This window comes from Pseudochrobactrum saccharolyticum, from assembly GCF_008801715.1.
Lineage (GTDB): Bacteria > Pseudomonadota > Alphaproteobacteria > Rhizobiales > Rhizobiaceae > Pseudochrobactrum > Pseudochrobactrum saccharolyticum.
In genome coordinates, this window is sequence record NZ_VZPG01000001.1 from 1,034,909 (window position 1) to 1,092,579 (window position 57,671).

The 57,671-nt window shown below is 52.3% G+C and carries 40 protein-coding genes and 1 riboswitch (2 of these 41 running past the window's edge); of the genes, 14 read left to right on the forward strand and 26 right to left on the reverse strand.

Annotated features, from left to right (window positions below; all coding sequences use genetic code 11):
• A protein-coding gene (locus F7P81_RS04635; RefSeq protein WP_151158706.1) for a cytochrome P450 crosses the window boundary here: on the reverse strand, window positions 1-89 show its beginning. It extends 1,339 nt beyond the left edge of the window; only the first 89 of its 1,428 coding nucleotides appear in the window; its start codon is at window positions 87-89; its stop codon lies beyond the left edge, outside the window.
• A 337-nt stretch (window positions 90-426) separates the two neighbouring features.
• Between F7P81_RS04635 and F7P81_RS04640 the strand changes: the two genes are divergently transcribed.
• From F7P81_RS04640 to gyrB, 3 genes are all read left to right on the forward strand, one after another.
• The gene (locus F7P81_RS04640; protein ID WP_151158707.1) at window positions 427-816 is read left to right on the forward strand and encodes a hypothetical protein; all 390 of its coding nucleotides are present in this window, start codon (window positions 427-429) and stop codon (window positions 814-816) included.
• 69 nt (window positions 817-885) lie between these two features.
• A complete protein-coding gene (cueO, locus tag F7P81_RS04645; RefSeq protein WP_151158708.1) occupies window positions 886-2,589 on the forward strand; it encodes a multicopper oxidase CueO in 1,704 nt (567 codons plus the stop codon).
• 283 nt (window positions 2,590-2,872) lie between these two features.
• A complete protein-coding gene (gene gyrB, locus F7P81_RS04650; RefSeq protein ID WP_116086275.1) occupies window positions 2,873-5,344 on the forward strand; it encodes a DNA topoisomerase (ATP-hydrolyzing) subunit B in 2,472 nt (823 codons plus the stop codon).
• Between the two features lie 50 nt (window positions 5,345-5,394).
• On the opposite strand, the gene F7P81_RS04655 is transcribed toward gyrB, so the two are convergent.
• From F7P81_RS04655 to polA, 7 genes are all read right to left on the reverse strand, one after another.
• Window positions 5,395-6,168, reverse strand: a complete 774-nt coding sequence (locus F7P81_RS04655; protein ID WP_151158709.1) for an ABC transporter ATP-binding protein — start codon at window positions 6,166-6,168, stop codon at window positions 5,395-5,397.
• Window positions 6,165-7,169, reverse strand: a complete 1,005-nt coding sequence (locus F7P81_RS04660) for a FecCD family ABC transporter permease (RefSeq protein WP_151158710.1) — start codon at window positions 7,167-7,169, stop codon at window positions 6,165-6,167. Before F7P81_RS04660 ends, F7P81_RS04655 begins: the two co-directional genes overlap by 4 nt.
• A gap of 25 nt (window positions 7,170-7,194) precedes the next feature.
• On the reverse strand, window positions 7,195-8,046 hold the full coding sequence (locus F7P81_RS04665) for an ABC transporter substrate-binding protein (protein ID WP_170265208.1): 852 nt from the start codon (window positions 8,044-8,046) through the stop codon (window positions 7,195-7,197).
• Between the two features lie 101 nt (window positions 8,047-8,147).
• Entirely contained in the window at window positions 8,148-10,106 is a 1,959-nt protein-coding gene (locus tag F7P81_RS04670) for a TonB-dependent receptor plug domain-containing protein (protein WP_306402102.1), read from the reverse strand.
• Between the two features lie 127 nt (window positions 10,107-10,233).
• Window positions 10,234-10,432: riboswitch (cobalamin riboswitch) on the reverse strand.
• A gap of 208 nt (window positions 10,433-10,640) precedes the next feature.
• Entirely contained in the window at window positions 10,641-11,651 is a 1,011-nt protein-coding gene (locus F7P81_RS04675) for an Ldh family oxidoreductase (protein ID WP_151158713.1), read from the reverse strand.
• A gap of 147 nt (window positions 11,652-11,798) precedes the next feature.
• A complete protein-coding gene (locus F7P81_RS04680) occupies window positions 11,799-13,637 on the reverse strand; it encodes a DEAD/DEAH box helicase (protein WP_151158714.1) in 1,839 nt (612 codons plus the stop codon).
• A gap of 349 nt (window positions 13,638-13,986) precedes the next feature.
• On the reverse strand, window positions 13,987-16,929 hold the full coding sequence (gene polA / locus F7P81_RS04685; RefSeq protein ID WP_151158715.1) for a DNA polymerase I: 2,943 nt from the start codon (window positions 16,927-16,929) through the stop codon (window positions 13,987-13,989).
• Window positions 16,930-17,427: 498 nt separating this feature from the next.
• Between polA and F7P81_RS04690 the strand changes: the two genes are divergently transcribed.
• Window positions 17,428-18,819, forward strand: a complete 1,392-nt coding sequence (locus F7P81_RS04690; RefSeq protein ID WP_151158716.1) for a dipeptidase — start codon at window positions 17,428-17,430, stop codon at window positions 18,817-18,819.
• 82 nt (window positions 18,820-18,901) lie between these two features.
• Complete coding sequence (locus tag F7P81_RS04695) at window positions 18,902-19,522, forward strand: ribonuclease D (RefSeq protein WP_151158717.1); 621 nt, start codon at window positions 18,902-18,904, stop codon at window positions 19,520-19,522.
• A gap of 42 nt (window positions 19,523-19,564) precedes the next feature.
• Here F7P81_RS04695 and F7P81_RS04700 read toward each other — a convergent pair whose 3' ends face one another.
• A complete protein-coding gene (locus F7P81_RS04700; RefSeq protein ID WP_281348901.1) occupies window positions 19,565-20,653 on the reverse strand; it encodes an acyltransferase family protein in 1,089 nt (362 codons plus the stop codon).
• Between the two features lie 342 nt (window positions 20,654-20,995).
• On the opposite strand from F7P81_RS04700, the gene F7P81_RS04705 reads away from it, so the two are divergent.
• Window positions 20,996-23,425 (forward strand): PBP1A family penicillin-binding protein, encoded by a 2,430-nt coding sequence (locus F7P81_RS04705; protein ID WP_151158718.1) that lies wholly within the window; start codon window positions 20,996-20,998, stop codon window positions 23,423-23,425.
• Window positions 23,426-23,572: 147 nt separating this feature from the next.
• Here F7P81_RS04705 and F7P81_RS04710 read toward each other — a convergent pair whose 3' ends face one another.
• On the reverse strand, window positions 23,573-24,037 hold the full coding sequence (locus tag F7P81_RS04710; protein ID WP_151158719.1) for a GNAT family N-acetyltransferase: 465 nt from the start codon (window positions 24,035-24,037) through the stop codon (window positions 23,573-23,575).
• Complete coding sequence (glpK, locus tag F7P81_RS04715; RefSeq protein WP_151158720.1) at window positions 24,038-25,534, reverse strand: glycerol kinase GlpK; 1,497 nt, start codon at window positions 25,532-25,534, stop codon at window positions 24,038-24,040.
• 138 nt (window positions 25,535-25,672) lie between these two features.
• Here glpK and F7P81_RS04720 point away from each other — a divergent pair, with 138 nt between their 5' ends.
• Together F7P81_RS04720 and F7P81_RS04725 are read left to right on the forward strand one after the other, a co-directional pair.
• Window positions 25,673-26,419, forward strand: coding sequence for an SDR family NAD(P)-dependent oxidoreductase (locus F7P81_RS04720; protein WP_022711309.1), 747 nt, complete (start codon window positions 25,673-25,675; stop codon window positions 26,417-26,419).
• 10 nt (window positions 26,420-26,429) lie between these two features.
• Entirely contained in the window at window positions 26,430-27,365 is a 936-nt protein-coding gene (locus F7P81_RS04725; protein ID WP_151158982.1) for a carbohydrate kinase family protein, read from the forward strand.
• A 41-nt stretch (window positions 27,366-27,406) separates the two neighbouring features.
• Here F7P81_RS04725 and pncB read toward each other — a convergent pair whose 3' ends face one another.
• The 7 genes from pncB to F7P81_RS04760 form a co-directional block, all read right to left on the reverse strand.
• The gene (gene pncB, locus F7P81_RS04730; RefSeq protein ID WP_151158721.1) at window positions 27,407-28,711 is read right to left on the reverse strand and encodes a nicotinate phosphoribosyltransferase; all 1,305 of its coding nucleotides are present in this window, start codon (window positions 28,709-28,711) and stop codon (window positions 27,407-27,409) included.
• 142 nt (window positions 28,712-28,853) lie between these two features.
• A complete protein-coding gene (locus F7P81_RS04735; protein ID WP_151158722.1) occupies window positions 28,854-37,496 on the reverse strand; it encodes a glycoside hydrolase family 94 protein in 8,643 nt (2,880 codons plus the stop codon).
• 458 nt (window positions 37,497-37,954) lie between these two features.
• Complete coding sequence (locus tag F7P81_RS04740; protein WP_151158723.1) at window positions 37,955-38,995, reverse strand: sulfate/molybdate ABC transporter ATP-binding protein; 1,041 nt, start codon at window positions 38,993-38,995, stop codon at window positions 37,955-37,957.
• A 146-nt stretch (window positions 38,996-39,141) separates the two neighbouring features.
• Window positions 39,142-40,023, reverse strand: coding sequence for a sulfate ABC transporter permease subunit CysW (gene cysW / locus F7P81_RS04745; protein WP_151158724.1), 882 nt, complete (start codon window positions 40,021-40,023; stop codon window positions 39,142-39,144).
• A complete protein-coding gene (gene cysT, locus F7P81_RS04750; RefSeq protein ID WP_151158725.1) occupies window positions 40,013-40,924 on the reverse strand; it encodes a sulfate ABC transporter permease subunit CysT in 912 nt (303 codons plus the stop codon). Before cysT ends, cysW begins: the two co-directional genes overlap by 11 nt.
• 24 nt (window positions 40,925-40,948) lie before the next feature.
• Window positions 40,949-41,968, reverse strand: coding sequence for a sulfate ABC transporter substrate-binding protein (locus F7P81_RS04755; RefSeq protein ID WP_374828057.1), 1,020 nt, complete (start codon window positions 41,966-41,968; stop codon window positions 40,949-40,951).
• 170 nt (window positions 41,969-42,138) lie between these two features.
• Window positions 42,139-42,567, reverse strand: coding sequence for a hypothetical protein (locus F7P81_RS04760; RefSeq protein WP_139316308.1), 429 nt, complete (start codon window positions 42,565-42,567; stop codon window positions 42,139-42,141).
• A 213-nt stretch (window positions 42,568-42,780) separates the two neighbouring features.
• Here F7P81_RS04760 and F7P81_RS04765 point away from each other — a divergent pair, with 213 nt between their 5' ends.
• The 3 genes from F7P81_RS04765 to ilvD all read left to right on the forward strand — a co-directional run bounded on the left by F7P81_RS04765 (window position 42,781) and on the right by ilvD (window position 45,607).
• Window positions 42,781-43,170: an MliC family protein gene (locus F7P81_RS04765; protein ID WP_022711318.1), complete on the forward strand. Its 390-nt coding sequence runs from the start codon at window positions 42,781-42,783 to the stop codon at window positions 43,168-43,170.
• A gap of 123 nt (window positions 43,171-43,293) precedes the next feature.
• Window positions 43,294-43,530 carry an Lrp/AsnC ligand binding domain-containing protein gene (locus F7P81_RS04770; protein WP_022711319.1) on the forward strand — a complete coding sequence of 79 codons (237 nt, stop codon included), beginning with the start codon at window positions 43,294-43,296 and terminating at the stop codon, window positions 43,528-43,530.
• A 232-nt stretch (window positions 43,531-43,762) separates the two neighbouring features.
• On the forward strand, window positions 43,763-45,607 hold the full coding sequence (gene ilvD, locus F7P81_RS04775; RefSeq protein ID WP_151158727.1) for a dihydroxy-acid dehydratase: 1,845 nt from the start codon (window positions 43,763-43,765) through the stop codon (window positions 45,605-45,607).
• 44 nt (window positions 45,608-45,651) lie between these two features.
• On the opposite strand, the gene F7P81_RS04780 is transcribed toward ilvD, so the two are convergent.
• Complete coding sequence (locus F7P81_RS04780; RefSeq protein ID WP_151158728.1) at window positions 45,652-46,467, reverse strand: aminotransferase class IV family protein; 816 nt, start codon at window positions 46,465-46,467, stop codon at window positions 45,652-45,654.
• A 78-nt stretch (window positions 46,468-46,545) separates the two neighbouring features.
• On the opposite strand from F7P81_RS04780, the gene F7P81_RS04785 reads away from it, so the two are divergent.
• A complete protein-coding gene (locus F7P81_RS04785; protein WP_151158729.1) occupies window positions 46,546-46,899 on the forward strand; it encodes a MerR family transcriptional regulator in 354 nt (117 codons plus the stop codon).
• Window positions 46,900-46,949: 50 nt separating this feature from the next.
• Here F7P81_RS04785 and F7P81_RS04790 read toward each other — a convergent pair whose 3' ends face one another.
• The 5 genes from F7P81_RS04790 to ccmA all read right to left on the reverse strand — a co-directional run bounded on the left by F7P81_RS04790 (window position 46,950) and on the right by ccmA (window position 49,943).
• Window positions 46,950-47,567: a DsbE family thiol:disulfide interchange protein gene (locus F7P81_RS04790; RefSeq protein ID WP_151158730.1), complete on the reverse strand. Its 618-nt coding sequence runs from the start codon at window positions 47,565-47,567 to the stop codon at window positions 46,950-46,952.
• 2 nt (window positions 47,568-47,569) lie between these two features.
• A complete protein-coding gene (gene ccmD / locus F7P81_RS04795; RefSeq protein WP_075654044.1) occupies window positions 47,570-47,728 on the reverse strand; it encodes a heme exporter protein CcmD in 159 nt (52 codons plus the stop codon).
• Window positions 47,725-48,540 (reverse strand): heme ABC transporter permease, encoded by an 816-nt coding sequence (locus F7P81_RS04800; RefSeq protein WP_151158731.1) that lies wholly within the window; start codon window positions 48,538-48,540, stop codon window positions 47,725-47,727. The genes ccmD and F7P81_RS04800 overlap by 4 nt, the downstream gene beginning before the upstream one ends.
• An 81-nt stretch (window positions 48,541-48,621) precedes the next feature.
• Entirely contained in the window at window positions 48,622-49,287 is a 666-nt protein-coding gene (ccmB, locus tag F7P81_RS04805; RefSeq protein ID WP_022711326.1) for a heme exporter protein CcmB, read from the reverse strand.
• The gene (gene ccmA / locus F7P81_RS04810; protein ID WP_151158983.1) at window positions 49,284-49,943 is read right to left on the reverse strand and encodes a heme ABC exporter ATP-binding protein CcmA; all 660 of its coding nucleotides are present in this window, start codon (window positions 49,941-49,943) and stop codon (window positions 49,284-49,286) included. The genes ccmB and ccmA overlap by 4 nt, the downstream gene beginning before the upstream one ends.
• A 346-nt stretch (window positions 49,944-50,289) precedes the next feature.
• Here ccmA and acnA point away from each other — a divergent pair, with 346 nt between their 5' ends.
• Together acnA and F7P81_RS04820 are read left to right on the forward strand one after the other, a co-directional pair.
• Window positions 50,290-52,980: an aconitate hydratase AcnA gene (gene acnA / locus F7P81_RS04815; protein WP_374828045.1), complete on the forward strand. Its 2,691-nt coding sequence runs from the start codon at window positions 50,290-50,292 to the stop codon at window positions 52,978-52,980.
• 178 nt (window positions 52,981-53,158) lie between these two features.
• Window positions 53,159-55,900, forward strand: coding sequence for an autotransporter family protein (locus F7P81_RS04820; protein WP_151158733.1), 2,742 nt, complete (start codon window positions 53,159-53,161; stop codon window positions 55,898-55,900).
• 67 nt (window positions 55,901-55,967) lie between these two features.
• On the opposite strand, the gene F7P81_RS04825 is transcribed toward F7P81_RS04820, so the two are convergent.
• Entirely contained in the window at window positions 55,968-56,699 is a 732-nt protein-coding gene (locus F7P81_RS04825) for a Bax inhibitor-1/YccA family protein (RefSeq protein WP_075654041.1), read from the reverse strand.
• A 209-nt stretch (window positions 56,700-56,908) separates the two neighbouring features.
• Window positions 56,909-57,671, reverse strand: partial view of an ABC transporter permease gene (locus F7P81_RS04830; RefSeq protein ID WP_151158734.1) — the final stretch only. The gene runs 1,811 nt beyond the window's last position; 763 of the gene's 2,574 nt are visible here — the last part of the coding sequence; its start codon lies beyond the right edge, outside the window; it ends in the stop codon at window positions 56,909-56,911.

A 57,671-nucleotide genomic window follows, 5' to 3' on the forward strand; every position in this document is an offset into this window, starting at 1 on the left:
TTTCGCGGAACCGGTGCCGGTGGCACAAAAGGGTGCTTTGCCGGAATTGCACCGGCATTTGAAAGTGAAGATCGTAGCAATTCAGTCATGATGCCATCCTGAAAATGTTTCATCATGCTGTTCTGGTATCAGCCTTGTGCCCCCCATATGCATGCCGCAGTTAAATGGCTTCATTCAACGTCCGCAAGCATGCATCACTCAAGAATCCAGAGCGTACACAGCAAGTTGAATGCGCTGCAAAGGCTCTGGCAGCACCGGAAACAGCGACTACCTCAAACAGATATAGGAAAGACAATAAGGCAAAACAGCGATCCCGCAAATTTTGCCGTAATTATCTGACATGAAACTTGGAACGCGCACTGGTCAAGGTTGTCCCGCCTGCCTATATGTGCTGTTAACTTCAGAGAAATATGAAAGCCCGCTTCCGTGTCATCCGTAATCAACAGCATTATCAGCCTGCCATACCGGCTTATGCTGTTTCTGCTTGCGTTCATGATGCTGCAGTTTTGTGCCTTTCAGATGTCTGCACAGGCTTACACACCTGTTATGCCACTTGCAGCCGAAATTACACATGTTGCGCCGGCGCATGAAACAACGGATCACGGGCAGCACAATAAAGCGCCGGAAACCGGCCAGCATCACAGCACCAAGGGCATGGCCTGTGCAGTCAGCGGCTGTGTTATGCCTGTTCCTGCAGCACCGGTTATGGCACAAATTGATGCCTTTCCGCGCGCACTAAGCGCGCCCTATATGCAGGTCTTACACGGACTGCCGCCTGCCCTTTCCGATCGCCCTCCCATTTCTGTTTGTGCCTGAAAATCACAATGCACCGCGCTGACCTTCGGCGCAGGTGATAATATTTTCTGACATAAACGGAGTATTCCGATGAAAACACTTAACCGTCGTCAGGCCATGCTGTTCGGCCTTGGTGGTCTGTCCGCTGTTACCCTGCCAGCTCTGCATCTCAACCGTGCAAGCGCACAGGGCGCCCATGATATGCACAATATGGCACCTGCCGCATCTGCTGCTCCAGCAGGTGTGAAACTGCCCCATCCCGCTCTTTTGCAGCCGGATAATAGCGGTTTGGTAAAGCTGAAGATCGCCAAAGGCCGTCACAGTTTTCAGGCTGGCAGCAGTGCCGCCTCTGCCGGTATTAACGGCAATTATTTCGGCCCTGTTCTGCGCCTGCAAAACAAATCTCATGTGCGTTTCGCCATTGAAAATGCGATGGATGAAGTCACCACTCTGCATTGGCACGGGCTGATGATCCCGTCTGACATGGATGGCGGGCCGCATAATGTGATTAATGCAGGCGCTGTATGGCAGCCGGAATTTGACATCAATCAACCGGCCTCGTTCAACTGGTTCCACCCGCATACACATATGGAAACCGCCCGTCAGGCACATATGGGCGCAGCCGGTATGTTGCATGTCAGCGATGGTGGCGACCGTGAACGCGGCCTGCCGGTTACATTCGGCACTGACGATCTGTTTCTGGTATTTCAGGATCGCCGCGTGATTGACGGTGACAATGTTTATGCGCCGGATTTCATGGATCTGATGCATGGTTTCCGCGGCCAATATCTCACCGTCAACGGTGCTATTGCCCCTGTTGCCACAGTGCCGCAAAGCATTGTGCGCCTTCGCCTGCTCAATGCCTCCAATTCGCGTAATTATCACTTCCATTTCAGTGATGGCCGGATGATGCATGCGATTGCGTCCGATGGCGGCTTCCTCGCCAAACCTGTAGCTGTCAATATTCTGACCATTGCACCGGGTGAGCGCTATGAAGTGCTGGTGGATTTCTCCAATGGTATGGCTGCGGACTTTACCAGCCTGCCTGATGACGGCTCCGGCAGAACACCGAAACTGGGTGATCCACAAAGCCTTGAGCATTTGATGCGTTTTGAGGTGAGCGATGATCTGAAAGCCGATGTGATGAAACTTGTTTCCGCATTGGAAGAACCGGCTGCTGCCGATCCAGCCAAGTCCGTCAAAACCCGCTCTTTCGTCTTTGATGAAAACATGGCCGGCAATATGGCGATGATGCGCAAGAAAATGATGGGCGGCGAAAGCTCCCCGATGGGTCAAATGGGGCAGATGGACCATAGCAAAATGGATCACAGCCAGATGGGGCAGATGCAAATGCCGCAACCGTCAAAGATGCAGGAAATGATGTCCGGAGAGATGGATCATGGCGAACATTCGGCACGTTCAGCTGACCAGATGGGACCATCGCTGACTGCTGCCACCTCCGGTATCACCATGTCGATTGCGGATAAGCCTTTCGACATGAGCCGTGTGGATGTGGAAGCTAAGCTCGGTTCCATGGAAATCTGGAAGCTGAAATCTGTTGAAATGGGACACCCGTTCCATATTCACGGTGCCAATTTCCGCGTCCTGTCCAAAAATGGTCAGGCAGCACCGGATTATCAGGCCGGATGGAAAGACACCGTGCTGGTCGACGGGGAAGCCGAATTGCTGGTTCACTTCAAAGCTGAGGGCAAACGCTCACATCCGTTCATGTTCCATTGCCATGTGCTGGAGCATGAAGATGTCGGTATGATGGGACAGTTTGTAACTGTCTGATCCGCGCTTTTGAAGCAGAATTGAACATATCCGCGCCCGATGCAGACAGGCTCTTGCAAGGCCTTTCGCCTCGGGCGCGGTTTATTACATAAAAACTGGTAATTATGCCGTTTTTCAGCGCTAAAATTTGGTAAATCGGCTCTCAGCGACTATATTAAAGAGACCATTTCAGCCTGATTCGTTTCAGCACTTTCCGGCCCGTTCCGGTAAGCCGGAATCTATAATCAGCCAAATTTTTTACCGGACGGCATAAGCCTTACGGCAACGCTAACGAAAGTCTTTCATGAGCGAGACCACTGAAAATCCTCAAGGCGAGAACCTTTCCGCAGATATCAATGCGACTAATCCTGAATATGGCGCGGATTCCATCCGCGTTCTGAAAGGGCTTGATGCGGTGCGCAAGCGCCCGGGCATGTATATCGGTGATACGGATGACGGCTCCGGCCTGCATCACATGGTTTACGAGGTGGTGGATAACGCGATTGACGAGGCGCTTGCCGGTCATGCGACACTGGTTACTGTGACACTGAATGCCGACGGTTCCTGCACTGTAACCGATAACGGCCGTGGTATTCCGACCGATATCCATAAAGAAGAAGGCGTGTCTGCCGCTGAGGTTATCATGACCCAGCTGCACGCAGGCGGTAAATTCGATCAGAACTCCTATAAGGTTTCCGGTGGTCTGCACGGTGTGGGCGTTTCCGTGGTGAACGCGCTTTCCATCTGGCTGAAGCTTAAAATCCGTCGCGCCGGTAAAATTCATGAAATGAGCTTTACCCATGGTGTGGCTGATGCACCGCTGGTGGAAACCGGCAATGCTGGCGATGAAACTGGTACGGAAGTGAGCTTCCTGCCGTCGCCGGACACTTTCACCATGGTTGAATTCAGCTATGAGACGCTGGAACGCCGTCTGCGTGAACTGGCATTCCTGAATTCCGGCGTACGCATCAAACTGGCTGATAAGCGCCATGCGGATGTGATTGAGCAGGTTCTGCATTATGACGGTGGTCTGCAGGAATTTGTCAAATATCTCGACCAGTCCAAAAAAGCACTGCTTGAAAATCCAATCTATATTATCAGCGAAAAAGACGGCATGACCGTTGAAGTCGCCATGTGGTGGAACGACACCTATCATGAGCGCGTGCTGTGCTTCACCAATAATATTCCGCAGCGCGACGGTGGTACACATCTTGCCGGTTTCCGCGGTGCGCTGACCCGTCAGATGACCGGCTATGCGGAAAGCTCCGGCATTGCCAAGAAAGAGAAAGTCAATCTGACCGGTGATGACTGCCGTGAAGGTCTGACAGCGGTGCTCTCGGTAAAAGTGCCGGATCCGAAATTCTCATCCCAGACCAAAGACAAGCTGGTGTCTTCGGAAGTTCGCCCTGTCGTGGAAAGCCTCGTTAATGAAGCGCTGGCTACATGGCTGGAAGAACATCCAAGCGAAGCCAAAGTGCTGATGTCCAAGGTTGTGGAAGCGGCTGCCGCGCGTGAAGCAGCGCGTAAAGCCCGCGATCTGACACGCCGTAAAGGTGCGCTCGACATCACCTCCCTGCCGGGCAAGCTGGCAGACTGTCAGGAACGTGATCCGGCCAAATCTGAAATCTTCATCGTTGAGGGTGACTCCGCTGGCGGCTCTGCCAAGGGCGGTCGTTCGCGTCAAAATCAGGCTATTCTGCCACTTCGCGGTAAGATCCTCAATGTGGAACGCGCCCGTTTTGACCGTATGCTCTCCTCCGACCAGATCGGTACGCTGATCACTGCGCTCGGCACTTCGATCGGTAAGGATGAGACCAGCGGTTTCAATCCGGAAAAGCTGCGCTACCACAAAATCATTATCATGACGGATGCTGACGTCGACGGCGCTCACATCCGCACCTTGCTGCTCACATTCTTCTTCCGTCAGATGCCGGAGCTGATTGAGCGCGGCCACATCTATATTGCGCAGCCGCCGCTCTACAAAGTGACACGCGGCAAGTCTTCGCAATATATTAAAAACGAAGCTGCCTTTGAGGACTTCCTCATTGAAACCGGCCTCGAAGAAGCAACTCTGGAACTTGGCAATGGTGAAGTCCGTGCCAGTGCCGATCTGCTGTCGATCATCAATGATGCCCGCAATCTGCGTACAGTGCTGAACGGCCTGCATACACGCTACGACCGTGCAGTGATCGAGCAGGCTGTGATTGCCGGTGCGATGAATGTGGAAGCGTCCAACGATCCTGCGAAAGCACAGGCTCTGGCCGATGCTGTTGCCAAACGCCTCGACATGATCGCCGAAGATATGGAACGCGGCTGGAGCGGCACCTATTCACCGGAGGAAGGCTTCCGCTTTGAACGTATGTTGCGCGGCGTAAAAGATACCGCGATTATCGACATGGCGTTGCTTGGTTCTGCCGATGCCCGTCAGCTGGATCGTTTCAGCGAACGTCTGCATGAGGTTTATTCCACGCCGCCGGTTCTGCGCCGCAAAGATAAGAGCGAAACCATTTCCGGTGCGCTTCAGCTTCTGGAAGCAGTTTTTGCAACCGGCCGCAAAGGCCTGTCGCTGCAGCGCTATAAAGGTCTTGGCGAAATGAATGCCGAGCAGCTTTGGGAAACCACACTGGATCCGAATGCACGCTCGCTGCTGCAGGTAAAAGTGACCGATGCAACCAGTGCCGATGCCCTGTTCTCGCGCCTGATGGGTGACGAAGTGGAACCACGCCGCGAGTTCATTCAGGACAATGCGCTCAGCGTTGCCAATCTGGACGTTTAATCCATTTTGCATAATCATAAAAAACGCCGGAATTTCTGGCGTTTTTTTATTTATCTTACAATATGTGTCGGCTGGATAATCAGACCGTCCGGTGTTTGCGTACGAAACACCTCTACCCCATAGAGATCGCGGATCACGTCTTCCTTCAGAATATCCGCCGGTGTGCCATCAGCCACCAGACAACCATCTTTCAACAAAAGCAGGCGGGTACACCAGCGTGCGGCCAGTCCCAGATCATGCAATGTGCAGATAATGCTGCGACCACTCGCGGAAAGCTCACGGAAAATCTGCATCAGGCCAAGCTGATGTGCCGGATCAAGCCCTGCCACCGGCTCATCAGCCAGCATCAAAGGTGTGTCCTGTGCGATGGCACGGGCTATCAGAACCCGCGCCTGTTCACCGCCGGATAATTCCCGCGCCGATTTATCGCGCAGATGAGTAATCTCCAGCGCTTCTATGGCAGAGGTAATCTGGTGCTGATCCTCTTTGCTCAGGCCGGAGAATTGCGGCAGACGGGCAAGACGGCCGAGCTGCACCACAGCCTCAACGCGCATATTCCAGCTGATCTCACGATCCTGCGCAATATAGGACAGAAACTGCGCACGTTTTACGCTTTTAAGCTGCGCGCTTTCCTGTCCGTTCAAAGTGACAGAACCCTGATAAGGTAGTTGCGCCAGCAGAGCACGCAGCAGCGTGGACTTTCCCGCACCATTCGGGCCGATCAGACCGACAAACTCGCCTTCACCTATAGTGAAAGAAACTCTGTCAACAACGATGCGCTTCTGGCGGGAAACCGAGAGATTTTCAACGCGTAACAGGCTCAAATTTCTGCTCCTTTGCGCAATCTCGACACCAGATGCAGGAAGAATGGCGCACCGATCAAAGCGGTCAGAACCCCGAGTTTCAGATCCTTCTCCGGAAGAATAAGACGTACAAAAATATCAGCTGCCAGCAGCATCACCGCTCCGCCCAGTGCCGAAGCCGGTAGCAGGCGCGAAGGGCGCGAACCAACAAAAGGACGCAAAACATGCGGTACCACCAGCCCGATAAAGCCAATTGCTCCTGCCACGGCCGTTGCTGCGCCTACACTCATCGCCGTGCCTGCAACAACCAAAAACTGCACTTTGCGCAAATCAACACCCATGCTGGCTGCGGTTTCCTGCCCCAAAGTCAGCGCATCCAGTGAACGGCCGGAGAGGATCAGCATGATCCAGCCAAGACTCATAAACGGCAGGACCAGCCAGACATGGCTCATGGAACGATCATTTAAGGAGCCGAGCATCCAGAAGACAATTTCCATCAGGGCAAAAGGATTGGGTGCAAGGCTCAGTGCCAGTGACGTCAGCGCACCGGCAAAGGCAGAAACCGCAACACCGGCCAGAATAACTGTAATGGTCGAACCGCTACCTCCTGCCAGAAACTGCACCAATATCACTGCGATAAATGCAAAACCCAGTGCCATCAGCGGCAGGCTTAAAGGAAACAGCAAAGACAGTCCGCTATAAAGCGCCAGTACTGCGCCGAGTGAAGCAGACGAACTAACGCCAAGCAATCCGGGTTCCGCCAATGGATTGCGTAAATAACCTTGCAAAGCCGCACCGGACAAGCCCAGCGTCAGTCCGATCATCGCGCCAAGCAAGGCACGGGGAAGCCGCAATTGCTGCATGATCAACACGGTATCGCTGTCCCCCGCTCCGAACAGGCCGGACAGCCCCTGCATAAGACTGATGGAAGACGAGCCGGTCAGCAGCGAGATGACAAACAGGGCGATCAGCACCACGCCAAGCGCAAGCAACAGACCATAATAGCGCCGGTTCTGATCCATTAGAGCATTTCCCACTTAAGTTTTCTCATTCAAAATGCTCTATCTTTTTTGTTTTACGCATGTCTTTGTCCCAAAACCGGTATCCACTTTTGGGAGACATGCTGTATTGCTCTCCGTTTGCCTGTCTGGCACGCTGCAATATTCTCACCGCTTCAAGTGTATAGACTGAACCGCACGACCAGCTGCGCGCAGGCACTGCCACATGCTGTGTTTTACGCCCCTGCTCACTTACCAAAGCCTTCATAACCGGATGCCGGTAATTCTGATAAGCCAGCGCCGGTTTCTCATAAAATTCAGGCTCAATGATCATATCCGGCTTCAGGCGAATGAGATCTTCCAGCGATACGCGCCCTGCTGCCAGTCTGCTGTCACTGGCACCAAGATTGGTAATATCCAGCAGCTTCATAATCTCATCAGACAATGTTCCCACGCCGGAGGTGTAACCATTAGGCTCATAAAGCAGCGCGGATACCGGTTGAGTATTCTTCTGCAAAGACCCAAGCATCTGATCAATTTCAGCAATTTGTGCCTGTGCATTATCTTGCTGCCCTAGCACCTGCCCCATTTGCGTGATCTGCTGACGGATATCAGCAAAGCTCTGCGCATAGCCGAAACGCTCAATCCTGACACCTTCCCGCTCCAGAACTGCAAGCTTGTCCGGCGCTGTGTAGACCGAGGCCAAAACCAGATCGGGCTTCAGCGCCAGTATTTCCTCAAGACCGGAACGGTTGAGATAATAATTTCCGCCCTGTTTTGCGACCGGAGAAGAAACCGGATCTGCCGCAATATGGCTGACAGAGACGATCTGAGACGGATCAGCCAGCGACAGTGCCAGAATATCCGTACAAAGATTGAGTGAAACCACCCGCTTTGACATTACCTGCGCTTGCACAGGTAAGATGCAGAAGCACAAAAGGCAGGCCGCGAGAACGGCCTGCCTTTTGGTAAAGCTGATGAGGGCGGTTAAACGCACCATTCTCAGAAAGAGGCTTTCAAACCGGCAAATGCGCCGCGACCCGGTGTATTATAGCCGTAGACTTCCTGATATTTTTTATCAAACAGGTTTTCGATACGGGCATAACCTTCAAGCTTATCTGTGAACTTATAGCTGCCGCCGATATTAACAACGGTATATTTGTCCAATGTCACAACAGATACCGGAAATGTGCCAACGTTATTATCTTTCATGTTGCCATTGAATACAGCTTCGCCAAACAAACGGGCGCGGTCTTCATAGAATGTATAAGCAAGGTTCACAGAACCGGAGTGACGCGGCACTCGCACTAAATCTTTGTTATCTGCCATTTTAGCAGAGGTATAAGTATAAGTTGCTCCTGCAGTCAAACCATCAGTCAGATTTAACGTAGCTGACAGTTCAACACCGTGTGTACGCGTTATCCCTGGTATATTAATGAGTTTATTGCCATTGCGACTGATTTTGTCACGAAAACGGTTGTTAAAATACGTTGCATCCAGAAGCAGCCTGCCATCAAATAAACTCTTCTCAACACCAATGTCCCACCCCAAATTATGCTCTGGCTTCAGCTCTGGATTGCCTACAAAGCCTTCAGGGCCGAAGTAAAAGACGCCAAACTGTTCGATAAAATCGGGGTTTCTGACACCAGTACCGACAGAACTGTGCAAACGCATGTCTGTATCTGGAATAGCCCAAGCGGTACTCACTGAATAAGTCGTTGCGTCTTTGAACTCATCATTCAGATCATGACGCAAAGCTAAATTTAAATAAAACTGATCCCAGAATTCGCCATTATACTGACCAACAAAACCATAACTATCGCGTTCATAATCTTTTGTTGTCGAAAATGTCTCGCGCTTCCAGTCGATACCACCGGTAATCGTATGATGAGCATCTGCAAAACTTGGCGTATCAAAAACATAGCTTGCCTGATAAGAACCGGTATAACGCCGACCTTTCGTTTCATATACAGGGAATATAGGCGTGACGTTCTTATAATGTATCGAATTGCCTGTAAAACGCAGTTTTTGAGTTAAAGCATCCTCAAGACCAGTCCATGTCAACCCAACCGATCCTAATAGATTAGATGTCTGACCATAATTGTTTAATGAATCAGCCGGATCGGGATTCCAAACTGGATCAGCATCAAGATCCGTGCGATTTTTCATGTAACGTAAAGTCGCATCCAACTTAGCACTATCAGACAGATCAATATTGACCTTACCGTTCAATGTCAGATTGGTGTCGCCGTCTTTTTCATCACCAATATCGGAAATATTGAAGCCCTTCGTGCGACGGTAAGATGCGGCCAGCGCCATATCATAATTTTCAGCACCGCCCTGCAAGAGAACACCGCCGAGCCATGAGTTCTGGCTGCCGGCTTCCGTTGTACCGCTGATTTTGAAACCGTCGCGTTTACCACCTTTGGTGATGATATTCACCACACCGGCGGCAGCACCTGCTCCCCAAAACGCGCTCTGAGGACCGCGCAGAATCTCGATCCGATCAATGTCATCAGCTTGAATAGCGCCAAAATCAAATGCACCGCCTTCAGCACTACTGACTTCAACGCCGTCAACCATTACCAGCAAATGATTAGCTTCAGCACCACGCACACGAATATTGGTCATGCCGCCTTTTGTACCCTGACGCGACACGGCAAAACCCGGCACCATACGCAGCGCATCGGCCACATAACGCACCTGATTTTGCTCAAGCTGCTTGCCGGTAATCACAGTTACAGCACGGCCGGTCTTACCTTCTTCAATCGGCGTGCGTCCGGCTGTCACAAGGATTTCTTTAAGCTGTACCGGTTCCTGCTTTTTCTCTTGCGCCAGCGCATTGCCAAGGCTGAAAACTGTCAAAGCCGTTCCGAGTACCAAAATGGATTTTTTATGCTGCAACAAATTGCGTGTCATACTGTCCCGCCATAGGTCAGACAATGCACGCTTTATCCGCATTGCATTGCCCTGAATGATACAAACCGCATTTGAGACAGGCTGAATAAACAGTCACTTATCCGCATACGGCAACATTTTAACAATGTCACCGTCACGGACGTCCGCGCCTGCGCACCCCTCGTGCACGGGCTGGTGACCGGAAAAGGCAGGTCTCCTGACTTGCGGGTCATCACGAACGCTCCGCCTTCCCGTCCACGAGGACAGTGGCTTACCGGAGGCCGCTCACCGTTACAGTTGCGGGGGCAGTCACGGATTAAGCACCGTGTTCCCTTTTCATTTGTCTGAAACAATGCTGCCCAGACAAAACCTTTTCCATGTAAAGCGATAACAATGCACCGCTTCACGGTCAATTCTTAAGCAATTATGAACTGCGTTTTTCAAAGGGGCGTGATACTTGTGCCGCAGTTTCAAAATGATAGAGCATAATTCCTTAAACTTGGATCAGTTTAAGGTAAAATTATGCTCTAATTTTAAAGTGTTAGAGCGACCTTTGTGTGCCAAGTCTGGCACACGGCGCTCTAGACGATTTAGCCGTTACAGCGCACGGATATCATCGTAAAGTTTCTGCGGAATTGTCACCGTGCCATTGGCCAGACTGCGTTCACGAGCTTCATAGCGACGCTGCGATGGCAGCCGTGCCCCCTGATCTGTAATCGCCGAGAACATTTTCTCCGCCCGCCCCATATGCTCTGCCATTGCTGCGCCGAGGAAACTCTCCGGATTCAAGGCAATCACGATTTCCCCGTGTTTCGGCGTTGCACCACGGCCATTATCCCACTCCTGAGATTCAAGGCTCAGCATATCACCGATCAGCGGCCCCGCCAGCAATTCGACCATGGCAGACAGAGCCGAACCTTTATAACCGCCGAATGTCAGCATCGCGCCTTGCAGTGCAGTCTCGGCATCGGTTGTCGGCTCACCATCTTTATCAACTGCCCAGCCCAATGGGATCGGTTTACCTGCACGGCGATGCAGTTCAATCTCACCCCGTGCCGCAGCACTGGTGGCAAAGTCGAAAACAAACGGATATTTGCCTGCACGCGGCCAGCCAAAAGCGATCGGATTGGTACCGAACACACCGGTTTTGCCACCAGCAGGTGCGACCCATGAATGGCTCGGCACCATTGTCAGCGAGACAAGACCATGCTCTGCCAGCATTTCCACTTCCGGCCACAGAGCCGAGAAATGCACACAATGATTGATCGCCATCGCGGCAATGCCAAGCTTGCGGGTTTTCTCGACCAGCATCGGCAAGCCTTTTTCCAGCGCCAGCAAAGAATAACCGCCCTTGGCATCCACGGCGACAATACCGCCTGCACGGTCTTCCACTACGGGCTCCGCATCCAGCACAACAGCACCAGTTTTAATGGTCTGAGCACAGCTCAGCACCCGATAAAGCCCGTGTGAATCGCATTCATCACGCTGGCAGCTTTGCAGCAAACGCGCATTGGCCTGCGCATGTTCCTGAGAAAGACCAAGTTTAATAAAGGTCTTTTCCGCAAGATTGTAAGCTTCATCCAGCGTGATGGTAATGGTGGCGGTCATGGCTGCGGTATCCTCCCTGCGTATAAAGCCTGCTTTAAAAGCAGCCTAATATATCAGATACCTAGCCCAGCCATTACAAAACAGCAAGTTATTACCTTATGAAAATAAAAAACCCGCTCAGAGAGCGGGTTCTTCAAAGCTTAGATTTCAGCGGGAGAATTTACGATCGCCGCCTTCACGTGGCTTACGCGGGCCTTTTGGCTTATCGCCGTAAGGCTTGCCTTCGCCGCCTTTAAAGCGGGATTTGCCCTTAGGCGCGCCCCAGCCCGGCTTGTCATCACCGCCGCGCTTGTCAAAGCGACGCTCACCACCGCGATCAGAACGCGGGCCACGGCTTTCCTGCTCAGGTGCGGTTGAAGTGCGGATCACCAGGCCTTTTTCGCCGGTACCCTGTTCTTCAACAGTCGCAAAATATTCTTTGGCTTTTTCGCTGTTAATCTCGAAACGGGTTTCGTTTTCGAGAATACGGATCGCACCGACATCACCCTTGGAAACCTGACCGGCTTTACAGATCAGCGGCAAAATCCATTTCGGATCGGCACGATGTTTGCGACCAGCCGACAGTGTAAACCATGCACCGCCATTGAAGGAGGAACGATCTTCACGCGGAGCACGCTCGGAGCGCTCGCCACGTTCACCGCGTTCGCGTGCCGGTGCACCCAAAGCGCGTACCGGACCTTCAGAAACATCTTCCGGTGCCGGACGGCTTTCGATTTCACGACGCAGATAAGCGGCTGCGATCTGTTCAGGCGTATAACGCGCCTGCAATTCGCGCATCAGTTCCTGCATGTCTTCAGGAATCTCATCGCTGAGGCGTTCGTTGCTGAGGATAACCTCACGAACTTTTTCCTGAACCGCATTAATGGTCGGCGCTGCAATGCTCTTGGCATCCAGACGTGTCATTTGCAGCAGACGCTCAGCCGAACGGCGACGGGAGAAAGGAACCACCAAAATACAGGTGCCCTTACGACCGGCACGACCGGTACGACCGGAGCGGTGCAGCAATGTTTCACCATTATTCGGCAGATCAGCATGAATAACCAGATCAAGGTTTGGCAGATCAATACCGCGTGCAGCAACGTCAGTCGCCACGCAAACGCGAGCACGGCCATCGCGCATGGATTGCAGCGCGTTGGTACGTTCAGCCTGTGACAATTCACCGGACAGCGCCACAACCGAGAAACCACGATTGCTCAGGCGGCTTGCCAGATGCTTCACGCCTTCACGGGTGGAAGCAAAGATAATGGTATTGACATTATCATAATAAAGCAGCGTGTTGATGATCGCGTTTTCGCGCTCATGCGGCGGCACAATCATTGCCTGATAGGTAATATCGGCGTGTTTTTCATGGCTGGCGGTTGCAGTAATGCGCAATGCATCTTTCTGGAAACGCTTGGCAAGCAAAGCAATGGATTTGGAAACAGTTGCCGAGAACATCAGTGTACGGCGATCTTCCGGTGCTTCACCGAGGATGAATTCCAGATCTTCGCGGAAACCGAGATCAAGCATCTCATCGGCTTCATCAAGCACAACGGCACGCAGATCAGACATATTCAGCGCACGACGGGTAATATGATCGCGCAGACGACCCGGTGTACCAACGATAATATGTGCACCGCGTTCCAGATTGCGGCGTTCGGTACGGATATCCATACCACCAACGCAAGTGGTGATACGGGCACCCGTTGGTGCGTAGAGCCATTCCAGCTCGCGGGCAACCTGCAAAGCCAGTTCGCGTGTCGGGGCAATAATCAGAGCCAATGGCGCACGCGGGGCTTCCAGACGATCGCCCTGTTCGAGCAGATCAGGCGCCATGGCAATACCAAAGGCAACAGTTTTACCGGAGCCGGTCTGAGCAGAAACCAGCAGATCGCGACCGTCATTGTCAGGCGTCAGCATAGCTTCCTGAACGGAGGTCAGTTCCTCATAGCCACGAGCTTTGAGCGCACCGGCAAGGGCAGGTGCAATAGTAGAAGGCAAGGTCATGAATGACTTTCAGCAATGGCTCACCCACGCATCAACTGGCCCCGACATTATTTGCCCTGAAGTTTCAGAAGCAAATGTCCCATCCCTGGCTTCATTCATGATGAAACGGCAAAAAGCCGTATACCATGCTTTCACACATCCGTGACCGGTAACGTAAATAAGCAAACAACAATAAGTGATGATGCTGCGCTACGTAAAGGCGAATGACATTGAGGTCAACCTGCAACGGGCGATTGTTACAATCTATTCCGCACAGAAGACCAGTCTTTCGCTTTTTAAGGCGCTTATGTTGCAAAACCGGAGTTCTGCAACATGTTCTGGTGCCTCTTACTGCATTAACTGCATAAGATCAATGCGCTTCATCCCAGTTTTGCGCGGCTCTGGCATCAACCTGCAACGGTACGGCCATAGAAACAGCCGGCATTGCCGCATTGACCATCACCTCACGCACCACTTCAATGGTCGCGTCAACCTGTGCGTCATCAACCTCGAAGATCAGTTCGTCATGCACCTGCAACAGCATTTGCGCATCGAGTTTCGCATCTGCCAGTGCCGGTTCCATGCGGATCATCGCACGGCGGATAATATCTGCCGCCGAACCCTGAATAGGCGCGTTAATCGCCGCACGTTCATTAAACGCACGCACCTGCGGATTACTGGCTTTGATCTCCGGATAATGAATACGGCGACCGAAAATGGTCTCGACATAGCCTTGTTCACGCGCAGCAGCCTTGGTTGCTTCCATATAATCCTTGATACCGGGGAAACGCTCAAAATAGGTGCGGATATATGAGCTTGCCTCTTCACGCGGAATGGACAGCTGATTGGCAAGACCAAAAGCCGAAATGCCATAAATAATACCGAAATTAATCGCTTTAGCGCGACGGCGCACTTCAGAAGGCATGCCCTCTACCGGCACGCCGAACATTTCAGATGCTGTCATCGCGTGAATGTCGATACCGTCATCAAAGGCTTTTTTCAACTGCGCAATATCCGCCACATGCGCGAGTACACGCAGTTCAATCTGGCTATAGTCGGCAGAGATCAGCTTTTTACCCTGCGGCGCCACAAAGGCTGTGCGGATTTTACGGCCTTCTGCGGTGCGCACCGGAATATTCTGCAGGTTCGGTTCTGACGAAGACAGACGTCCTGTGGTCGTTACCGCCATGGAATAAGAGGTATGGACCCGCTTTGTTTCAGGGTGAATATAGCCGGGCAGTGCATCCGTATAGGTGGATTTAAGCTTGGTGAGCTGGCGCCAGTCAACGATCTTGCGCGGCAGCTCATGGCCTTCCGCCGCCAGATCTTCCAGCACCTGCGCAGAGGTCGACCACTGGCCGGTTTTGGTTTTTGAACCACCCGGCAGGCCGAGTTTGCCAAACAGAATATCGCCAAGCTGCTTCGGTGAGCCGATATTCATCTTTTCACCGGCAAGCGTATAAATCTCATCTTCAATAGCCGCAGCCGATTGCGCCAGATCACCGGAAAGACGGGAGAGAATTTGGCGATCAACGCTGACACCGCGCTCTTCCATCCGCGCCAGCACTTCAACCAGCGGGCGCTCCAGCCGCTCATAAACTGAGGCCATACCATCTGCCGCCAAACGCGGCTTCAGCACCTGCCACAGGCGCAATGTGACATCGGCATCTTCCGCACCATAGGCGATGGCGCGATCAATCGGCACCATGTCAAAAGTCACTGCCGACTTCCCGCTGCCAGCCACCTCCTTATAAGGAATGGTTGTGTGACCAAGCCAGCGTTCTGCCAGCACATCCATGCCATGGGTGCCGGTACCGGCATCCAACGCATAGGACAGCAACATCGTGTCGTCAAAACGCGCAATATTAATGCCGAGACGATGCATAACCAGCCAGTCATATTTCATATTCTGGGCAATGATCAGCACTGACGGGTCTTCCAGCAGCCGCTTCAGTTCTGCAAGAGCTGTATCCAGCGGAATCTGCCCTTCGATCAATCCGCCGCCGAGCAAATCGCCCTGACCGGATTTATGTATCAGCGGGACATAACAGGCCTTGCCTGCCGCCAAGGCCAGTGAGAAACCAACCAGCTCCGCCTGCATCGGATCAAGCGAGGTTGTTTCGGTATCAAAAGCCACAAAACCCTGATCAATCGCCTGATCGATCCAGTCTTTCAGCACCGCAATATCGGTAATGCCAACATAAGCAGAATGATCGATCTTGTCAGAAGTGCCTTGCGCTTTGCGTGCTTCCACCAGCGCCTGCGGCCGCATCAGCTGGCCGCTGTGTTCTGCACTTATAGTCGCGGCTACTTTTTCCGGTGCGGAAGTTTCAGCAACATCTGTGCCACGATCAAGATCAGGGCCTCGTGCTTCCGCGCCCCATTCTGTCTCCACAGTGATCGGCTCAATTTCCGCCGCAACCGTATCTGTGGCCTCTGCCACACGGCGGGTCAGCGTGGTCAGTTCCATCGCCTTCAGGAAGCCGATCAGCTTCGGCCCGTCCTGAGGTTCCAGCATCAGACCATCAAGATCGACCTCCAGCGGCACATCATTCTTCAATGTCACAAGCTGACGCGAAATGCGGGTCTGATCCGCAAAAGCGATAATATTCTCGCGGCGTTTATTCTGTTTAATCTCGGAAGCACGGGCAAGCAGCGTATCCAGATCGCCGAATTCTTCCAGCAATTGCGCGGCAGTTTTGGGCCCGATACCCGGAATGCCCGGAACATTATCGGTTGAATCGCCGGTCAGCGATTGCAGGTCGATCATCTTCTCCGGCGGCACACCCCATTTTTCAATCACTTCAGGGATTGAAATCTGCTTGTCCTTCATGCCGTCATACATCGAAACCTGTTCGGTCACCAACTGCATCAGGTCTTTATCGGATGAGATGATCGTGACTGTCGCACCGGCCTCTTCGGCAAGTCGGGCATAAGTGGCAATAATATCATCCGCCTCATAGCCTTCCTTTTCGATGCAAGGCAGGTTGAAAGCATGAGTGGCCTGACGGATCAGGCCGAATTGCGGGATCAGATCTTCCGGCGGGGCAGTACGGTTGGCTTTATATTCCGGATAGATTTCCTTACGGAAAGTCTGTGACGAATAATCGAAGATAACCGCAAAATGGGTCGGCACCACGCCGACATCCGTATTGCGCGCATCTTTCAGGAGCTTCCACAGCATGTTGCAGAAACCGGACACCGCACCAACCGGCAAACCGTCTGATTTGCGGGTGAGTGGCGGCAAGGCGTGATATGCGCGGAAAATATAGCCGGAGCCGTCGACGAGGAAGAGATGATCACCTTTTTTCATGGTAAAAGATGTAAAGCATAAGCGCGAAAAAAGAAATCACGCCATATCGCTCGTTACGAAATAATCCTCGCTTATCTTCCGCCCTGTCCGGCACCCTATAAGCAATAACTTTTTTGTGACTGACACGCCGCGTTTCAGCCCTTGTATTGCCACTTTTTCTGGCCACATTAGCCCTATCGACAACATTGTCGGTTTCCGTTTTTCGGCATGTCCCCCGCCGGAAAACCGGGGTGGTAGCCTCCCCCCCCCTCTGGCTGCCACCATTTATTACAAGCCGTTACGGTTCCCCTCACCGTAACGGCTTTTGCTTTTCCGGTTAAAGACAACAACTGCTATTTATTGCTGTGCATTGAGTTTACGCAAAAGCCGTTCCCACTTTTACAGCAAATGCCCGACATCATCCCTGTACAGTCTCCGGCCATTTACGCTAAAACCGTCCGGACTTTAAAAACACATTCATGCTTTGCGAGTCGAAGCATGCTTTTTCATGAGGGTAACATGTCAGCACTTGAACCTGTTCTTCAGCACCTCGATCAGAACCTCGACCACAGTGTCGATCATCTGTTTGATCTTCTGCGCATCAAATCCATTTCGACAGATCCGGCTTTCAAAGCCGATTGCCGCAAAGCTGCGGAATGGCTGGTAGAAGATCTGAAAAGCATTGGTTTTGATGCAAGTGTGCGCGACACACCGGGTCACCCGATGGTTGTTGCCCATCATGAAGGCGCAACAGCAGATGCCCCGCATGTGCTGTTTTACGGCCATTACGACGTACAGCCGGTAGACCCGCTGAATCTCTGGGAAAATGATCCGTTTGATCCTGCCGTTAAAGAAGTTGAAGCCGGCCGTAAAATCCTGACCGGTCGCGGTACATCCGATGACAAAGGCCAGTTGATGACTTTTGTCGAAGCCTGCCGCGCTTATAAAGCAGTCCACGGCCAGTTGCCGGTCAAAGTGACCATCCTGTTTGAAGGTGAAGAAGAATCCGGCTCACCATCGCTCAAGCCATTCCTCGACAGCCACAAAGAAGAACTCAAAGCCGACGTTGCTCTGGTTTGCGACACCTCGATGTGGAACCGTGACACACCGGCGATCTGCGTTGGCCTGCGCGGGCTGGTTGGTGAACAGATCACCATTAAAGCCGCTGACCGCGACCTGCATTCCGGCTTCTTTGGTGGTGCCGCCGCCAATCCGCTGCATGTACTGTCAAAAATCCTTGCAGATCTGCATGATGAAACCGGTCGTGTAACTGTAGAGGATTTCTATGACGGCGTGGAAGAAACCCCAAGCCAGATTTTGAAGTCCTGGGAAGGTCTTGGCCGTACCTCTGAAAATTTTCTCGGTCCTATCGGTCTGTCCGTACCGTCGGGCGAACAGGGTCGCAGCGTTCTGGAACAGACATGGGCGCGCCCGACTGCCGAAGTCAACGGCATGATCGGCGGCTATACCGGTGAAGGTTTCAAGACTGTTATCGCCGCAGAAGCATCGGCCAAAGTTTCCTTCCGCCTCGTACATAAGCAGGATCCGGATAAAGTCCGCGCCAATTTCCGCAAATTCGTTGAAGCTCGTCTGCCTGCTGATTGCCGCGTGGAATTCCACCCGCATGGCGGTTCACCGGCTATCCAGCTTTCCTATGATTCACCGTTGGTGACACAGGCCAAGCAGGCTTTGTCTGATGAATGGCCAAACCCTGCGGTTCTGATTGCCATGGGCGGTTCTATTCCGATTGTCGGTGACTTCGACAAATTCCTCGGCATGGACTCCCTGCTGGTCGGCTTCGGCCTTGAGGATGACCGCATCCATTCTCCGAATGAAAAATACGAGCTGTCCTCCTTCCATAAAGGTCAGCGCTCTTGGGCTAGAATTTTGGCGGCACTTGCCGCCAAGTGAGGCCAGAATTTTGGCGGCAAGTGTCGCCAAGGGGCGCGCATTCTCGCCGCACTTTAAAAGAAATAAGATAACGGAACTTTCAATGACAACTATCCGCGTTCATAAAAACGATCTGCCTGATCTTGATAATTATCAGGTGGATTCCGTCGCCATTGATACGGAAACGCTGGGGCTCAATCCTCTGCGTGACCGTCTGTGTGTCGTACAGATTTCACCGGGTGACGGCACCGCGGATATTATCCAGATCGAAAAGGGGCTGAAAAAAGCCCCTAATCTGGTCAAGCTGCTCAAAGACCGTTCGATCACTAAAATCTTCCATTTCGGTCGTTTTGATCTGGCAGTGCTGACACATACATTCGGCGTGATGCCGCAGCCGGTTTTCTGCACAAAGATCGCCTCGAAACTGACCCGCACCTATACGGATCGCCACGGTCTGAAAGAAATCTGCTCGGAGCTTCTGGAAGTATCCATTTCCAAGCAGCAACAGTCTTCTGACTGGGCAGCAGAAACCCTGTCTCAGGCGCAGCTTGAATATGCAGCGTCCGATGTTCTCTATCTGCATCGTCTGAAAAAAGTTCTGGAATATCGTCTGGAGCGCGATGGTCGCGAAAAACAGGCTGAAGCCTGCTTCAAATTCCTGCCAACCCGTGCAGAGCTTGATCTGATGGGTTGGGACGAGCAAGACATCTTTGCTCACGCTTAAAAATTTAAAGCCCGCTTTAAGCGGGCTTTTTTATTATATGCCTTACGCTCGTACCGGAATAGTCCCGCTGCGGTCTATAATCGCCCATTGCGGCCGTGCGAACAGGAAGCGTCCGTAACCGGTTTTCTCAATCAACATATAAAGAATAACCGGCAGGATCACGCCCATCGCCATAGTCAGCAGCGAAATCGTGCTGACATCGGTAATGATACCTGTTTTAAGCAGCACTGTGCGGGTAACCGCCATCGGCAGGAAGAATGCCAGATACACAACAATGGAATGTGCGCCGAGATAACTCAGCACCCGATGCACAATATTCGCTGAGCTTAAACAGGCGAGCAGCGATGATACGCTGATAATCGCCAGCGCACCAAGGAAGCCGAGGAACAGCGAGACCAGCGGCAATTCGCTATAGCCGCCCAGACCGCCCGCCTGCCATGCCTGTCCGCTCAGCAGCGACTGGCCGAATTCCGGTACAGGTGTGAACACCATCTGATATTCGACAAAAGCCCAGAGCAGCAGGCCGGTTACGGCAATCATTTTGTTGCGCGCTACCCATTCGGCCATACGGAAAATCTGCGGTGCCAGTGCATAACCGGCATAGAAATAGACAAAGCGTGAGCAGAATTCGTCAATCATGATCCAGCCGGTATGGATCGGCAGGATTTCCAGAATGGCAAGCATAGTCAATACAAGCCAATGCGGCACGTCACGCATGAAACGTGTCGCCAGAAAGAAAAACGGCAGAATATAAATAAACCACAATGTACCGAAAGGCTCGATAAAGGCCATCAGATAAGCACTGACGACACCGGAAACGCCGCCCTCGGCCATTATCCCCGGTGCTTTAAAAACGAACTGGATAGTCAGCCACAGAACATAAAAATACAGGAAATGCACGACTTTTCGGTCAAGATAGCGCAGCCACGGCCGGTCGATCACCGCACTCAAAAACAGGCCTGAGATCAGAAAGAAATCCGGCATACGGAACGGTTTGGCAAAGGCGACAACATAATGCATCCAGCCGGTCTGACCGGCGGCCTCTTCCACACCCAGCGTTGAATGCATCATCACAACAAAAATGATGCATATCCCTTTGGCGATATCGACCCAGTCAATCCGTTGTGTCACGCTATACCTATCTGAACCAGTTTAACCTGTTTTCTATAATGAAATATCACAAAAGCTGAATAGTATTTTCGTGTGCGGCCTGCATTAGATGAACTGGGGCATTTCCAGTTTTAGTTAGAATATCAGAATGCTCTGTCCATTTGCTATTACGCGCATCTTTCACCGAAAACCGCTGCACGTTTTTCGGTATGTGCTCTTAAGTACATTCTTGAATACAAAGCATAATTTCAAAGCCCTGATGACAGCATTATACTGTTAGCAAAACTTTACTGCTCTTTAAACTGCCTCAATTACGGTGCAAAGCACAGCTATTCAATTTTTTAAGCAGGTTTACCAACGCATATGGCTTCCAGAGATTCAAAAGACCGACGCATAGAACCGTCCTTCGGAAAGCCAGAGACGCCTGCCAATAGAGATGAAATGCGCATTGATGAGAGTGACCGCGTGAATGGCAGCGCATCCAAAAAACGTGCACCGCGTCCTGAACGCGCTTCCCGAAAATCAAAAAAGCAAGAGCAAGCTTCCGGCTCTTTCCGCTGGCTGCGCCGTCTGTTCTACTGGTCATTTGTCCTGATGCTGTGGGGCGGTATCGCCCTTGCCGGTGTGGTGATTTATATCGCTGCCAAAATGCCGCCGACCAGCGACTGGGCTATTCCTGACCGCCCGCCGAATGTCAAAATCCTTGATGTGAACGGCAAGCTGATTGCCAATCGCGGAACAACCGGTGGCGAGGCTATCGGCTTGCGGGAAATGTCGCCTTTCATTCCGCAAGCAGTCATCGCCATCGAAGACCGGCGTTTCTATTCCCATTATGGTGTTGATCCGATTGGTCTCGGTCGCGCCGTCTTTACCAATATTACCAAAGGTCGTGCAGTACAGGGCGGCTCTACAATCACCCAGCAGCTGGCCAAGAACCTGTTTCTTTCACCGGACAGAACACTGGAACGTAAGGTGCAGGAAGTGATGCTCGCTTTGTGGCTGGAGCATACTTACACCAAAGACCAGATTCTGGAGATGTATCTCAACCGCGTTTATCTCGGCTCCGGTGCTTATGGCGTGGATGCCGCCTCACGGCGCTATTTTGATAAATCTGCCAAGGATGTGAACCTCACCGAAGCCGCCACACTGGCAGGCTTGTTGAAAGCACCGTCACGCCTCTCGCCTGCCCGCGACCCGAAAGCTGCCAATGATCGTGCCAAGCTGGTGCTGGCAGCGATGCGCGATCAGGGTATGATCGGCCTCAAAGAACAAGCCATTGCCGAAAGTGAACCGCCGACACGTGCAGCTGCTTACTGGTCAGGGTCGGAAAATTATGTTGCAGATGCCGTATTGTCGGAACTGCCGAAGCTGATCGGTGAAACCAAAAGCGACGTAACCATTCATACCACTGTTGATCTGGATTTGCAGAAGGTTGGTGAAGAGGCCATTCGTGATCTGATTTCGCAGAACGGCAAGAAAATGGATGTCAGTCAGGGCGCCCTCGTCTCCATTGACGGCACCGGTGCGGTGCGTGCGATGATCGGCGGCTATGATTATGCCAACAGCCAGTTTGACCGCGCGTCGGAAGCCCGCCGGCAGCCCGGTTCCACTTTCAAGCCATTTGTCTATCTGACTGCACTGGAACAGGGACGCACGCCGGATTCCATCCGCAATGACGCGCCGGTGCGCATCGGCAAATGGACACCAAGCAATTATAACGGCAAATATTTCGGCGAAGTAACGCTGGCAACAGCTCTGTCTCACTCGCTCAATTCGGTTGCTGCGCAGCTGGTAATGGAAGTCGGCCCGCAGGCCGTGGTCGATACTGCCCATCGTTTCGGTATTCAGTCTGCCCTCACCACCAATGCCTCACTGGCACTCGGCACATCGGAAGTGACCCTGATGGAGCTGACGGATGCTTTTGTGCCTTTTGCCAATGGTGGTTATCGCGCACCGGTGCATATGATTACCAAAATCACCGGTAATGACGACAATGTGCTCTATGAATATCCGGCGGAACAACAGCAACGGATTATTACCGAGCAGGTGCTGGGCATGATGAATGCCATGCTGCGCCGCACAGTTGAAGACGGCACGGCAAAACGCGCCAAATTCGGCAACTGGCCTGCAGCAGGCAAAACCGGCACCAGCCAAAACTCGCGTGATGCGTGGTTCATCGGCTATACGGCCAATCTGACCACCGGCGTGTGGTTCGGTAATGATGACGGCAAACCGACCAAGAAAGTCACCGGTGGCGGCCTGCCTGCAATGGCATGGAAAACCTTCATGACTGCCGCCCATAAAGGTGTGCCGGTTGCTGATTTGCCGAGCACTTATGAAATTCAGAATGTGCTGCCGGGTGGTAGCGACGAGCTGCCGGATGCAACGGCCAGTATCGGCCAGCAGCCGCCTGCATCAGGCAATAGCGGTTATCCTGCCTTGCCGGAAAATGATGAGACTTACTGGCCACCAGCTCCCGGCGCACCGCGACAGCCTGACGGTGCACAATTACCGTCTCAGCAAAACCAGCCTGCGCAACCGCCGATCTCCGTACAGGAAAACCCTGCACCGGTTGGAAATACAGCGCCACCGGTTCAGGATAATTCAGGCTATCCGACGCCTCTGCCTGACAATTCCGGCTATCCGGTACAGGCACCGCAAGGCAATAATGCACCGCCGCCGGTGGCCGGAGATCCGGCCTATGACGGCCCGCGCCCGCAAGGTGATGTCGGCGGACAACCCGTGCGCAAAAACACGACATTGCTCGATGTGATTATGGGCAACGGGGAATAATCAGAGCGGTTCCAGTTAAGAATGAATCGTAGGAACCGCTGTAATTATTTGTTTTGACGCATTATCCGACGCATCGCAGCAGGAAAAGAAATCAGTCCTGCGAACTGATTTCCCTGCGGAGGCGCTTCGCACTTTTGCTGGAAATGCTTATAGCGCTTTACTCATCGGGAAGGACGGCATGCCCGACCTTCCCGTTTTGGCATCGCCCTCGGGCAAATAACCGAGCTTTTCATAAAACTGTTTTGCTGTGGCCGTGCTGGTCAGACGGCTCACAACCTGCCCCTGCTCTTTAAGCCAGCCTTCAGATACTGCCATCAAAGCCTTGCTGACACCGCGATACTGATAATCCGGTGAAACATAATTCAGCAAAACACCGTCTATTGCCGAGACAGCAGCAACACCGGCAATCCGCCCGTCAATCTCGGCAACAAAATAGATCTGCCCCTCGCGCGCAATCCATCCCCGCAGATTGTCTTCTGTTTTATTGGCAAGCCATGGATTCAAAATCCGCGGGTTATTCTGATGATCCGCAACACAAAGCTCCCTGATCGAGCGGCGCAGAACCGTGCAAACCTCTGCCGCATCTTCTGCTGTCGCCGCCCTTATCAGCATTTATTGCTTCGCTCTGAGTGTGCTGCGCACAGACTTATGCCAGCCATTGATTTTACGTTTGCGCAAAGCAGGCTCCATCAGCGGTTCAAAACGCTGCTGTTGCTGCCAGTCTTTGGCAAAAGCCTGCATATTACCCCAGAGACCTGCTTTCATACCTGCAAGCCATGCCGCGCCCAGCGCCGTGGTTTCCAAAATAACCGGACGGTCAACCGGCGCGTTGAGAATGTCTGACAGATTTTGCATCGTCCAGTCGGAGGCAACCATACCGCCATCAACCCGCAGAACAATATCGCTGGTGTCCGTTTTCCAGTCTTTATGCATGGCTTCAAGCAGGTCATGTACCTGATAAGCAACGGATTCCAGCGCGGCTTTGGAAATTTCAGCAGGACCAGAATTACGAGTCAGCCCGTAAATCGCGCCACGCGCTTCTGCATCCCAATGAGGAGCGCCCAAGCCCACAAAAGCAGGCACCAGATAGACATCCTGTGTCTCATCGGCTTTGAGCGCCAGCTCACCGGACTCCGCTGCATTTTTGATGATTTTCAAACCGTCGCGCAACCATTGCACTGCAGCACCGGCAACAAAAATCGAACCTTCCAGCGCATAAGTCACCTCGCCGTTCAGACGATAGGCAATCGTCGTCAGCAAACGGTTGCGCGACAGAACTTTATCCTTGCCGGTATTGAGCAGCGCAAAACAACCGGTGCCAAAAGTCGCCTTCAACATGCCTTTGGCAAAACAGGCCTGACCGATCATTGCCGCGTGCTGGTCACCCGCCACACCGAGGATCGGAATTTCCGCGCCCAGAACATCTGCCTTCGTCACACCAAAATCATCGGCACAGTCTTTCACTTCCGGCAGCATGCTACGCGGAATGTTGAACAGTTTCAGCAGTTCTTCATCCCACTCATTCTTGGCAATATTGAACAGCAATGTGCGGGAAGCATTGGTGGCATCGGTGGCATGAACCTGACCGCCGGTCAGCCGCCAGATTAGAAAACTGTCGATTGTGCCAAACAGCAGCTCGCCCTTCTCTGCTTTTTTACGCGCACCGGGCACTTTGTTGAGAATCCATGCCAGCTTGGTTGCGGAGAAATACGGATCAAGCAACAGGCCTGTCTTGCGGCGGATACGCGGCTCAATGCCCTGTTTTTTTAATTTCAGGCATTCTTTTTGCGTGCGGCGATCCTGCCAGACAATCGCATTATAGACCGGCTTGCCGGTTGTCTTATCCCAGACCACGACCGTTTCACGCTGATTGGTAATGCCGATTGCTGCCACATCTTCCATACTGGCGCTGGCATTTTCAACCGCCTGTTTGCAGGTCGCGACAACACTTTGCCAGATTTCTTCCGGATCGTGCTCGACCCAGCCGGATTTGGGATAATGCTGCGTAAATTCCTTTTGCCCGAGACCGGTGATCTTATGATTTTGATCGAAACAAATGGCTCTGCTGGATGTTGTACCCTGATCGATTGCCAAAATCAGTTTCGACATAAATATCTCCGTTTCGTAAAAGCATCTTTTTAAAATTATATGCTTGAATCATTCAGTGCCAAATTTAAACACGCCTTGCAAATTTTAAAATCTATAGTGATAGTGTCCACTTAAAATTAGCAATAAAGGCCGATTAAAATGACTGATACGCCTAAAAAAACCATCGTACTGACCGGTGCCAGCCGCGGTATCGGCCATGCAACCGTGAAGCGTTTTTCACGGGCGGGCTGGCGTGTCATTACCTGCTCACGTCAGGATTTTTCCGACAACTGCCCGTGGCCTGCTGGCCCTGAAGATCATATCAAGGTTGATCTGGCTGATCCGGAAGATATCGGTCGTGCAATTTCAGAAATCCGCCGTCGTCTGGAAGACAATGGCGGTCAGCTTAATGCCTTGGTCAATAATGCCGGTATTTCCCCCAAAGGCGCTGGCGGAAGCCGCCTCAATTCCATTGAAACCCAAATGGCCACATGGCGCGATGTGTTTCAGGTGAACTTCTTTGCACCGATCATGCTGGCGCGTGGTTTGTTCAAAGAACTGGAAGCGGCGCAGGGTTCGGTGGTCAATGTCACCTCGATTGCCGGAAGCCGCGTGCATCCTTTTGCCGGTACCGCCTATGCCACATCCAAAGCAGCGCTTGCCGGTCTGACCCGTGAAATGGCCTCCGACTTCGGCCCGCATGGTATTCGCGTCAATGCGATTGCACCGGGCGAAATTGAAACTTCCATCCTGTCACCGGGTACAGAAAAACTGGTGGAGCAGATGCCGTTGCGCCGCCTCGGCCAGACATCGGAAGTGGCTGAAACCATCTATTTCCTCTGCACTGAAGCCTCATCCTACGTGACCGGCTCGGAAATCCACATCAATGGCGGTCAACACGTTTAAGGGTGAGAGCATGATCCTCTCCTGCGGAGAAGCGCTGATTGATATGCTGCCGCGCGAAACACAGAGCGGCGAGACCGGCTTTGTGCCCCATGCGGGCGGCTCCGTGTTCAACACAGCCATTGCCATTGGCCGGTTGGGTGCAAAGGCCGGATTTTTCTCCGGCCTATCATCGGATTTTCTCGGGCAAATCCTGCGCGATACGCTGGAGAAATCCCGCGTTGATACGCGGTTTTGTGCGATCTCGGATCAGCCGACAACGCTTGCTTTTGTGCGGCTGAAGAATGGTCAGGCGAGCTATAATTTCTACGATGAAAACACCGCCGGTCGTTTGCTCAGTGAGGCGCAACTGCCGGAACTGAATGATGATGTCAGTGCTCTGATGTTTGGCGGTATCAGCCTCATTCCGGAACCTTGCGGCAGCACCTATGAAGCGCTGATGCGGCGGGAAGCGCCAAACCGTGTGACAATGCTCGACCCGAATATCCGCCCGAATTTTATTCCGGACAAAGCCGCCCATCTGGCGCGGATCAAGCGGATGATTGCACTGGCTGATATTGTCAAAGTCTCAGATGAAGACCTGCTCTGGTTTGATGAAGGCACGGATCATGATGCGATTATCCGCAACTGGCTGGCCGCAGAGGGACAGAACGGACCTAAAATCATCATTGTCACCAAAGGCGCAGATGGTGCCGTAGCCTATGCATCCTGCGGTAAAATCAGTGTCGGTGGCGAAAAAGTCACCGTGGCCGATACGGTCGGTGCCGGTGATACGGTCAATGCCGGTGTGCTGGTGAGCCTTGAAAAGCAAGGCCTACTGAATAAGCAATCCCTTGCGACCATCTCGCAAGAACAGCTGACCAAAGCCATCGCCTTTGGCATCAAAGCCGCAGCGATTACCGTGTCGCGTGCCGGTGCCAATCCGCCGTGGGATTATGAAATCACTTGATAAGGAAAAGGCGGCTTTCTTAAAAAGCCGCCTTTTGTATTTTAAACCCGCACTTCCTGAGTGACCCGATCTTCACCGCCGAAAAACTCGATATAGCGTTTCACCGCCTCCGGATCGCCGGTGGCTTTTGACGGATTGTCCGAGAGTTTCACAGCCGGACGGCCATTGGCGTCAATCACCTTACAGACCAGTGAAATGGCTCCTAGTCCCGAAACGTGTTTCGGTGCGCAGCCGATGAAATCATTGGTGAGATTGGTGCCCCAACCAAAACTCATCCGCACACGGCCTTCAAAATGGCGGTAGGTTTCTTCAATCGTATCCACGTCCAGTGCGTCGGAGAAGATCAGTAATTTCTCACGCGAGTCTTTGCCCTTGGATTTCCACCATTCAATAATCCGCTCTCCGCCCTCAATAGGTGGAGAACTGTCGGGGCGGAAACCTGTCCAGTCTGCAACCCAGTCCGGTGCATCGCGCAGGAATGCTGTGGTGCCGAATGCATCCGGCAATACGATCAGCAAATTACCGCCATAATAGCGGTTCCAGTCCTGCAACACGCGGTAAGGTGCCGAGCGTAATTCTTCATCCGTATCGGCCATAGCTGCCAGTACCATCGGCAATTCATGGGCATTGGTGCCGAGCGCTTCCAGATCAGTGTCCATCGCCAGAAGCACATTGCTGGTGCCGGTAAAGGCATCGCCGATGCCTTCTTTCAGCGCTTCCACACACCAGCGCTGCCAAAGAAATGAATGGCGGCGGCGGGTGCCGAAATCAGAGATTTTCAGATCCGGCAATTGGCGCAGACGATCAACCTTGCCCCACATTTTGGCCTTGGCGCGGGCATACAGCACATCCAGCGCGAAAGGGCCGAGCGATTTCATGGCCGCGCGGGAGCGTAACTCATTGATAATTGCCAGCGCGGGAATTTCCCACATTGTCGTATGCGTCCACGGCCCGTGGAAATGCAGCTCATATTGTCCGTCGCGCCGTGTCAGCTCATATTCCGGCAGCTGGAATGTGCTGAGCCATTGCAGAAATTCCGGCGTAAAAATCTGTTTGCGGCCATAGAAATTATTACCGGCCAGCCAGATCATTTCTTTTTTGGTCATACGCAGGGAGCGGGCATGATCAAGCTGCGCACGTAATTCGCCTTCATCAATCTCATCCGCCAGCCGCACGGTTTTCGAGCGGTTAATCAGCGAGAAAGTAGCATCCACCTGCGGATAAAGCCCCCAGATCATTTGCAGCATCAGCAGCTTATAAAAATCCGTATCCAGCAGACTGCGAACAATCGGATCCAGCTTCCACGTATGATTATAAACGCGCTGCGCAATATCTGTTCTGGTCATACCAGATGTCCTTATCTGATCCGATGAGATTTATTCTCATCCTGAGCATCATTCTTGTTGGACAGACCATAAGCAGAATTCAGCAAAAATAAAGGGCGATGATTGCTCACCGCCCTTTATTTAAAGTTCTGTCTGGTCTGACTTATTTCAGCTCAAGCACAATTTCGTGCTGTCCCTGCGTTGCCAGAGCAATACCAGCATCGCGTTTTTTGACTGCTTTGCCATCCACTTTCAAACTGTCCCGACCGGCTTTATTGCGCACAGTGATTTTATACAGTGCTTCACCATGACGGTAATCCAGTTCAAAACCATCCCAGTCAGACGGCAATACCGGATGGAGGAACAGCTCATTGCCGCGCTTACTCAAGCCGAGAATACCTTCTGTTGCCACGCGGTAGAACCAGCCTGCAGAACCGGTATACCATGTCCAGCCGCCCTGACCGCGACGCGGCTCAACGGAGTAAATATCCGCTGCAATCACATAAGGCTCAACACGATAGGTCTCAGGATTTTCACCGTGATGCACCGGATTAATCAACGAGAACAGCTTGTAAGCCTCATCACCGCGACCGAGTTTGGTCAGCGCCATAATCGCCCATGTGGCACCATGGGTATATTGCCCGCCATTCTCACGCACACCGCGCGGATAGCCTTTAATATAACCCGGCTCATGCTCAGTCTTGTCAAATGGCGGAGTAAACAGGCGCAACAAGCCACCTTCTTCATCCAGAAGATGCTTTTCAAGTGAAGCCATCGCCTGATCTGCGCGTTCAGGATCAGCAACACCGGACAGCACAGCCCAGCTTTGGGCAATCGCATCAATCTGACATTCGTCACTCAGGTGAGAACCAAGCGGTGCGCCATCGTCGAAATAACCGCGACGATACCATTCACCGTCCCAGCCATGCTCTTCCAATGCCTTGTTCAGAGCATCCAGATGTTTCTGCATGGCTTCCGCACGGCTCATATCACCACGTGATACGCTCAGCGGAATAAACTGCTGCAATGTATAGCTCAGGAACCAGCCGAGCCAGACGCTCTCGCCTTTGCCTTCAACACCGACAAGATTCATACCGTCATTCCAGTCGCCGCCGAGGATCAGCGGCAGACCGTGCTGGCCGGTGCGTTGCATGGCCAGTTCCAGCCCTTTCACGCAATGCTCATAGACCGTGTCGGTTTTGTCCGAGACCTCCGGCTGATAGAAAGCGTCATGTTCGCCCTCGCCCAGCGCACGGCCCTGCAGATAAGCAACGTCCTCATCAAGCACCGCTAAATCACCGGTCACCTGCGTATAGAGCGTTGCCGCATAGGACAACCACACCACATCATCAGAGATCAGTGTGCGCACGCCTGCACCGGTGACCGGCAGCCACCAATGCTGCACATCACCTTCCGCAAACTGGCGACCGGCAACATTGAGCAACTGCTTGCGCGCCAAAAGTGGATCAAGCATCAATAAAGACAGCGTATCCTGCAACTGATCGCGGAAACCATAGGCACCGCTGGCCTGATAGAACGCCGCACGCGCCAGAATACGCGAAGCCATGCTCTGATAAGGCAGCCAGCGATTGACCATTAGATCGAAAGAACGATCCGGCGTTTTCACCTGCAATGGCGCAGTGAAATCCTGCCATTGCTCAGAAGTACGCGCCAAAAGATCATCCATATCCAGACCGCGACCATAGGTAATCAACCCCTGTGCTGTCTCTTCATCTTTGGCATTACCAAGAATGAAGAGGATGTCTTTGGTCTGTCCTGCACTCAGCTCCAGATCATAGCTCAGAGCCGCGCAAGGATCGCGTCCGGCCTCGACCGTACCTGACAAGGATTTACCCTGCATCACACTGTCCGGCTCGGTAACGGAACCGGTGGCACCGATAAACTCCTGACGATCAGAGGTCACTGATACCGGCAGAATATTGGCTGTCAGGAAAGCCACCTGATCTGCCTTGTCGGTATGATAAGGATTACGGGCAAAGAGTGCGCCCAGTTCCTCGTCAAAACGCGGAACAATATAAGCGGCGTTTTTGGCACGGACATTGCCCAGCACCCATTCCGCATAATTATAGAGCCGCAGACGTTTCATCGACTGGCCGCGATTGACAAGACGCAGGCGTGTCAGACGTACCGGCTTGTCCGGATCAACTGCCATGGTCAGTTCACAGAGCACATCGCTATGTTTAGAGGTGAACGTGCTGAAACCCTGACCATGTTGCGCTTCATAGGTTACTTCCGCATCGCGAATGACATTGGCCGTCGGTGCGAAGACCTTGCCGCTGTCACGATCCGCAATATAGAGGGCCTCACCCGGCAGATTGGAAACCGGATCATTCGACCACGGGGTCAGCTGATAATCACGGCTGTTACCGCTCCATGTGAAAGCGGAACCCTCTGCTGAAACATGGAAACCGAACTCCGCATTGGCAATCACATTGATCCACGGATGCGGCGTTGTGCGGTCAGCATTGAGACGCACAACATAATTGCCCGCCGTATCAAAACCGCCATAGCTGTTCCAGAACTCCAGCCCGTCACCGGAAACCTGCTTGTCCGCTTTGAGCTGACGCGGCGCCACGCCCGGAAGCTTGACGACCTGTTCATCATCCGTCTCCGCAGCACGGCGACGGCTCAGACGCGGATCGGTGCTTTCAAGCTTGGTTTCCTTGCGGCTTGCCAGATCAACCGAGAGCTCCTGAATACGCTTGAGCTGTTCTGCCAGAGAACCGTTCTGCGCATGCATTACAATCCGTGCAGCAGCTAGCAGCGTATTATAGGACGCCTCGCTCATCTGATCACGGCGCACCGTGAAAATATGCTGTTTTTGTCCCTGATGCTGCGAACGGACACGGAAACTTTCCGTCAGCCATTCAACTGCACGCTGGGTATCCTGCGCATAGGAAAATGCCCGTTCATTGACCACAACCACATCTACGGTAAGGCCTTTTTCACGCCAGTATTCCTGTGCTTTCAGCACACCGCGCAGCACTTCAAGATCGGCTTCATTGTCAATCCGCAGCACGAAAATCGGATCATCGCCGGAAATCGACAATGGCCAGAGATCAGACTGCGCACCAAGACCCGCAGCAATCACTTCTGACGGCTGGCGCAAAGCGCGATCCGGATAGATCAGATAAGCAGCGGTTTTTTGGTAATCTGTCGCTTCTGCCGGTTTGATGCCGACATGGTGCAAACGCACTTGGCTACGTGTCCATGACAAAGTATATTCACGGGCAAAAGCCTCAGGATAACGCAGAACTGCTGCTTTCTCTTCCAGATAAGAGCGCGAACCGCCTGCCAGTGTCCAGAACACCAGCGACACTTTTTTATGCGCCGGAACACGGACACGGGTACGCAATGAGGCAACCGGATCAAGCACAGTGCCCTGACTGCCGGTAAACTTCATCTCCTGATCGAAAGCCGCCGGATTGCGCAAGGTGCGGCCACGGCCGATAAAGACACGGCGATCAGTTTCAGCTTCCGTCTCACGCACAGCGCCTGACAAATCAGTCACGAAATGCGCCACATGCACTTCCGTGTCCGACGGTGCACGCTTGCGCCGTTTGGCATAGATTGTTGTACCGTCCGGTGCGATTTCCGTTTCCACAAACATCTTGGCAAAAGCCGGATGTGCATCATCCGTATCCGGATTATTCAGCACCAGTTCCGCATAGGATGTGACCTCGATGACACGGTCGCGCGAACTGGTATTGATAATATCAATCCGGCGTCCTTCACCATCGACATCGGTGGTAACAATGGTTTCCACCACAGTCTTGATATCGCCGGAGGTCTTATAGAACTCGGCCTTATCTTCCGTGAACACCGTCTTGGTTTCAGTTTCCAGATGACGCGACGGCTCACCGGTCGCCGACCACCAGCGACCGCTCTCGATATCACGCAGGAACAGGAAACTACCCTGCATCCCTTCCGATGCATCCGGCTGGAAGCGGGTAATCGCCAGGTCATGCCAGCGGCTGTAACCATTGCCGGCAGCCGTCAGCATCAGCGAATACTGACCATTGGACATCAGATGCACACTGCGCGGTGCCTTCAGCGGCTCTTCGATAATACGCATCGGTGCTTCATCAAAGGCACCGCTGTCCACACGCATCGGATTTTCCGTCTTGGCATAGACCATCGGAATTTCACGCGGTGCTTTTTCCTGCAACAGCAGTTCAGCCGCCTCAATCACCGGATCAGAATGGAAACGGCTGCGCATACGACCGTCAAAAATCACGTTATTGACGGCGATAATCGACATACCGTGGTGATGCGCATAATAGTTTTTCACCACAGCGCATTTTTCACCTTCACGCACACGTGACGGCGTGAAATCCACGGAATCGTGGAAGCCGTAACGCCCCAAAGCGCCAAGCTTCTGCAAGACCTTCAGATTAGAAACCGCATCAGCCGGACGATATTGCGAGGCTAACAGGCTCGCATAAGGTGCAATCACCGCATTGCGCGACAGGCCGCGCTGCAGACCCAGTTTCGGCACGCCGAAATTGGAATATTGGTAATTCATCTGCGGATCGCGGGCATTATAGGCTGCTTCCGAGATCCCCCAAGGCAGACCGCGCGAGGTCGCATATTCAATCTGACGCTGCACAACCAGTTTATTAGTCTGATCGAGAAGCGAGCCAAGCGGCTCATTCATCACCAGAGGCGGCATCAAATATTCAAACATCGAGCCTGACCAGGACAGCAGAGCGCCTTTCCAGCCAACCGGCACCAGCAGGCGGCCAAGTTTGAACCAATGTTCTACCGGCACATCGCCCTTGGCAATGGCAAACAGGCTGGCAAGACGGGCTTCCGAAGCCAGAAGATCGTAGCAGCTCTCATCCAGCTCGTTTTCCTGAACGCGGAAACCAATCGACAGCAGACGACGTTCCTTGCGCTCAAGGAAGCCGAATTCCATGTCAAAAGCCAGCTGACGGGAACGGCTGGCAAGGCTCTGCAACTGCATACGCAGTTCTTCAGCATTGTGCTCGCCGATCGCATCATCCGTATGGGCTTTACAGGTGGCAACCAGAGTCCGCGCCCATTCCAGCGCTTCCTGCGACTGGGTGGTTTCCAGCTCACCATCCAGTTCCAGCGCCAGTTTTTCAATATCCTTGGCGAAGAGCGAAATATTGATGGTGCGGAAAGAGGCGGTTTCCGGTTCCTCGCGGAAGGAACGCACAGCGCGGCGGAAATTGGCAATCCGCTCTTCCAAACGGCGACGCAGAGGTCGCAGAATACGGCGATCATCCGGAATGGCAGCAATTGCCTCTTCCAGAATGTCGTTAACGTCGAGAATACCTTCAAAATCGCCCTGCAGATAGACGGACGGTGCCTGCGCCCATTCTTCCAGCGCCGAAGACAGTGTAACCAGATGACCGGCCAGATTGCCGCTATCCACTGCCGACACATAAAGCGGCTGCAATGGTTTCAGCGTATCAGTCTCATACCAGTTATAGAGATGGCCACGGAATTTCTCCATCTTCTCCAGCGTATCCAGCGTCAAACCAATACGGTTCAGCGTATCGTTGAAGCCGATCCAGCCGAAATCACGCGCTGAAATCACAGAGAGGAAATAGACACCGATATTGGTCGGGGATGTGCGCATTGCCACAATACCCACCGGATCTTCCTGATAATTATCCGGCGGCAGATGGTTGCCTTCCTCATTGGTGAAGGCTTCGAAATAGCGCCATGTACGGCGGGCATAGCGGCGCAGATCGCCTTTATCGCTGGAGCGGACTTCCAGCGTATCCTGCGGTTTGGCCGAGCGGCTTACCGCCCATGCAATCCATGGCGAGGCAATCCAGATCACGGCAAAAGGCACGGCAATCAGCACCGCTTTGCTGCCGAACAATACCGGAAGCAGGAATGCCAATGCACCGATCAACAACGACGGCCACATCAGCCGCACATAGAAATCCAGCGTATCAGAAGACTTCATCTGCGCGGCCGCGCGCCACGCCAGAAGATAACGGCGGGAGACAAACAGACGATAGAAAGTACGGACAATCGCATCGCCCATCAGCGTTGCGCTATGGGCAATAAAGCTGAGACGCAGCGCCATATCCGCAAAAGCCAGCGTCACATCAGTCAGCACCGACTGAGCATGGCCTTTCAGCGAATAATCCATATTCACCGGAATAAGATTGGTGACGATACCGAAAATCATCGGCACGAACATCGCCAAAATCAGGAACAGCTGCCAGATGGTGGCAACGCCGAGCGGCAGCAAACACCAGCCCGCAAAAGACGCAATCACCCACATGATCGGGTTGAGCGAACGGCGCAGGTTATCGGCCATTTTCCAGCGGGTGACATTGCTGACACCTTTGCCGGTTGAGAACAGAAACGGCAGCAACTGCCAGTCACCACGCGCCCAGCGGTGATGACGGGAAATATCAACATTATAGCCGGTCGGGTAATCTTCCACGACCTCGACATCGCTGGCGAGCGCACAACGGGCATAGCCGCCTTCGAGCAGATCGTGACTGAGGACTGTATTTTCCTCAATCTTGCCCTGCATCACCTTTTCAAAGGCATCAACATCATAAAGGCCTTTACCGGTGAAAGTACCCTCGCCCAGCAGGTCCTGATAAACATCGGAAACCGCAAAAACATAAGGGTCGATACCACGATTGGCGGAGAAGACGCGCTGCAGAAATGAGGCCTCATCGCCGGTGGTCAGCGACGGGGTAACACGCGGCTGCAAAATACCGTAACCGCTGGTAATACGGCCGGTTTTCTCATCAAAGACCGGATGATTGAGCGGATGTGACAGTTTACCGACCAGATTGGTCACCGATTGCGGTGTCAGACGGGTGTCAGAATCCAGTGTCATCACATAACGGATATCACGCGGCAACGGCACATCCGACGGGAAGAAACTGGTATCATAGTCGCCACGCAGCAGCAGATTCAGCTCATGCAGCTTACCGCGCTTGCGCTCCCAGCCCATCCAGCAACCCTGTGACGGATTGTAAAGACGACGGCGATGCAGGAAGAAGAACCGCGCCTGACCATTGGTGGCATAATCCTCCCCGGCATAATGCGCATTAAGCCTTGCGACTTCCTCGCGGGCATAATCCAGCACTTCCATATCGGCAGGCGTGACTTCCACATTGCTGTCTGTCCAGTCACTGACAATCGCAAAATAGACCTCACCGCGCGGGTTGGTCAGATAATGCACTTCGAGATTGCGGATATGCTCATCCACACTGTCGCGCGAATTAATCAGCGTCGGCACGGCCACCAGCGTGCGGGCATCGGCAGGCAGACCGTCGCGATATTCATAACCGACAAGACGGTTCGGCTGCACAAACCACGGCACCAGCGAGTTAAACAAGCCAAGTGAGGCCTCATAGGCAGGGAACAGCGCGAGGATAGTGAAAAGCAGCTGTTCGCTCTCGCCAAAACCGATGCGACCCATGCCGGTATAAACCAGCACCAGCAGGCCGATAGTCATTGCCCAGACCGGTGCAGCGATCCCCCACAGGCCAAGCCCGCGATAGAGACGCAACAGACGCGATGATAAAGGCGGCGTATAACCGCAAATCTGTTCCAGCTCGGTGCGGGCATTGCCACTCAGATAATAGGCAATCGCACCGCTTTGTTCACGCTCGGTGATTTTATGCTCACGCAGCGATTTTTCACGCGCCAGCCGCAAAGCCGTATTGGTCACCTCAATTTCCGTCATACGGGAATTGCGGGCGATCTTTTCAATGGTCACGCGATAGCTGTTGCGTGAGGCGAAATCGAGATTTTCGAAATCGCTGTTCTCGCGCAGGATCGCATCCATAATGCTGACAGTCTCAACCCATGAGGTCCAGTCCACGTCATCAATGGTTTTGAGCGAGCGGATAATATTGCCCATGGTCATACCGCCGGTGGACTGGCGGGAATGTTCCTCGACAATAATCTCCTCAACATCACGGCCGGTGGCTTCAAGCTGGGCTTCCAGCCATTCAATCGCCGGTCCGGTGGCCGTGGAAGCACTGCGCAAACGATAAAGCAGATGCGTGGCGAAAGTGCCGTCGCGTGCCGGTTCGCTATATTCTGTCAGGATGGATTGCAGTTCTTCCGGTGAAGAGGCGACCACAATCTTGTCCGCCACGCGATTGGCGAAATTGCGCATCGCACGGGCGCGCTCAACACGCAGCGCCAGGCGACGGGCATTTTCCACCAGCATGAAACGGATAACCGACGGCAGCGCCCATAATTCACCGATGCGCAGCGGTTCCACACTCTGGAAACCGTCGATCAGTGCTTTCAGGCTTTTGAGCGAGAAACCACTGTCGCTATGGGCAACATAGAGCCATGCCAGTGCGAAAACCCGCGGCAGGCCTTCGGTGCTCAGATTGGCAGATGCATCGGTGTTTTTTGATACCGCACCATCCGGATGGATATTGGCTGCCAGCGGCAGCTGGCGCAAAAACTTGTCCGGCAAATCGCGGCGTGCCTGCTGCATGCTTTTATCGACAACGTAATAATTGTCGAGCAGCCACTGGGCAGCCGGCGTAATCGTCTCGCCGTTTCGCGATGCCGCATCGGACGAGCGATAGGCATGCAGGATCAGACCGGCATTTTCCGCAAGCCGTTTGTTAAAATCGAATTTCTCATAATCGGGCAAGCGCACGGCTTCATTGCGAGCCAGCGCCGCAGCGAGCAGTTGTAATTCTTCTGGTGTTTTATAATGCCCCCTGATTGGCAAAGGCAGAACCGGCAAAAGGCGGTCAGCAACAGGGCGGGAAAACAACGATGAAAGAGAGAAAGACAAAGCCGGCATATGCCTTTTACAGCCTTTTATAAGATTTAAGTTCCGCTACGGATGGTCAGATTTGCCATATCCGCAAACACATGCTTCAGATCCCGTGAATTTCATGAAGATTCACGCATGACCGGTGGTGTTAAACAGTTATGACCAAATTACGTCCGCAAAGAATGCCATGGTCGAATTTGGTAAAATCGCAAAGCACAAATCATAGCTGATTTTAACTTTACGTTATAAAAATCAACAGGCTACCCTCTGCAATTTGCGTTCCGACAATGCGCAAGCCCTGACAAAGCTGGGGCAGCACGCTTTGATATAATGCCAGAGGGTGAGAAAAGTTGCCTGAGTGCACTTTAAACGGATTAAATTATTTTGAAAGTCCCCCTTTCTGATAAGAAAAACGCCGGATATCAGAGCCGAAATTCAGCCCTGTATCCGGCGTTTCAGAGAATCATTTTTCGAGCTGTATCTCTTCAATTTTGAGAGGCAAAGACCCGCCAGTATTTCGGACGGAATGCCAGACGGCTGCCGGTCACCGCTTCATTCTCGGCCGGAATTTCAATCTCGACAATTTCGCGGTTACCGCCGACTTCCAGCTCAACACGGCGCTTGGCGCCCACACGCCTTGTCGCGGTGACCACACCGGCAATGCAGCCGCCGCATCCCTCCACCAGTTCCACATCATGGGGGCGGAAATATAGCACGGCTTCTCCGTCTGCCTGATCCATTTTCAGCCCCAGCGAGCGATCTGCCAACCAGAGTGCCCCCTGCTCGACACGCACATTCAGACGGCTGGATTCCCCGATAAAACCATAGACGAAAGCAGAATTCGGACTGTCATAAATCTCGTCCGGTGTCCCCACCTGCTCGATACGCCCCTGACTCATCACCACAACACGGTCGGCGAGTTCCAGCGCCTCATCCTGATCGTGGGTTACAAAAACGGTGGTATGACCGGTGCTGTCATGAATCTCACGCAGCCATTTGCGCAGTTCTTTTCGCACCTGCGCATCCAGTGCACCGAAAGGCTCGTCCAGCAACAATACATTCGGCTCAATCGCCATGGCACGTGCCAGAGCCACGCGCTGACGCTGACCACCGGAGAGCTGTGCCGGATAACGGTTTTCCAAGCCCTGCAATTGCACCAGATTGAGCAGATCGACCGCGCGCTTATGGATTTCTGCTTTGGACGGGCGCGTAGAGCGCGGGCGTACTTTCAAACCAAATCCGACATTCTGCGCCAATGTCATATGACGAAACAAAGCATAATGCTGGAATACAAAACCAACATTGCGTTCCTGCACGGTTTTATTCGAGGCATCATCTTCGCCAAAATAGACCGTGCCTTCTGTCGGACTTTCCAGTCCTGCAATCAAACGCAATAAAGTGGTCTTACCCGAGCCGGAAGGGCCGAGCAAAGCAATCAGCTCGCCTGAACGAATATCAAGCGAAACGTTGTGCAGCGCCGGAAACTGCTCAAACTCCTTGCGCACCTCAACAACGCGTACTTCCATTCTCAATCCTTTCAGGCACCCTCATGCCAGTGCAATGCAATTCATATTGGAGCATTCAAAATGCTCTGTCTCTTTGTTGTAAGCGTACTCTGAAAACCGCTCACACTTTTCGGGATGCGTTATTCATGCGCAAAACGCATTACAAACTAAACCCCGTCATGCGAAAAACGCATTTCCAGTATGGTTTTCAAAACGAGTGTTATCAGCGCCAGTCCCGCCAGCAGCGATGCCACTGCAAATGCCGCCACGATATTCTCGCTATACATCATCTCCACATGCAGCGGCATGGTCGTCGTCAATCCGCGAATACGTCCCGACACCACCGCCACCGCACCAAACTCTCCCATTGCACGCGCATTACACAGCAACACGCCGTAAAGCAGCCCCCAGCGGATATTCGGCAAAGTCACATAGAGAAAGGTTTTCCAGCCGCTTGCTCCGAGAGATAAGGCTGCCTCTTCATCACCTGTTCCCTGCTCCTGCATCAGCGGGATCAGCTCACGGGCAACAAATGGAAAAGTGACAAAGATCGTTGCCAGAACAATACCGGGAACAGCAAACAATATCTGGATATTATGCGATTGAAACCATGATCCGAGCATACTATTACCGCCGAACAGCAGCACGAAAACCAGCCCTGAAATCACCGGTGATACCGAAAACGGCAGATCAATCAGCGTGATGAGAAAGGTCTTGCCGCGAAACTCGAATTTGGCAATCGCCCATGAAGCAGCAATCCCGAAAACCATGTTCAAAGGCACTGCAATAGCCGCAATCAGCAAAGTCAGGCGGATAGCCGAGACTGCATCCGGATCGGTCAGTGCTTCCAGATAAGCACCGGTGCCTTTGCTGAAAGCCTGCGCGAAGATCACAATCAGCGGCAGCACAATGAACAAGGCCATAAACAGCAAACCTGTCATTGTCAGAAACCAGCGCATAGCCGGTGTTTCTGTGACCGCTGAGCGGTTATGGGTCGTGTGATTATGTTTCAGACGACGCGCAAACAGTTTTCCGGCACTAGCTGCCATAGCCATATCTCCTGCGTGTCCGTGTCTGGATCAGATTGACGATGAGCAGCATCACAAAAGAAATCAGCATCATCACCGTGGCCAGCACTGTAGCTGCGGAATAATCGAATTCCTCAAGCTTGATGAAGATCAGCAAAGGTGCAATTTCAGTCGAATAAGGCCGGTTACCGGCGATAAAAATCACCGAGCCATATTCCCCGACCGCACGGGCAAAGGCCAGCGAAAAGCCGGTCAAAATAGCCGGTTGCAAACCGGGCAAAAGCACACGGAACACAGTCTGAAAGCGGCTGGCACCCAGCGTTGCCGCCGCTTCTTCCTGTTCACGGCTGATCTCTTCAATCACCGGCTGGATCGTGCGCACCACAAATGGCAGACCGATAAAAACCAGCGCCACAACGATACCGGCCTGTGTAAAAGCAATACGGATATCCAGCGGCATCAGCCATGCACCGATCCAGCCTTTCGGCGCATAAAGCGCTGTCAGCGCAATACCGGCAACCGCGGTGGGCAGCGCGAAGGGCAGATCGACCATCGCATCGACCAGCCTTCTGCCGGGAAAGCGGTAGCGTACCAGCACCCATGCAACAATGCCGCCGAAAACCACATTAATCAGCGCGGCCAAAATCGCACTGAAAAAACTGACCTGCAAGGCATGAGCTAATCGGGGATCCGTTGCCAGCTGCCAGAAACGTGCCGGCCCCACCCCGACGGCATGGAGCATCAGCACCATCAGCGGGATCAGGATCAGCAGGGACAGATAGGCAACACTGAAACCCAGCGTCAGGCCAAAACCCGGCAGGATGGACGGCTTGCGCCATGCCTGCCAGAAAGGCGGTTTTTTCCCGCTTTTATGTGGCTGATCCGGCTTCCCGCCGCCCGTTTTTGTTGTGAGTTCTGCCATAGGTAACACCATGAAAGACGGAACTTATTTGACCGGTTTATAAATCTGATCGAATGTGCCGCCATCCCCGAAATGTGCAGGCTGCGCCTTAACCCAGCCTCCGAATAACGGGTCATCAATCGTGATGAGCTTGACATCCGTCAGCCATTTACGGTCGGCCTCCGGCACTAATTCAGGCTTTGACGGCCGGTAGAAGTGTTTGGCTGCAATCTTCTGCCCCTCTTCAGAATAGAGATAGGTCAGGAAGGCTTCCGCCTGTTTGCGGGTACCTTTGGTATCGACATTCTTGTCCACCACAGCAACCGGCGGTTCAGCAAGAATGGATTGCGGCGGCACGACAATATCAAAAGAATCCGCTCCGAATTCCGCAACTGACAGATAGGCTTCGTTTTCCCATGCCAGCAGCACATCACCTAACTGGCGTTGTACAAAACTGGTGGTCGAGCCGCGCGCACCGGTATCCAGAACCGGCACATGACGGAACAATTCCGTCATATAGGCTTTGACCTTGGCTTCATCGCCGCCATATTCGCTATGCGCCCATGCCCATGCGGCCAGATAATTCCAGCGGGCACCGCCGGAGGTTTTCGGGTTAGGTGTAATCACCTCCACCCCGTCCTTAATCAGATCGCCCCAGTCTTTAATGCCCTTTGGATTGCCCTTACGGGTCAGGAAGACGATGGTTGAGGTGTAAGGCGCGGAATTATTCGGAAATTTCTGCCGCCAGTCCGCATTGATCTTGCCGCTTTTCTCGACAATGGCATCAATATCGCTTTGCAAAGCAAGCGTCACAACATCCGCGGGGATACCGTCAATAACAGAGCGTGCCTGCGCACCGGAGCCGCCATGCGATGTACGCAGGGTTATCGTCTCACCGGTTTCGGCCTGCCAGTGTTTGGCAAAGGCATCGTTAAATTCTTTATATAATTCCCGCGTCGGATCGTAAGAAACATTCAGCAGGGTCTGGGCAGCAGGTGCCTGCACAGGGATGGACACCGCAGATACAGCGATCAGCGCAGCAAAGGCGGAAAAAGTATTTCGCATCAGTATCATCAAGGCCTCCGTTTCATGTTCAAAAACAAACTAACAGAGCCGGAACGGAGAAGGATGCTACAGGAACCTCAATACTCCGCTCCCACGGAAATAATCTTCCTCAGATGAGCGCATTGTAAAATAAAAATTCGCCTTTGCCAAAGACAGTTCAGTGTCCCGTATCAAAAAACCATACCCGAACCCATACGGGGACTGCGTAGGCTGCACTTATAGCGCACCTCATAATAAGGATCGACAACCAGTGTCACATCACGGGTTTCGCAGCGTTTTCCGGTGGATTTCAGATATTCTTCCGCCACATCGCGGAATACTACCGGCGGCGTGACACCAAGCCCTGTTCCGGTGGAGAAACCTTTGACAAAATTCTGCGTGGCTGTGCCTGCCAGCCCCGGCCCGATCAGCAGACGACTTTCGGTCTGGTTATCGACAATACGATAATTAACACCGCTTTTTCCGACGAATTCAACCGAAGGCAGCCCCTGATATTTGGCTTGTACATAATTCACACCGGCACAACCGGTGAGCACAGCGAGGGCAGCAAGCGCACTGATGCGCATGCCCGCAGGGGTGAATATTTTGCGAAATGTCAAACCAGCCTGTATCACGCGCTATAATGCCTTTTCTGCTGAACTATGCTGTCTCTGCTTTTAAATATCTGACAAATAATCATATTAATGCCAGATACGGTTTTTATTGGACGATCAAAATAAGAATCTTATTTTAAATTCCGCAAACAGACCTGTTTTTCTGTCCGCAGGTTCCCTGCCTTCTCTGTAAGTGCTGTAAACGAAAAGGATAAACTGATGCTGAAAGCAATCATCCCATCACTCTCTGCCGGTCTTTTACTTTGCGGTTTTGCAGGCAGTGTTGCCGCGCAGGAAGCTGACGAGATGCAGGCGCTTACCAAAGTGACCTATATATGCGAGCGGAATGTTGAGCTGGATGTTGTCTATATCAATGGTCTGAAAAATGATGAATCAGCAGCTGTTCTTTACACGGAAGGTAAGCTGGTGCCGATGCGTATCTGGCCAGCGGCTTCAGGCGCACGTTATATCGCTCTTGATGAACAGGACAGCTATCGCTGGCATACAAAAGGCGATGAAGGCATTCTGTCGTTTCTTGAAGCTGATGACAGCGCCAAAGAGCAGACATTGTTCAGCAATTGTGTAAACAAGGATAAAGCTGCACAGTAAAATTGAGGCAGGATTTTTCGCTACCCTTAAAGCACACAGACTGCTATTTGTGCCGTCAGACAGCAGTCTTTCTGACCTGCTTTGAATTTTATATGATCCGTTCTCTTACAGGAAAGATGTGAGATGAAACCAGTATTCCTGCAAATCCAGTGCAAACCCGGCACAACCTATGATGTTGCCAAGACGCTCTATGAGCGTGAAATCGCCTCGGAACTTTATTCCACCAGCGGCGAATATGATCTTCTCGCAAAGATCTACATTCAGGAAGGTGATGATATCGGCAAATTTATCAATGATAATGTTCATGATATCCCGCATATCATCCGCTCGCTGACAACGCTGACTTTCAAAGCATTCTGAGTTCAGTCACAGAAACGCCGGTAATATCGACGATAAAGCATTGCCCGTCTCAAACGGGCGATGCTTTTTTATTTTGCGCTGCTGCACGCGAAGAATTTTGCATGTGAGGCAATTTGTACTTTGCACCGTACGCTCGGGTACTGTAAGACATATCTGAAAAGATAACACTGCATTTCTGCAACTTCTGCAAACAGGAGTTTCGCAGCGCTGTAATGCATAAGGGAATAAGATCATGCCAGCCTATCGCTCAAGAACTTCCACCCACGGCCGCAATATGGCGGGTGCGCGCGGCCTCTGGCGCGCCACAGGCATGAAAGACGGTGATTTTGGCAAGCCGATTATCGCTGTGGTCAACTCCTTTACCCAGTTTGTGCCGGGTCACGTGCATCTGAAAGATCTCGGCCAGATGGTTGCCCGCGAAATCGAAAAAGCAGGCGGCGTTGCCAAAGAATTCAACACGATCGCGGTCGATGACGGTATCGCCATGGGTCATGATGGTATGCTCTATTCGCTGCCATCACGCGAAATCATCGCCGACTCGGTTGAATATATGGTCAATGCCCATTGCGCCGATGCGATGGTGTGTATTTCCAACTGTGACAAGATCACACCGGGTATGCTGATGGCCGCATTGCGCCTCAATATTCCGGTCGTGTTTGTTTCCGGCGGCCCGATGGAAGCCGGTAAAGTTGTCTGGAATGACAAGGTCAAGAAGCTCGATCTGGTTGATGCCATGGTCGCAGCCGCTGACGACAAATATACTGACGAAGAAGTTGACGCAATTGAGCGCTCCGCCTGCCCGACCTGCGGCTCCTGCTCCGGTATGTTCACCGCCAACTCCATGAACTGTCTGACCGAAGCGCTTGGTCTGTCGCTGCCGGGCAACGGCTCGACCCTTGCCACCCATGCGGCACGTAAAGAGCTGTTTCTTGAAGCCGGTCGTCTGGTTGTTGACCTCTGCAAGCGTTATTATGAAAGCAATGATGAGAGCGTGTTGCCACGCGCAGTTGCCAGCTTTGCAGCTTTTGAAAATGCAATGACACTGGATATCGCCATGGGCGGCTCCACCAATACCGTACTGCATTTGCTGGCGGCAGCACACGAAGCGGAAATGGATTTCACCATGTCCGATATTGATCGCCTGTCCCGCAAAGTACCGGTGCTGTGTAAAGTTGCACCGGCCGTGCCGGATGTGCATATGGAAGACGTGCATCGCGCCGGTGGTATTATGGGTATTCTCGGTGAGCTTGACCGCGCAGGCCTGCTCAATACCGATGTCGGCTCGGTACATTCCGGCACATTGAAAAATGCACTGGAAAAATGGGATATCAAACGTTCATCCGATGAGAGCGTGCACGAGTTCTTCCGTGCTGCACCGGGTGGTGTTCCGACACAGGTTGCATTCAGCCAGAACCGTTATTTCGATAACACCGACAGCGACCGTGAAAACGGCGTTATCCGCACCAAAGAACATGCCTTCTCTCAGGATGGCGGTCTGGCTGTGCTCTACGGCAATCTGGCGGAAGACGGGTGTATCGTTAAAACCGCCGGTGTGGATGACAGTATCCTGACCTTCTCCGGCCCTGCGCGTATTTTTGAAAGTCAGGACAGTGCGGTTCTTGGCATTCTCAACGGCAAGATCAAAGAAGGCGATATTGTTCTGATCCGCTATGAAGGCCCGCGCGGCGGTCCGGGCATGCAGGAAATGCTCTATCCGACCAGCTATCTGAAGTCGAAAGGTCTGGGCAAGGCTTGCGCGCTGATTACTGACGGCCGTTTCTCCGGTGGTTCTTCCGGTCTTTCCATCGGTCACGTTTCGCCGGAAGCCGCTGAAGGCGGCCTGATCGGTCTGGTTGAAGAAGGCGATCTGATCGAGATCGACATTCCGAACCGCAAAATTCATCTGGCTGTTGATGATGCTGTACTGGCAAAACGCAGTGCAGAGATGGAAGCCAAAGGCATTGCCGCATGGAAGCCGACAGAAGTGCGCAAGCGCAAAGTCACCACGGCTCTTCGTGCCTATGCAGCCATGGCCACCAGCGCTGCCAAAGGTGCGGTGAGACACGTACCTGAGTAATTCAAACCATACTGAAAAGGCCCCTCCACGGGGCCTTTTCAACATTAAAGCGAATAAGCTGGCTCGGCTTCATAAGCTTTATGAAGCAAATTTATAAATGATCTCGCTTCGGGAATAAGGGTTGATGCAATAGCTTTTACCGGCATTGCCGGTGTCCATGAATTCATAACCGCCGCTCCTTTTATCTCAGAAAGCCGCGCAATGGTTATTTCTTCATGGCGTTGAGGAACCCCAAGGCGTTCCAATTGTCGCCGGACAATGCCCATCATTGTCCCCGTCAACATTTCAGCTATTGGCCAAATAACCGTTTCACCATCCCAAAAAACAATATTCCAGATTGTTGCCTCACTCAGCCGACCCTGCCTGTCGACAAATACCGCATCGTCAAACCCTTGCCTGATAGCCTCATGTAAATAGAAGGTTTTACCGGCCTCCCCCACATGTTTTATATTTGCAAGAGGTCTTTCGTGAGCAACCGCACTTAATCGTAAAGGCCCTTGCGGACCATCAGATGGCAATGCTGTGCGCACCAGCACAGCAGGCTCTACGTCCATACTCTGCGCCGTAAATTCACCATGACGGGAAAACACCGTCACCATAAGCGACTGATCCTCCGGTCCGGCATTGATTGCAGTTTTGATATAAGATTTCAGCACTTCATCAGATAATGCTCTGCCATAAAAAGCAGCCGATGCAGCTTGCAAGCGAGCCAGATGAAGATCCAACCCCTTCACTTTGCGGTTGCGCACCTGCATAGCAGTAAAATGCGCAAACCCGGAAAAAGCCAATGGAATGAGCTCTTCTTTTGTTGCAGCAAGGCCATTAATCTGAGCCTGAAATTGTTCAGTTCCTGATGACATTCTATTGCTCCTGAATGATTTCAATGAAGGAGCAAATGCTTTACAGTCTGACAGCACTGTCAGAGTCAAGGACATTCAATGAAAATCGGAGAACTATCAAAGCGGACAAATGTCACCATACGCATGCTTCGATATTATGAAGCTGAAGGGCTGCTGACACCTCAGCGCTCAACAAGTGGTCATCGGGATTATGATAGTAATGCGGTTCGTACTGTGAAGCGGATCAAACTGCTTGGCGCTGCCGGCATGACACTAACGACTATCCGGCAATTTCTTCCATGTATAAGAGGAGAAAACCCCGTATTTGAGCCTTGCGATGAACTGCGAAAGACCCTGCATGAACAGATTCAGCTGGTCGACCAAAAGGCAGCCAAACTAACCAAAAGCAAGAACATGCTGGAGAGCTTTTTACAGGAAATCGACAGCAACTAAAATTTACAACTGCACCGTGGCAAGTGCAGTGTAATCGCATTCTTCAGACATCAACCCTTATCTGATAAAGCTTTCTCAACCTCCGGCATGAATTGTTTGATCAGACTTTCTGTGCTCAAAGGCCCGACGAATTTATAAACAATCTTGCCTTCGCGGTTGACGATGAAGGTTTCCGGCACGCCGTAAACACCCCATTCAATACCGGCGCGGCCGGAGCGGTCTGTGCCGACGACATTGTAAGGATTGCCGAGGCTGTTCAGAAAGGCCAGTGCATTTTCCGGCGCGTCTTTATAGTTCAGACCTACCACTTTAATGCGCTTATCCTGCCCCAGCTTCATAATCTGCGGATGCTCATCACGACACGGCACACACCACGATGCCCAGATATTGACCAGCGTCACCTGCCCCTTCAGATCAGCGCCTTTCAAGCCCGGCACCAGCGTTCCGTCAGCCAGCCGTAATCCTTCCAGCGGCGGCAGATCGGTCAGCGGTGCATCGCGCCCGATCAAAGCTGAGGGAATTTCCTGCATATTTTTTCCGCTCAGCAACTGCCATGTAAAAATACCGGCAAGTGCTGCAAAAATAAGCAGCGGCAGAAGCGCCACCACAACGCGTTTTTTATTCTGCGGAGCATCCGTTCCGCCAGATGTCTTCACCGGATCAGTCATTATCAATCAGCCTTTTGCGAGCGGCGGCGAATGCCCTGTTTCTCAAGTCGTGCAAGCTCTGCCCGCAAACGTGTCTGGGTCAGCAATATCCATGCAACAATTGCCACAATCACCGTGGCAGAAACACCGTAGGAAATAAGAACATAGCTCAGATGGGTCATGCCGCTTCTCCTGCCGGTTTACGGTTTTCGCGCTCGGCATTGCGGGCTGCGATCTTGCGCATTGCCGCAATGCGGCGGCTGAAAATCTCGTTACGCATCGCCATCAGATGCAGCGTGAAAAACAGCATGGTCATCGCCAGTGCCATTACCAGCAGCGGATAAAGCATACTCGGCGGCATGGCTGGCCCTTCCATACGCAGAACGGAAGCAGGTTGATGCAATGTGTTCCACCAGTCGACCGAGAATTTGATGATCGGAATATTGATAAAACCAACCAGTGTCAGGACAGCGGCAGCTCGCGCAGCTTTTGCCTGATCGTCCATGGCGCGGGTCAGCGCGATGATGCCGAGATACATCAGAAACAGAATGAAAACTGAGGTCAGGCGTGCATCCCACACCCACCATGTGCCCCACATTGGCTTACCCCACAGTGAACCGGTAACCAGCGCCAATGCGGTAAACATCGCGCCGAGCGGCGCAGCAGCTTTGGCCGAGACATCAGCCAGCGGATGTCGCCAGACCAGCGTGCCGAGTGCTGCAATGGTCATCACCGTATAACACATCATCGACAACCATGCGAAAGGCACATGGATGAACATGATCTTCACGGTCAGCCCCTGCTGATAATCTTCCGGTGCGAACCACACCATATAAAGACCCGCAAGCAATAACAGCACAGTCAGCGCCGACAGCCATGGCAGGATTGTACTGCTCAGGCTCAAAAAGCGTGTCGGATTAGCCAGATCAAGCAGCGCCTGAAAGCGGCGCGGTGCATCTTTGGATAAGGCTTTATCAGTTGATCGTTCAGTCATAGATACCCGGATATATTTGTAAGCTTAAGCTATCCTTAGAGAAACCTCGCAAGAGGCAGCACTCTTATTCAGAATATGGGTTTAATCTGTCGAAATTTTCAATGCGAAAGCTGCGGCTAATGGCCCGATAATAGCAGCAATCAGCGTATTCGCCGACAGCATCAGCAAAGGTGAAAGAAATGCAGCATTTTCCGTCACTGCACCATAGGATGCCGAGACACCGAAAATCAGCACCGGAATGGTCAAAGGCAGGATCATCACCGAGACCAGCAACCCGCCGCGCGGCATGGAAACGGCCAACGCCGCGCCCAATGCGCCGATAAAGATCACTGCCGGTGTGCCGATCAGCAATGTGAGCGCTGTTGCACCGATTGCCAGTGGCTCCATATTCATAATCAGCCCGAGAAACGGCGCGGCAATCACCAGCGGCAAGACCGTTGCCACCCAATGCGCCAGACATTTCACAATCACCGTCAATGTCAGGAAATGACGTTCCCGCGCCATAATCATCACATCGAGTGAACCATCTTCGCGATCTGCCTGAAACAACCGGTCAAGGCCGAGCAGCACCGCCAGCAGCGCGCCAAGCCACAACATTGCAGGACCAATACGCGCCAGCAATTTAAGATCAGGCCCGACGGCAAAAGGCACGACGGCGGCAACGGCCAGATAGAACAGAATACCTGTTAAAGCACCACCGCCTGCGCGGATGGCAATACGCAGATCACGCCAGAACAAAGCCTTCATGACAGCCAGCCCTGCGCTTCAGCGCCATGGTCGCCAAGTTGGTAATCTTCAAGCCGCAAATGCTGCACAGCATCAGAACCCGCCTGTTCCAGACCGAGCGCAATATGCGTAACCGCAACAATCATGCCGCCCTTTTTTAAATGCTCGCGCATCACCCCGGCAAACATCGCTTGCGCATGGGTGTCCAGACCCGAAGTCGGCTCATCCAGCAGCCATAATGGCCGGTGCGAGCAGAGCAACGTGGCAATGGTCACACGGCGTTTCTGCCCTGTGGAGAGATAGCCGTAAGGCAGATGATCAATATTATAGAGGCCGACAATTTCCAAAGCCTCATCAATATCATGCAGGGGGCTTCCATGAAAATCCTGCCAGAACTTCAGATTTTCATAAACACTCAGCGCCGGTTTCATCGCATTGAGGGTACTGAGATAATGGCTGTGTGCCATCACCGGCTCCTGCGCCCCATCTATTTCCAGCCAGACCGTACCGTCAGAAGCGGGCAACAGACCGGCAATGATTCGCAGCAGCGTTGATTTTCCTGCGCCATTCGGCCCTGTGATAATCAAAGCCTGACCATCGCTCAGGCTTGCGCACAGAGAGTTGAACAGGAGATTATCGCCCCGTTCTCCGCTCAGATTTTCCGCAACAAGCCGCATATGGCCTCCGATACCACGAATATTTATCAAATTGTCCGGTTTTCCCTATCAGGAACCCCGACAAAACAAGCCGCAACATTTCGCCGCAACAGCATAATTTTACGCTTTAAGAGTCTGGAACAGTTTTAAAAAACTGACTATATAGCAGCTACCATGCCAGCGGTCGGCGTGGAAACCATTTTTGGCCGATCTCTAAAGCCTGATGTTTGTTAAACAAGTTCCTTGTTAAGCACAGGCCTCGGGACGGACAGCGGAAATGACTGCACCCGCACCTAAGCGCGTCCTTGAAACGCAGCAGAGGCGTTCGTCCTGGTTTTCCGGCCAGTAAGCATGAAGGACGAACATCGTGTCTCACATCGATAGTTTCAAATGCCGTAAGACGCTTACCGTCGACGGCAAAGACTATGTTTATTACAGCCTGACCGAAGCTGAAAAAAACGGTCTTGAAGGCGTATCCAAACTCCCATTCTCCATGAAGGTTCTGCTTGAAAACCTTCTGCGCTTCGAAGATGACCGCAGCGTCAAGAAAGCGGATATCGAAAATATCGCCAAATGGCTGGTTGACCGTGGTTCTGCCGGTGCAGAAATCGCCTATCGTCCTGCACGCGTACTGATGCAGGACTTTACCGGCGTTCCTGCCGTTGTTGACCTTGCTGCAATGCGCGATGCCATGGTGGCACTCGGCGGCGATGCTGAAAAAATCAACCCGCTGGTTCCTGTTGACCTCGTAATCGACCACTCTGTGATCGTTGACGAATTCGGTAATCCGCAGGCTTTCAAAAACAACGTTGATCTCGAATATCAGCGCAATGCCGAGCGTTACCGCTTCCTGAAATGGGGCCAGCAGGCATTCCAGAACTTCCGCGTTGTTCCTCCGGGCACAGGTATCTGCCATCAGGTTAACCTTGAATATCTGGCTCAGGCCGTATGGACCAAGGAAGAAAACGGCGAAACCGTTGCTTATCCTGACACCTGCGTTGGTACAGACAGCCACACAACCATGGTCAACGGCCTTGGCGTTCTTGGCTGGGGTGTTGGTGGTATTGAAGCGGAAGCTTCGATGCTCGGCCAGCCGGTTTCCATGCTGCTGCCGGAAGTTATCGGCTTCAAGCTGACCGGCAAGGTCAAAGAAGGCGTCACCGCGACTGACCTCGTGCTCACCGTTACCCAGATGCTGCGTAAAAAAGGCGTTGTCGGTAAATTTGTTGAGTTCTTCGGTCCGGGTCTCGACAATATGACCCTTGCAGACCGCGCAACCATTGCCAATATGGGCCCTGAATATGGTGCGACCTGTGGTTTCTTCCCTGTAGACAAAGAAACCCTCAACTACATGAACACAACCGGCCGTGACGAACATCGTCTCAAACTGGTTGAAGCCTACTCCCGTGCACAGGGCATGTGGCGTGAAGCTGACAGCACAGATCCTGTCTTCACAGACATTCTTGAGCTGGATATGGGCGACGTTGTTCCATCCATGGCTGGTCCGAAGCGTCCTGAAGGCCGTATTGCTCTGGAAGGCATTGCTTCCGGTTTCGCGACTTCTCTGGAAACAGAATACAAGAAAACAACCGGTCAGACCGCACGCTACGCTGTTGAAGGCGAAGATTTCGACCTCGGCCACGGTGATGTTGTGATCGCTGCGATCACTTCCTGCACCAACACCTCGAACCCGAGCGTGCTGATTGCTGCCGGTCTTCTTGCCCGTAATGCTGTTGCCAAAGGCCTGAAAACCAAGCCTTGGGTTAAAACATCGCTGGCTCCTGGCTCTCAGGTTGTAGCTGCCTATCTGGAAAATGCAGGTCTGCAGAAAGATCTCGACGCACTGGGCTTCAACCTGGTTGGCTTCGGCTGCACCACCTGTATCGGTAACTCCGGTCCGCTGCCTGCTCCGATCTCCAAGACCATTAATGAAAAAGGCCTGATCGGCGCCGCTGTTCTCTCCGGTAACCGTAACTTTGAAGGCCGCGTATCACCTGACGTTCAGGCCAACTATCTGGCATCCCCGCCACTGGTTGTTGCCCACGCTCTGGCCGGTACTGTCACCAAAGATCTGACCAAAGAACCAATTGGTGAAGACAAAGACGGCAACCCTGTATTCCTGCGTGATATCTGGCCTTCATCCGCTGAAATTCAGGAATTCATTGCCAAGAACGTAACGCGCAAGATCTTCTCGGAAAAATATGCCGATGTGTTCAAGGGCGACGAAAACTGGCAGGCCGTTCAGGTACCAGCCGGTCAGACCTATGCATGGGACGATAATTCGACCTATGTGCAGAACCCGCCATATTTCGTAGGCATGGGCAAATCAGCCGGTGAAATCTCCGACATCAAGGGCGCTCGCGTGCTCGGCCTGTTCGGCGACAAGATCACCACTGACCACATTTCGCCAGCCGGTTCGATCAAGGCACAGTCCCCTGCCGGTAAATATCTGCTCGATAACGGCGTCGCCGTTGCAGACTTCAACCAGTACGGTACACGTCGCGGCAACCACGAAGTGATGATGCGCGGTACTTTTGCAAATATCCGTATCCGCAACCACATGCTCGGTGAAAATGGCCGCGAAGGCGGTTACACCATTCATTACCCAAGCAAGGAAGAAACCTCGATCTATGATGCAGCAATGCAGTATAAAGCAGAGGGCGTTCCGCTGGTTGTGTTTGCCGGTGTTGAATATGGTAACGGCTCGTCCCGTGACTGGGCTGCCAAAGGCACTAATCTGCTCGGCGTTAAAGCTGTGATCTCGCAGTCATTTGAGCGTATTCACCGTTCCAACCTCGTCGGCATGGGCATTGTACCATTTGTGTTTGAAGAAGGCACAAGCTGGCAGTCCCTCGGCCTGAAGGGCGACGAAGTGGTAACCATTGAAGGTCTGGCAGACATTCGTCCACGCCAGAAGACCAATGCAACCATCACTTTCGCTGACGGTTCCGTGAAGCAGGTACCCCTGATCTGCCGTATCGATACGCTGGATGAACTGGACTACATGAAGAATGGCGGCATTCTACAGACCGTTCTGCGTGATCTGGCCAAAGCCTGATAGCTAAGCGCTTAATATGAATAAAAACGCCGCTGAAGAAATTCAGCGGCGTTTTGCTATAAAAGTCACAGCGTAGATTTATAAACGTTAAATTATCATATAAATTAAAATCTTGTTAAATATAACAGCTGATATGAGTAAACATTAAACATATCAATTAAGAACCAAGGAGATAATCATGGTTCTTAAATCAAATAAATATTACGCATTAATTTTATCTACAACGATATTATACTCTCAGCCAAGTATTTTACATGCAGATGATTTTGTATGGAATGGCATGACCAACTCTGACTGGTACAATGCCCAAAACTGGATTTCAAATGGAGGATATGGCCCAGTAACAACCTTCCCCACTAAAGATGACAACGCGTGGTGGAGGGCTACGAAAAGCTATACCGCAACGCTGACCAGTACAAGCTTACCAGCAGAAATAAACGATCTGGAGTTCAGCGGCTCCGCGGCAGGAACTAAAAACGCCCTAATTCTAGATGGCGGGCAATTAAAAGCTTATGGCCACCTTTTGACAACAGCAGTTGGGCCCAGCAACTTAGTGACCTCAACGCTCACCATACGGTCGAACGGCCAGCTTACAATTGAAGACCAAATCCTACTCAGCGATCAACCCGGGGCTATTACTAACGTCAATCTAAGCAGTGGCGGCAAATTCATACATGCCTCAACCCAAGAGGCTACATTCTCTGTACAAGAGGGTACGGTTGTCAACTTCAATGCCGACGGTAAAAATACTAAAGCTCAGCTTGGGAAAACAACCATGGCCCAAAGTGGCAAGGTTGACATGATAATCACCAATGGCGCGAAAGTTTCAGCTCAATCTCTAACCATAGCCAGTGAAAAGGGCTCCCAATTCACCGCTTACATATCAGGCGGCAAAAGCGAACTCTCTTCAAATAGCGATACAATTCTAGGAGCATACGGCCAAGCCGATATATATTTATACGATGGCGGGGCGTTTAATACGACGGGAAAACTCATATCATCTAAAAATGCGGAGGGATTAGTAAATATCCACATAGGAAATCCCAATGATCCGTCCAGCTCCACCGGAAGCTTCACCGCAAGTACATTTGATTTCAACCAACATAAAACCAATCTCGTTATCCACAAAACCAGAGATACTTTTAATTTAAATTTCCAATCATTTATAAGTGCTAATATTTCTATTGAATCAGGTGCAGATTTAATTGTCGGAAGCACAACAAACACTATTGATCTCAACAATACTCAGATAACAATCAATGAAAATTCCACATTATCAGGATTCATGAAATATGCACAAATAAAAAACAAAGGAACAGTAAATATTGGTAATGACAACAGTTATACAAATATCAACATTGACATTCTTGATGGAGCATCTCCTCTCAAACCTAACGATAAAAGCGTTATCCTTTTTGACACAGTACTCGGCGATGACAATTCACAGACCGACAGTATTACAATTGGAACTGAGACAGACGGAAACTCTATTCTTAAAATCAATAACAAGGGAGGACAAGGCGCTTTAACCAAAAACGGTATTCGCCTCATAGAATATCAAACTACTACCGGCTCTTTCGGAAATATGACACTGGGAAGTCCAGATTTTACAACAACAGATGGCAGTCAACCGGCCATCATTGCAGGTGCTTATGCTTATACCCTCCATAAAGGCACCCCTGAGGGAAACAATACAACAGACTGGTATTTACGAAGCACACAAGACTCCCCTCCCGGCCCGCCGTCACCACCATCCCCTCCAACACCACCAACTCCACCTAGTCCGCCAACACCTCCAGGCCCGCCAGTGCCTCCGGGACCTCCGTCATCGCCTACTCCACCTGTACCACCAGCACCTCCGGGGCCAAATCCGGATCCGCGCTATCAGCCGGGCGTACCGCTTTACAACAATAATGTTGAAAACATGAGAAGCATCAATCAGACTTTGATGTCATCGCTCTATACACGCGCCGGAAACCGTTACTGGAGCGGTGCAGGAGCCTATCATATTGCCCAAGGCGATGGTCCGGGGTCCGGCTATCAGCCACCTGAAGCCGGTACAGTCGTAACGGATACAGGACTGTTCTGGATACGCACAGAGGCCGGTCAGGAAAATTACAGCTCGCAATCATCAACCATTGCCAGCAAATACCGCCAGAATTACTGGCTGGTACAAGCGGGTCTCGACAGCCAGTTGCGCGAAACCGAGACCGGCCGCCTGATCGGGAGCGGCTGGGTGCATTATATTGATGCCAAAAGCAGAAGCTATTCGCGCTATGGCGATGGCGATATCAACACGCAGGCCTATGGTTTCGGCGGTGCTCTGACATGGTATGGCGATAATGGTTTTTATGTCGATGCCCAGACACAGGTCAGCTGGTACAAGACCGACCTTTATTCTGATCTGACACGGAAGAACCATGTCTCCGATCATAATAATGCCGGTTATGGTTTTGGCATCGAAGTCGGAAAACGTATCCAGTATAATGATTTCTGGTCATTCACACCGCAGGCACAACTGACCTATTCCGGTCTGAATCTGAAGGATTATACGGATTTCTACGATGCCAGAGTCCATCACTCCAATGAGAATGATGTGCTGGGTCGAATTGGTCTGGCAACGAACTATGAAAATGCATGGCAGGATGCTGCCGGTTTCACCCGAAAACTGGATCTTTACGGCATGATTGGCGTGCAGCAAAACTTCACAGGAAATTCCAATCTCATCCTTGTTTCCGGCACACCTTTCTATACCGGCGGACAAACCCGCACACAGCTGCAATTAACGCTGGGTTCGACCTATAGCTGGAATGACGGCAAATATGCCATCTTCGGGACAGTTGAAACCAGCAGCGCCACGAAGAATATCAGTGACAATTACAGTCTCTCCGGCAATCTCGGATTTAAGATACGCTGGTGAAACAACAATGAAAAAGGGCAGCCCTGCGGCTGCCCTTTCTGATTTCAAAACCTGAAAACCTTCAGCACTATTCACGATTGCCCAGGAAGTTGAGCAGGAACATGAACATGTTGATGAAGTCGAGGTAAAGACGCAGTGCGCCCATTACAATCTTGCGACCCATCGCATCGGATGCATCACCTTCGTAATACATTTCCTTGATCTGCTGGGTGTCATAGGCGGTAAGACCGGCAAAGATCAAAACACCAAGAACCGATACTGCAAACTGCAGAGCAGAAGAGCCGAGGAAGATGTTAACCACGGAGGCAATGATAAGGCCGAACAGACCCATCATCAGGAACGAGCCCATTGCCGACAGGTCGCGTTTGGTGGTGTAGCCGTAAAGCGACAGGGCACCAAAAGAGGCTGCGGTAATGAAGAACGTACGCACGATGCTCTCGCCGGTAAAGACGAGGAAGATCGAGGACAGCGACAGACCAACCAAACCGGCATAAACCCAGAATGTCAGCTGCGCGGTTGCAACGCTCATGCGCTCAATGCGGAAGCTCAGGAAAAATACGGCAGCCAATGGAGCAAGCATTACGACCCATTTCAGCGGGCTGCCATACATAAGTTGTGCGAAGGCCGGATTGTTCATGGCGAGATAGGATGTGCCGAGTGCAGCCAGACCGGTTACGGCCAGACCAATCGCCATCATATTATAAACGCCAAGCATGTATGAGCGCAGTCCCTGATCGACGGCTGCGTCTGCGCGCGCCCCGACCGGGCTCTGCGCCTGTACATTACGAAAATCTACCATAATATTCCTCTTGCCTTGTTCCGTCCGGTGTCGGGGGCGCTCCCCAGGCGCCGCTGGCGGAACCCCAGCATGCCTGCCTGATATAATGGTTATTTTGCATGTTCAAAACAAGACCAAACAACCCTTTACCAGTAAAAAAGCTTTGTTTTTAGAATCTTTTACGCTGCATCCTGTTTCTCTCAGTACGATAAAACAGAGTATTTAAGCCTTTATAATTCCCGTAAAACACTCCCTGCCTTCTGCCCAAGCACCCGCCATGTACCGGCAAGACCAAAGCCGACGGTCAGAACCAGCGCCGTCAGCACTGTGAAAAATGCCACGTCCGGCAGCATCCGCATCTGCAAATTCATCAGCTTTACCACCACAAACCATGCAGCCAGACCACCCGCTCCAAGGGCAAAAACGGCCGTTGCCAAGCCAAGCAGCGCATATTCATAGACAAAGGCGCGGATCAGCGTGAGACGTGTAGCCCCCAATGTTTTCAGCACCACCGCATCATGTTGTCTGGCACGATTACCTGCCGCCAGTGCTCCGGCCAGTACCAGAATTGCCGCCAGCAAGCCGACCGATGCAGCCCATCGTATAGCTACCGCCAACTGGCTGATCAGGTCATTGGCCACTTCAATCGCATCTTTAACCCGCACAGATGTGACCGCAGGGAAAGTCTGCGTTACCGTGCGCAACACATTGGCCTCCTGCTCCGGTGCCGCATTGGCATCGGTCAGTGTCGCCAGCCATGAATGCGGCGCGCCGGCAAAAGTATTCGGCGAGAACACCATGACGAAATTGATCGCCAGTGTTTCCCACTGTACCTGACGGAAATTGGCGATCTTCGCAGTAATATTCCGGCCAAGCACATTCACTGTCACAGTATCACCGATTTTAAGCCCGAGCTCTTCCGCCTCTTTAGCCGCAAAAGATACCAGCGGCTCACCGCTGTAATCTGCTGGCCACCACTCACCTTGTGTCATT

Bases quoted from the DNA above. Each gene is read 5' to 3' on its own strand.
- cueO (WP_151158708.1), top strand. From the start codon at position 886: ATGAAAACACTTAACCGTCGTCAGGCCATGCTGTTCGGCCTTGGTGGT.
- gyrB (WP_116086275.1), top strand. From the start codon at position 2,873: ATGAGCGAGACCACTGAAAATCCTCAAGGCGAGAACCTTTCCGCAGAT.
- F7P81_RS04660 (WP_151158710.1), bottom strand. From the start codon at position 7,169: ATGGATCAGAACCGGCGCTATTATGGTCTGTTGCTTGCGCTTGGCGTG.
- F7P81_RS04665 (WP_170265208.1), bottom strand. From the start codon at position 8,046: ATGTCAAAGCGGGTGGTTTCACTCAATCTTTGTACGGATATTCTGGCA.
- F7P81_RS04670 (WP_306402102.1), bottom strand. From the start codon at position 10,106: ATGCGGATAAAGCGTGCATTGTCTGACCTATGGCGGGACAGTATGACA.
- F7P81_RS04675 (WP_151158713.1), bottom strand. From the start codon at position 11,651: ATGACCGCCACCATTACCATCACGCTGGATGAAGCTTACAATCTTGCG.
- F7P81_RS04680 (WP_151158714.1), bottom strand. From the start codon at position 13,637: ATGACCTTGCCTTCTACTATTGCACCTGCCCTTGCCGGTGCGCTCAAA.
- polA (WP_151158715.1), bottom strand. From the start codon at position 16,929: ATGAAAAAAGGTGATCATCTCTTCCTCGTCGACGGCTCCGGCTATATT.
- F7P81_RS04690 (WP_151158716.1), top strand. From the start codon at position 17,428: ATGTCAGCACTTGAACCTGTTCTTCAGCACCTCGATCAGAACCTCGAC.
- F7P81_RS04695 (WP_151158717.1), top strand. From the start codon at position 18,902: ATGACAACTATCCGCGTTCATAAAAACGATCTGCCTGATCTTGATAAT.
- F7P81_RS04705 (WP_151158718.1), top strand. From the start codon at position 20,996: ATGGCTTCCAGAGATTCAAAAGACCGACGCATAGAACCGTCCTTCGGA.
- F7P81_RS04710 (WP_151158719.1), bottom strand. From the start codon at position 24,037: ATGCTGATAAGGGCGGCGACAGCAGAAGATGCGGCAGAGGTTTGCACG.
- glpK (WP_151158720.1), bottom strand. From the start codon at position 25,534: ATGTCGAAACTGATTTTGGCAATCGATCAGGGTACAACATCCAGCAGA.
- F7P81_RS04720 (WP_022711309.1), top strand. From the start codon at position 25,673: ATGACTGATACGCCTAAAAAAACCATCGTACTGACCGGTGCCAGCCGC.
- F7P81_RS04725 (WP_151158982.1), top strand. From the start codon at position 26,430: ATGATCCTCTCCTGCGGAGAAGCGCTGATTGATATGCTGCCGCGCGAA.
- pncB (WP_151158721.1), bottom strand. From the start codon at position 28,711: ATGACCAGAACAGATATTGCGCAGCGCGTTTATAATCATACGTGGAAG.
- F7P81_RS04735 (WP_151158722.1), bottom strand. From the start codon at position 37,496: ATGCCGGCTTTGTCTTTCTCTCTTTCATCGTTGTTTTCCCGCCCTGTT.
- F7P81_RS04740 (WP_151158723.1), bottom strand. From the start codon at position 38,995: ATGGAAGTACGCGTTGTTGAGGTGCGCAAGGAGTTTGAGCAGTTTCCG.
- cysW (WP_151158724.1), bottom strand. From the start codon at position 40,023: ATGGCAGCTAGTGCCGGAAAACTGTTTGCGCGTCGTCTGAAACATAAT.
- cysT (WP_151158725.1), bottom strand. From the start codon at position 40,924: ATGGCAGAACTCACAACAAAAACGGGCGGCGGGAAGCCGGATCAGCCA.
- F7P81_RS04755 (WP_374828057.1), bottom strand. From the start codon at position 41,968: ATGCGAAATACTTTTTCCGCCTTTGCTGCGCTGATCGCTGTATCTGCG.
- F7P81_RS04765 (WP_022711318.1), top strand. From the start codon at position 42,781: ATGCTGAAAGCAATCATCCCATCACTCTCTGCCGGTCTTTTACTTTGC.
- F7P81_RS04770 (WP_022711319.1), top strand. From the start codon at position 43,294: ATGAAACCAGTATTCCTGCAAATCCAGTGCAAACCCGGCACAACCTAT.
- ilvD (WP_151158727.1), top strand. From the start codon at position 43,763: ATGCCAGCCTATCGCTCAAGAACTTCCACCCACGGCCGCAATATGGCG.
- F7P81_RS04780 (WP_151158728.1), bottom strand. From the start codon at position 46,467: ATGTCATCAGGAACTGAACAATTTCAGGCTCAGATTAATGGCCTTGCT.
- F7P81_RS04785 (WP_151158729.1), top strand. From the start codon at position 46,546: ATGAAAATCGGAGAACTATCAAAGCGGACAAATGTCACCATACGCATG.
- F7P81_RS04790 (WP_151158730.1), bottom strand. From the start codon at position 47,567: ATGACTGATCCGGTGAAGACATCTGGCGGAACGGATGCTCCGCAGAAT.
- ccmD (WP_075654044.1), bottom strand. From the start codon at position 47,728: ATGACCCATCTGAGCTATGTTCTTATTTCCTACGGTGTTTCTGCCACG.
- F7P81_RS04800 (WP_151158731.1), bottom strand. From the start codon at position 48,540: ATGACTGAACGATCAACTGATAAAGCCTTATCCAAAGATGCACCGCGC.
- ccmB (WP_022711326.1), bottom strand. From the start codon at position 49,287: ATGAAGGCTTTGTTCTGGCGTGATCTGCGTATTGCCATCCGCGCAGGC.
- ccmA (WP_151158983.1), bottom strand. From the start codon at position 49,943: ATGCGGCTTGTTGCGGAAAATCTGAGCGGAGAACGGGGCGATAATCTC.
- F7P81_RS04820 (WP_151158733.1), top strand. From the start codon at position 53,159: ATGGTTCTTAAATCAAATAAATATTACGCATTAATTTTATCTACAACG.
- F7P81_RS04825 (WP_075654041.1), bottom strand. From the start codon at position 56,699: ATGGTAGATTTTCGTAATGTACAGGCGCAGAGCCCGGTCGGGGCGCGC.